Below are 50,848 nucleotides of genomic sequence, written 5' to 3'. Positions count from 1 at the left end.
CGGCTCAACAAGGAGGTCAAGCGCCGCGCCGACGTCGTCGGAATCTTCCCGAACGAAGACAGCATCATCCGCCTCGTCGGGGCTGTGCTGATGGAGCAGAACGACGAGTGGCAGCTCCAGCACCGATACATGCAGATCGAAGGCATGGCCGAACTCAACCAACCCATGATCGAGGAGGAAAATCAGCCCCTACACATCACCGCCAAAGCCGCCTGACGATGGCCCACGGCCACAGCCGAAATTACACCACCTTGACGGACGCGACCTGGCCGGGATCGAGAAAATGACAGCAGGCCTGCTCGATACGCTCGGCGTGGAGCACGCGCTGTACACCCAGGGTTCGATGCCGTCCCATTCGCCGCTGACCGGCGAGCAGATAGCGGCGGTCCGGATCGCCGATGCCGCCGACACCGACGCCGCGCTCGCGGCCGCCGGTGCGGCGTTCCGCGCGTGGCGCGACGTGCCCGCCCCGCGCCGCGGCGAACTTGTGCGGCTGTTCGGTGAGGAACTGCGCGCTGCCAAGGATGATCTTGCGATGCTGGTGACGATCGAGGCCGGCAAGATTCCGTCCGAAGGCGCGGGCGAGGTGCAGGAGATGATCGACATCTGCGACTTTGCGGTCGGCCTGTCGCGCCAGCTTCACGGCCTCACCATCGCGACCGAGCGGCCCGGGCACCGGATGATGGAGATATGGCACCCGCTGGGCGTCGTGGGCGTCATCTCCGCCTTCAATTTTCCGGTCGCCGTCTGGGCATGGAATGCCGCGCTAGCGCTCGTCTGCGGCAACAGTGTGGTTTGGAAGCCTTCCGAAAAGACGCCGCTTACCGCCTTGGCGACGCAGGCGATTTTCGAGCGCGCCTTGCGGCGGTTCGGCGATGCGCCCGCAGGATTGTCGCAGGTTCTGATCGGCGGGCGCGAGACGGGCGAGGCGCTTGTCGACGATGCCCGCGTCGCGCTCGTCTCGGCGACGGGATCGACGCGCATGGGCCGCGCCGTGGCGCCGCGCCTCGCGCAGCGGTTCGCGCGCGCGATCCTCGAACTCGGCGGTAATAACGGCGTGATCGTTGCGCCATCGGCCGACCTCGACCTTGCGCTGCGCGGCGTCGCCTTCGGCGCGATGGGCACCGCGGGGCAGCGCTGCACGACGACGCGGCGGCTGTTTGTCCACGACAGCATCTATGACGGCTTCGTCGCACGGTTGAAGGCGGCCTATGCCAGCGTCGGCGTCGGCAATCCGCTGGAAAGCACGGCTCTGGTCGGCCCGCTGATCGACCGCGCTGCCTATGAGGCGATGCAGGCAGCGCTGTCGGCGGCCAAGGCCGCAGGCGGCGTCGTGCATGGCGGCGAGCGGGTCGGCGACGGCGCGAGTTATTATGTCCGCCCCGCGCTCGTGGAAATGCCCGGCCAGGTCGGCCCGGTGCTGGAGGAGACGTTCGCGCCGATCCTCTATGTCATGCGCTACGACGATCTCGACACCGCGATCCGCCTGCACAATGATGTGGCGGCGGGACTGTCATCGGCGATCTTCACCACCGACCTGCGCGAAGCCGAGCGCTTCCTGGCCGCGAGCGATTGCGGCATCGCCAACGTCAATCTCGGTACATCGGGCGCCGAGATCGGCGGAGCGTTCGGCGGCGAGAAGGAAACCGGCGGCGGACGCGAGAGCGGGTCGGATGCGTGGCGGCAATATATGCGCCGCGCGACGAACACGGTAAACTATTCCGACGCGCTGCCGCTCGCGCAGGGGGTGTCGTTCGACGTCGGCTAGCGCTGTGGAAGCGGCGCAGTCAGGTCGATCCGCGCGATCTCGCGGATCTTGTCGCCGTCGATCCGGGCTTCGACCAGGCTCGTGCCCATGAGGCCGAAGATGCGGCCGTTCAGAAACACCGGCCGTGAATTGCCGTACCAGTCGATGCACGAAACTTCGCATATATAGCTGGCGTCGGTTTCGACCCGATCGGCCGGCGTTGCGGCAAGCGCACCGGCGTCGGCAAGCTGCCCGGTTGGTGATTTGGTCAGGAAGTTGAGGTCGGAGGTATCCGAGCGCCACCACCATCGTCTCGACTCCGCGCTCAGCTTGACGGTCGGCAGGCCGATGATCCCATTGCCCGCTTCGTCGACAATGCTGTTGAAGGCATGGCTGCGGCCTTCGCTTTCGTATCGGTCCGGCAGGAAGGCAGACGAGAGGATATGCGCGTCCTTGCCGAGACCGATCAGCGTCAGAGTCAGGCCGCGGTCGTCGCGATAGCCATTGACGATGACGTCATTGCCCACGCGTTCGGTGCGAACGATATTGTGGGGAACGTCGATCACCAGCGCGTCCTTCGGGCGCTTGACCGGCACGGCAACGACCTTGCTCGATTGCGGGGGTGTGTCGGGGTCGGGCGGATCGCCGCTCCAGCTATTGCGTCCGCCAAACACGAGCCAATCATCGGCAAACCGATTTTCGACAATCGCCTTGCCCGTCGATGGAAGCGGCGTGAACGCGCTGTCCGCTACGGGTTGGAAGATCGTGTCGAAGACGCCGGTACGAATTTTCAGAAAGGCGTTTTGCGCCGGCTCTGCATAGCCGGGTCTGCAGCGGATGCTGCGCCAGTCGACCAAGGCGCGAAATTCCCCGTCGCGTTCATCCATCGAAAGATGATCGTAGGGCGCGCCCGAAACGCCGGCGACGCCTGGCGCGGGGCTGTCGATCGGCAGGCGATAGAGCGCGCCCGGAGTAACGTCGCGGCGGTCGGCGCGCGGCCGATCGAGGGGGGCGCCATCCTCGGCCTGATCTTCGTCGCAACCGGGCAAATGCCACCACTCCCGATCGCCGAACGCCGCTGTCCAAAGATAGACGGCTTCGGGCGACACGAACATTTCGGCCTTTCGAGGCCCCACAAATCCGGTCGTGCGGCATTCCAGGCTGCGCTTGCTGTCGAAGCCGCCAAGCGGACAGAGCGAGATTGCGTGGACGGTCGGGTCGTCCGTCCGCAACACCGGTTTGTAGATCGATCGCGCATCGAGCAACGGGGTGCCGCGCGCTTGGCGCGTCTTGCGCTCCGCTTCGGGCAGCCACCGCCTCAGTATCGGGCGTGCGTCGCGTTCCTCGAACTGGTCGAGCGCATAGGGCGTGTATACGACGAGCGTGTCGCCGACGATGCGCGTGGCATAATTGTCGACGTCGTAATAATCGTCGGACGTGATGAGGAAGACGCCTTCGCTTGCCACCTTGCCGCTCGCCTGATCGAGCTTGAAGATCGACATTTCGGTCGCATCGTCATTATAGCTGTAGGCAGTGACGATGATATGATCGTCCTGAACGAGCATCTCATCGTACCAATCGGCACCCTCGAAATCCTTGTCCCACCGCTGTTTCCCGGGCTGGTCCGGCGGCAGGTGCCGATAGACGTCGGCCCGGTCGGTAAGCTGCATCGTCTTCACATTGATCGCAAAGATCCGACCGTCCTGCAAAACGAGCAGATAGTCGCCGATCTGCTTGACGATATCGCCCTCGTCAACGCCAGCGGTCTGGACGTTCGTGATCGACGTCGGCGCTGCGGCGCGCGACCCGGTCACGATAACGTCTCTCACGCCACCTTCGCCGGGGCAGTCCTCGGGCTTTTCGCATAAGGGATCGCCGCCTTGCATCGCCGCCGCGACGACGATTTCCGAGGATCGCGCGGTATAGCGTTCACGTCGGTCGCGCAGCCGTTCGAGCGACCGGAGATACGCCCGGAATTCGCCTTCGCTCGCATAAGGGACGAGCTCGGGCGACGTTATCTGATCGAGCCGCTTGTCGTCGATCGCCGGGAGTGGCGCGGAGGCAGCTTGGGGCGTTGCGGGCGCCGAAGCGCAGGCCGCGAGCGATGCTGCCATGCCGACCGTCAACAGACCACGCACCATATCGCTTCCCCCCTTGCCCGGATGAGGAATATCATCAACGCTGGTGAGGGTTTAGCGCAAATAGGTACCAGTCAGAGGCTCTGCCAGCCGAAGCGGCCGTCGCCCAGCGCCACGACTTCGCCCGCCGTCCCCACCGGTTCCTTCGCGCCATCGGTCAGGAACGCCAGCATCGCGGTGTCGCCGACATCGACATGCGCCAATGTGCGCCGACCCTCGGGCGTGCGCGCGACCACGACGCCCGCCCTTGGCGCGCCATCGCGGCCGTAGAAGACGGTATAGCTCTCGATCGTTGCCGGCCCCGCATAATCTTCGACCAGATCCGGCACCGGTCCGCGCTTGGCCTCGGCTTCGGCCTGATAGTCGAAATCCTGCGGGAAGCTGGCGGCGGCGATCGGCTCCTTGCCCAGCACAATGCAATGATTGTCGGTGGCGAAGCCGCCATTGGCGAAGAGGAAGCCGTAGCGGCCTTCGCGGCGGAGTTTTTCCACCATCGAGACGATTGCGTGGCTCATATAATTGGCGATCGGGCCGCCGCCGAAGGTCAGCCCGCCGAACACCGTCGCGGGGCGGTCGACCGGCCAGCCGAGCGTGCGGCGTGCCATCTTCGGCACGCAGGGGAAGCAGCTGTAGAGTTCGACGAAATCGAAATCCTGCGCGGTCATGCCGTTGAGCGCTAGCGTGCGGTTGATCGAGGTTTCCATGCTGACGCTGCCGTTATAGCGGTCGCGGCGGAGGATACTCGGCGGCTCCTTCGCGGCGGCGCCCATGCCCACGTAAATCAGCCGGTCCTCGGATATGCCGCGGCGGCGCGCTTCGGCCAGGCTGGCGACGAGGAAACCCGCCCCCTGATTGACCGACGAATTGGCGACCATCAGCTTGGAATAAGGAAAGGCGATCGGCCGGTTGCGCTCGTCGACGCGCAGAATGTCGGCAGGGGTTGCGGGCTTGCGGATCCAGGCGCCTTCGTTTGCCGCCGCAACCGCCGAAAAGCGCGACCAGATTTCGGCGCTCTCGCCCTGCGCTTCGGCAAGGCTCTGGCCCCATGCGGCGCGCGTCGCATTTTCATAGAGCGGATAGACGTCGACCGGCGCCGCGAGGCCGTGCTTTTGCGCATAATCGGGCTCGCGCCGCGTCGCGACCTTACGGATCGCGTTATAGCTCTTGTCCTCGCCGCTCGCGGCCTTGGCGGCGCGGCCCGCCGCGGTGCGCAGCGCCTCGGCGCCGACGATGGCCGCGAGCTTCATCTCGCCCGCGCCGATGCGGTTCGCCGCTTCGTTGAGCAGGCGTACCGGCGTATCTCCGTGTGGCGCCGCCGACTGGTAATTGATCGCCGGGCTGGCGCCGATGGCGGCGGCCAGCGGTTCGGGCAGCTTGCCAAGGCTGTGAAAGCTGATCTGGTCGACGATCGCGAGGCTGTCGATCTCGGCGAGCGGCACGCCGGCGTCTTCGGCGGCGACCCGCAGCGCCGCGACCATCAGCCCGAGCGAGTCGAGCCCTTCGTCGGGGTCGGCGGGGCGGTCGTTGACCTGGCCAACGCCGATGATGACGGGAATGCGCTCGGGATCGGTCATGGTCATATCAGCGCGCTTTCCATTCGGGCTTGCGCTTTTCGGCAAAGGCGCGCGGGCCTTCGCGCGCGTCTTCGCTGCGCATCAAGGCGCTGCGTTCGAGGGTGTTGTGCTCCCAATAGGGCGCGTCGGCGGCGATGCGGCCGTCCTGGATGCCGAGCGCGACGCGCTTCGATGCCTGGACCGACAGCGGCGCGTTGGCGGCAATCTTGTCGGCGAGCGCAAGTGCGGTCGGCATCAGCTCGGCGAGCGGGACGACATGGTTGACGAGGCCGAATTGTGCGGCGCGTGCGGCGGGGATCGGGTCGCCGGTCAGCATATGCTCCATCGCCAGCTTGCGCGGCATCTGCTGCGCAAGGCGGAAGGCACCGCCCGCCGCGGCGAACAGCCCGACCTTGACTTCGGGCAGCCCGAATTGCGCATGATCGGCGGCGACGATGATGTCGCTCATCAGCGCGATCTCGCAGCCGCCGCCGAAGGCGAAGCCGTTGACCGCGGCGATGATCGGCTTCGAGATCGGGTGCGACACCATGCCCGCGAAGCCCCATGCAAGCTGATCGGGGTCCGACGGCGCGAGGCTCTCGCCGCGCGACAGGGCGACGAGGTCGGCGCCGGCGCAAAAGCTCTTGTCGCCCGCGCCGGTGATGATGACGGCGCGGATTTCGGGATCGTCCTCGGCGGTTTCGAGTGCGGTTCCGATGCCGACATGGACCGCGGCGTTGACCGCGTTGCGCGCCTCGGGGCGGTTGATCGTGACGATCAGCACATGGCCGCGGCGTTCGGTAAGAATGGTGGTGTCGGTCATCGCGAATCTCTCCCTTTCGGACGAGTATCGCGGGAGGTTGACGTTTACGTCAACTGGAAAGCTGAGCCAAAAAACGGTGTGCTCCCGCGAAGGCGGGAGCCCATCTCCGGAAGGTGCCATTTTTAGCCGACGGGAGATGGATCCCCGCCTTCGCGGGGACACACGACTGTTTTGGGTTTTGTAGGGGTCAGATCGACTGCCCGGTCTTGGCCCAGTCGGCCAGGAAGCCTTCGATGCCCTTTTCGGTCAGGACATGCTTGAACAAGCCCTTGATGACCGACGGCGGCGCAGTCATCACATCGGCGCCGATCTTGGCGGCTTCGAGCACGTGGATGCCGTGGCGCACGCTCGCGACGAGGATTTCGGCCTCGAAGGCATAATTGTCGTAGATCAGCCGGATGTCGGCGATCAACTGCATGCCGTCGAAACCATTGTCGTCGTGGCGGCCCACGAACGGCGAAACGAAGGTCGCACCCGCCTTTGCCGCGAGCAGCGCCTGCGTCGCCGAGAAGCAGAGCGTGACGTTGACCATCGTGCCGTCGCCGGTCAGCGCCTTGCAGGTCTTGAGCCCGTCGATCGTCAGCGGCACCTTGATGCAGACATTGTCGGCGATCTTGCGGAGGATTTCGGCCTCCTTCATCATCGTTTCATGGTCGAGCGCGACGACCTCGGCCGAGACCGGGCCATCGACGAGCGCGCAGATTTCCTTCGTCACTTCCTTGAAGTCGCGACCCGACTTGGCGATCAGCGACGGGTTGGTGGTCACGCCGTCGAGCAGACCCGTTGCGGCCAGTTCCTTGATGTCGGCGATTTCGGCGGTGTCGGCGAAGAATTTCATGGCGCGGGGTTCCTTGCGGGCAGGGTGATTCGGGTTTGAAGCTGCCGTAAAGCGGTTTGCTCGTCATTGCGAGCGAAGCGAAGCAATCTCCCGCCATCAGCCTTGCGCAAAGTCGGGAGCGGGAGATCGCCGCGTCGCTACGCTCCTCGCAATGACCGAGAGGAAAGCGCTGGCGTTCCATCTTTGTTCCGATTATGCGAGCCGCATGGCCAAAGCGAAGCGTCAATATGTCTGCCAGAATTGCGGGTCGGTCTCGTACCGGTGGCAGGGGCAATGCGCCGATTGCGGCGAGTGGAATACCTTGGTCGAAGAGGCGAGCGAAACCGTCTTTTCGGCCAAGCACGACCTGTCGAAAGGCGGGCGGTCACTGGCGCTCGAGACGCTGGGCGAGCATAGCCCGATGCCCGAGCGGATGCTGTGCGGCATCGCCGAATTCGACCGGGCGCTCGGCGGCGGCTTCGTCGCCGGATCGGCGACGCTGATCGGCGGCGATCCGGGGATCGGCAAGTCGACCTTGTTGTTGCAAGCGGCCGGGCGGCTCGCGAAGGCGGGCAAGTCGGTCGTCTATATCAGCGGCGAGGAAGCGGCGGGTCAGGTGCGGCTGCGCGCGCAGCGGCTGGGGCTCGGCGACGCGCCGGTCGCGCTGGCGAGCGCGACGTCGGTGCGCGACATATTGGCGACGCTCGACAGCCGTGACGCCGATTTCGTCGTCATCGATTCGATCCAGACGATGCACAGCGACCTCATCGACAGCGCGCCGGGAACGGTGAGCCAGGTCCGCGCGAGCGCGCAGGAACTGATCCGCTATGCCAAGGACGGCGGCGCGGCGATCGTCCTCGTCGGGCATGTCACCAAGGATGGCACGATCGCAGGTCCGCGCGTCCTCGAACATATGGTCGACACGGTGCTGGCGTTCGAGGGCGAGCGCAGCCACCAATATCGCATCCTGCGCGCGGTGAAGAACCGCTTTGGCGGCACCGACGAAATCGGCGTCTTCGCGATGGGCGAGGAGGGGCTGGGCGAGGTCAGCAACCCGTCGAGCCTGTTCCTGACCGACCGCAGCCGCGACGTGCCGGGATCGGTCGTCTTCCCCGCGCTGGAGGGGACGCGCCCGGTGCTGGTGGAGGTGCAGGCGCTGACCGTGCGGCTGGCGAGCGGCGCGACGCCGCGCCGCGCCGTCGTCGGCTGGGACAGCGGGCGCCTGGCGATGGTGCTTGCGGTGCTCGAAGCGCGCTGCGGGCTCCAGATGGGCGGCGCGGAAGTCTATCTCAACATCGCGGGCGGCTATCGCCTGACCGATCCCGCCGCCGATCTGGCGGTCGCTGCAGCGCTGATCTCGGCGTTCAGCGAGCGACCGGTTCCTGCCGATGCGATCGTCTTCGGCGAATTGTCGCTGTCGGGCGAAATTCGCCCTGTCGCGCACGACGCGCTGCGCCTGCGCGAAGCCGCGAAGCTCGGTTTTTCAAGGGGCTGGGGACCGAAGGGGATGAAGGCTGTGAACGGCATCGGCGTTACCGGCTTCACGCGGCTCGGCGAACTCGTTGACCTGATGCTCGGGCGCGACTAGCGACCGGCAGATGGGAAGTCTGACGGCTCTGGATATCATCGTGCTGACGCTGGTCGGTGGCGGCGCAGTGCTCGGTTTTTCGCGCGGGCTGGTGCAGGAGGTGACGACGCTGCTCGCCTGGGTGCTGGCGATCGCGGCGGTGCGCTTTTTTCATCCGGCAGTGACCGAGTTCGTGTCGCGTTGGGTCGGGACGGCGGGCGGGGCGGCGATGCTCGCCTTCGTTCTGCTCTTCGGTATCGTCTTCGGCCTCGCTAAATGGGGGTCGCGGGCGATGGGGCAGCGCAGCCGCGCCTCGATCGTCGGCGGTATCGACCGTGGGCTCGGTGCGGGTTTCGGGGCGGTGAAGGGTCTGTTGATCGCCGCGATCGGCTTCATGCTCGTTACGCTTCTCTATGACATCGGCTATGGCAATGCGCAGCGTCCCGAATGGATGGAGCAGAGCCGTACCTATCCCGCACTCAACGCGACGAGCGCCGCGCTGAGCAAGGTGATAGCCGAGCGGCGGGCCGAAGCGCGCGCCGCCGAAAGCACGACCGTGAAGCAGGACGCGCCCGACGCGGCCGCGAAATGAGCGCGCCGCTGTATAACCGCGACATATTGGCGCTCGCAGTCGCCAATGCCGATTACCCGCCGCTGCCCGAGGCGCGCCATCATATCTCGGCGCGCGCGCCGCTGTGCGGCAGCGCGATCATCCTCGACCTCGACGCCGACGAGCGCGGACGGGTGACGAAGGTCGGCCTGCACGTCGAAGCCTGCGCGCTGGGGCAGGCGTCGGCGGCGCTGGTCGCACGTCACGCGCCCGGCCGCGCGCTCGATGACATTCGCGCTGCGCGCGCCGCCATCGCCGCCTGGTTCGCGGGCGAGGGCGCGATGCCCGACTGGCCCGGCTTCGATCTGCTCGCGCCGGCGCGCGACTATCCGGCGCGGCAGGGCGCTATACTGCTGCCTTTCGATGCCGCCATCGCCGCGCTTGAGGACGATGAGGTGACGGCATGACTTTTCTCGTCGCGGCAACGGCGCCCGCCGTCACCGAGGTGGCGGCGCGCACCCCGACTGATACGCTGTTGTTCGAAGGCGCGGTGCTGCTGGGCGTCGCGACGTTGTTCGTGTTGATCTTCCGCCGTTTGGGGCTCGGCGCGGTGCTTGGCTATCTGATCGCCGGCGCGCTCGTCGGGCCGCACGGTCTGGGTCTCGTCGGCGGTGGCGAATCGAAGCTGCAAATCGCCGAGATCGGCATCGCCTTCCTGTTGTTCCTCGTCGGCCTCGAACTGCATCCGCGGCGGCTTTGGCAGCTTCGCCGCGCCATCTTCGGGCTCGGCCTGGCGCAGGTTGTCGTCACCGGGCTGATCCTGACCGGGCTGATCTTCGTGACGCTGGGCTTCAGCCCCGCAGCGGCGCTCGCGCTCGGCCTGCCGCTCGCGCTGTCGTCGACGGCGCAGGTGCTTCCGAGCCTCAAAAGCTCGGGCCGGATCAACTCGCCCTTCGGCGAGAAGGCCTTTTCGATCCTCCTGTTTCAGGATCTGGCGATCGTGCCGATGATCACGATCATCGCCGCGCTGTCGCGGGCGCCCGCCGATCCGTCGGCGCCGCCGGGCGCGCTGCTGGCGCTTTATACGCTGCTTGCCATCGCGGGGCTGGTCCTCGCCGGCCGGTTCGTCGTCAATCCGCTGCTGCGCCTCGTCGCGCGCTATGGCGAGCGCGAGCTGTTCGTCGTCGTCGGCCTGCTCGTCGTGCTGGCGAGTTCGGCGCTGATGCACAGCCTGCATGTTTCGACCGCGCTCGGTGCTTTCGTCGCGGGGGTGATGCTCGCCGATTCGCCATATCGCCACGAGATAGAGGCTGATGTCGAGCCGTTCCGCCTGATCCTGCTCGGCCTGTTCTTCCTGGCCGTCGGCATGGTGCTCGACGTCAATGTGATCCTCGCCGATCCGCTGCGCGTTCTGCTGCTCGCGGCGGGTCTGGTTGCGGTCAAGGTCATGGTGCTGACACTGCTCGTGCGTGCGTTCGGCAAATCGTGGAAAACCGCGCTCGGCCTCGCGCTGCTGCTCAGTCAGGGCGGCGAGTTCGGCTTCCTGCTCTTTACCCAGGCCGCCGACGCGCTGCTTATCGCGCCCGAGGCGGCGAGCCTGTTCAGTGCGGTGGTAACACTGTCGATGGTATCGACGCCTTTCCTGATGCTGTTCGCCCGCAACCTCGAATTCTCGCCCGATCGCGATGGCGACGAACTCGAAGGACCCGACGATGCGCCGCGCGGCTCGGCGCTCGTCATCGGCTATGGCCGCTTCGGCCAGATCGTGGCACAGATGCTCCACGCGGTCGATTGTTCGGTCACGCTGATCGACAAGAAGCCGAGCCAGATCGAATTGTCCGGCCGGTTCGACACCAAGGTCTATTTCGGCGACGGGCTGCGGCTCGACCTGCTTCGCCGAGCGGGCGCGGAGGAGGCGCGGGTCATCATCTATTGCATCGACGACGCCACGGTTGATGCCGAAGTATTGCGTCCGATCGTCGAAGCCTTCCCGCAGGCCAAGATACTGACGCGCGTTTTCGATCGGCGCCAGTTGATGGCGATCGAGGGGGCGGGAACTGCAGGCGCGGTGCGCGAGGTGTTCGAAAGCTCGATCGCGCTCGGCCTGATGGCGCTCGAAAAGCTCGACGTCGATCCGCGCCAGATGGAAGATGTCGAGGCGGCGCTGCGCCAGCTCGACGCGACGCGCCTCGCCGCGCAGATGGACGAAGGCGACCTCGCGGCGGGCAAGGATCACCGTTTCAAGCCCGGCGGCGGCCGCGAGTCGGCAAGCGTGCTGGAAAAATTACGCCAGCGGCGTCAGGAGGCAAAGGCCGCCGCGCGCGACGAGGAAGCGATGCAGGCGGCCGACCCCAAGTCGGCGTGACGCGTCTGCTGACCGCAGCGTCTGGCGCCTAACCCGCCTGCGCGTCTAGAAAATCCGCAACGCTATCGAGCCCATATTCGTCGGTGACGAAACTCTGCCCGATGCCGCGCGTCAGGATCAGCGGCAGCTTGCCGCCGCGCGCCTTCTTGTCATGCGCCATATGTGCGGCGAGCGCCGCGCCGCCGGTGTTGATGCCCGCGCTGGCCAGGCTGTGCGGCAGGTCGACGCTCGCCAGATGCGCGCGTACTCGTTCGGCATCGGCGGCGGAACACAGGCCCTTCGCCGCCGAAAACCGATGCGCGAGGACCATGCCCGCCGCAACCGCTTCTCCGTGCAGCAGCCGCGCTGAATAGCCCGTTTCGGCCTCAAGCGCGTGGCCGAAGCTGTGGCCCAGATTGAGCAGCGCGCGGATATCCTGCGTCTCGCGTTCGTCAGCGGCGACGATCCGGGCCTTCGCCGCGACGCTGTGCGCGATGGCATAGGCGCGCGCGGCGGTATCGCCGGCCAGCAGCGCGGCGCCGTTCGCCTCGCACCAGGCAAAGAAGTCCGCGTCGTCGATCAGGCCATATTTGACGACTTCGGCATAGCCCGCGCCGAGCTCGCGGCGGGGGAGGGTGGCCAGCGTCGCGGGGTCGATCACGACCAGCGCCGGCTGATGAAAGGCGCCGATCAGATTCTTGCCGGCAGGGACGTTGATCGCGGTCTTGCCGCCGACGCTGCTATCGACCTGCGCGAGTAGCGTCGTCGGCACCTGGATGAAGGCGCAGCCGCGCTTGACGATGCTGCACGCAAAACCGACGAGATCGCCGATCACGCCGCCACCGAGTGCGATCACATGATCGCTGCGTTCGACGCCTTCGCCGATCAGCCATTCGGTCAGCCGCGCCAGTCCCTCCCAGCTTTTCGTTGCTTCGCCTGCGGGCAGGACGAGCGAGGAAAACGAGATGCCCTCTGCACCCAGCGCGGCACCGACCTTGGCCAGATAGGCATCGGCGACATGGGTATCGGTGACGATCATCGTGCGCGGACGCTTCAGTAGCGGGGCGACATGCGCGCCCAATTCGTCGAGCAGTCCCTCGCCGATCAGGATCGGATAGCTGCGCGCGCCAAGTTCGACGGTCAGTCTGGTCATTGCGGTTTCCATTGCGACAGCGCCTCCAGGATCGCGCGCACCGTATGTTCGTGCGGATTGCTTGCCGAGCTGACGCGGATATGCGCGTCGGCATAAACGGGATTGCGGATCGCGGCGAGTTCGCGCAGCACCTCGCCGGGATCGCGGTCCTTGAGCAGCGGGCGATGGCTGCGGCGTCCGACGCGCTCGACCAGGGTCGCGACGTCGGCATCGAGCCAGATGCACAGGCTTTTGTCCAGGATCAGCGCGCGCGTCTCGTCGTTCATGAAGGCGCCGCCGCCGGTTGCAAGCACCAGCGGCCGGCCGGTGAGCAGCCGCGCGATCACGCGGCGTTCGCCATCGCGGAAATGCGCCTCGCCGAAGCGCGCGAAAATGTCGGATATCGTCATGCCGGCGGCGCGTTCGATCTCGTCGTCGGCGTCGGCGAAGCGCATTCCGAGGCGCTGCGCCAGGCGGCGGCCGATTGTCGATTTGCCCGATCCCATCAACCCGACGAGCACGATCGGCCGCGCGCGAATTGCGGGCGCGATGTCCGGGGCCGGGCTTTTCGGGTTTCGCGACATGGTGCGCGCGGCTATACCGCAGGAACCGCGCGGAACAATGATTTTGCTGCGCCGCGCAAATTTGGGTCGAGCCGGCACGGGTGGCACAGGATATTGCGCGCAACGCAAGGATCGGGAAAAGGGCGCTGGGTCGCCGGGATTTTCGCCCTGGCGCTGCTGCTGGCGTTCGGTCTGTTCCTCTATTGGCTGGGACGACCGATCGAGGCGAAGATGATTGAGGTGGACGTGACCGACAAGATTGCCGAAAGCGCGGCACAATGACCAAGAAAATGCTCGCGCTGACCCTGGGATTGTCGGGAACCGCACTCGCGGCTGCGCTCGTCCTTCCGGCGGTCGCGCAGGAATCGCTCTTGCCCGAAGGCTTCGGCAAGCCCGCCGATACGCCCGCACCGCGCCCGGCACCGACGCCATCGCCGACCCCGGCACCATCATCGACCGCCGCACCCAAAGGCGGCCAGAGCGGTGCGACGACCCTTGCGCCGTCAATCGTCGCGACGCTCGACAGCGGCGACACCGACACCGACACGGGCGATGAGGCTAGCGATGGCGAGGAAGGCACCTCCGGCCAGCTCAAATACGACCTGCCGCCCGGCGCGCGCCGGCTTTTGACGCGGGTCGGGCCGCTGACGCCCGAAACCGGCGGGATGGCGCCCGATGCCTTTGGTGTGCGCGGCCAATATGCGGCGGCGATCATGCGCAGCATGCGCGGTCAGGTCGCCTCGCGCTGGGGTCAGATATTGCTGCGCCGCGCGCTCGCGTCTGCGATCGACACGCCCGATACGATCAGCGGCGCCGACCTTGCCGCCGACCGCGCGGGGCTGCTTTTGCGGCTCGGCGAATCGACCACCGCGCGGATGATCGTGCAGTCGGTCGATTATGACCGCGCGACCCCGCGGCTCGTCGCGACCGCCCAGCAGACCTATCTGGCGAATGCCGATCCGTCGGGGCTTTGTCCTTATGTCCCCGCAGGGCTTGCCCATGGCGACGAACAAAGCTGGCGGCTCGCCGCGGCAATGTGCGCCGGGATGTCGGGCGAGGCCGGACCCGCGGGCTGGGCGATCGGCCGGGTACGGTCAAGCGGCAAGATCAGCAATTTTGACATTCTGCTCGCCGAACGTGTGCTCGGCGCAACGGGCGCCGGCCGCCGTTCGACAACGATCGAATGGGACAAGGTCGGGCGCCTGACGAGCTGGCGCTTTGGTCTGGCGACCGCGACGGGAATCGACATTCCGGCACCGCTGCGCGCCACGGAGGCCGGTTCGATCCGAAGCTGGACGGTACTCGCGCCGATGACGCCGATGGGCGACCGCATCGCTGCCGCTCCCTATGCCGCATCGCGCGGCGTGCTATCGAGCGAAGCCTATGTCTCGCTGCTCAGCGCCGCGTCGAGCGAGGAGGAGCCCCCCGAAGCGCTCGCGGCGCAGACCGATCTGCTGCGCAGCGCGTTCAGCGGCGCCAATGCCGCCGATCGCTATACCGCGATGGCGGAATATTGGTCCGCGGGCACCGGCGCGACGGCGCGCTATGCCGCGCTTGTTGCCACCGCGCGGGCGGCCGCCGCGCTGCCCACCGGCGCCGATGTCGGCGCCGATCCATGGCAATTGCTGGGATCGATGCTGACCGCGGGATATGACAATCGCGCGATGCAATGGGTGTCGAAACTGTCGGTCGGCGGTCATGGCTGGGGCATCATGGCGGTCGGTTCGCCGCGCCCGCTGACCGGCGTCGGCGCGGGGTCGATCGGCAGCTTCGCCAGCGACGACGACAGTGCCGAATCCTTGCGGTCGAAATTCCTGCTCGCGGGTCTTGCGGGCCTCGGCCGCATCGACGCCGGGCAGGCGTCATCGGCGGCCAGCGACCTGGGGGTCGATCTGGGCAAGCAGACGCGCTGGACGCGCGCAATTTCCGAAGCCGCCCAGCGGCGGGAACCCGGCATGGTCGCGCTGCTTGCTGCGGCCGGAATGCAAGGCGAATGGGACAAGATACCGCCCTATCACCTCTATCATATCGTCCGGGCGCTGCACGACGTCGGGCTCGACGCCGAAGCCCGGATGATCGCGGCCGAAGCGCTGGTGCGTGTCTGACGCGCGCCTGATCGACCGCTTTCTGGAGATGATGTCCGCCGAACGGGGGGCATCGCGAAACACCATCCTCGCTTATCGCCGCGACCTTGAACAGGCGGCAGAACTGGTGCGCGGTTCGCTCGGCGATGCCGACGCCGCCGCGCTGCGCGCATTGATGGCCGCATATCGGACGCTGGCGGCGAGCAGCGCTGCACGCAAATTGTCGGCGCTGCGGCAGTTCTTCGCGTTTCTGGAGGATGAGGGCGAGCGCACCGACAATCCGGCGCTCGACATCGCGCGTCCCGCCACGCGCCGTCCGCTGCCGCGCATTTTGTCGCACGATGATGTCGACCGGCTGTTCGCGCAGGCTAGCGAGGAGGCAGCGGGGGAGGCAGCGCCCGCGAACGCCATGCGCATGCTGCTGCTGCTCGAACTGCTCTACGGCTCCGGACTGCGCGCGAGCGAGCTGGTGTCGCTGCCGCGCCGTGCGGTTGCGGGCGAGCGGCAATTTCTGATCGTGCGCGGCAAGGGCGACAAGGAACGGCTGGTGCCGCTGTCCGACCGGGCGCGCGAAGCGCTCGATCGCTGGCTGCCGCTGCTCGCCGATGGAACACCCTGGCTGTTCCCGTCGGGCAAGGCGCATGTGTCGCGCATACGGCTGTTCCAGATGCTGCGCGAACTGGCGGCGCGCGCCGGGGTCGATCCCGCGGGGGTCAGTCCGCACGTCCTGCGCCACGCCTTCGCCACCCATCTGCTGGAGGGCGGGGCCGACCTGCGCGCGTTGCAGATGATGCTGGGCCATGCCGACATCGCGACGACCGAAATTTACACCCATGTCGATAGCCGGCGGCTCGTCGAGCTGGTCAATCGGCGCCATCCGCTGGCGCAGATGCGGGCCGTTGACGTTGCGGCGCCTTCGGCCTAGCGCTCCCCTATGACAGCCTTTCTCGATTTCGAAAAACAGGTCGCCGCGCTCGATCGCCAGATTGCCGAATTGCGCGAAATGGGGGACGATCCGTCGCTCAATATCGATGGCGACATTGCCCGGCTCGAGGACAAGTCCTCGAAGATGCTGCGCGACATCTATGCCAAGCTGACGCCCTGGCAAAAGACGCAGGTCGCGCGCCACCCCGACCGGCCGCATTTCAAACATTATGTCGCGGGCCTGTTCGACGACTGGATGCCGCTCGCCGGCGATCGCAATTTCGGCGACGATCAGGCGATTCTGGGCGGCCTCGCTCGCTTTCGCGGTCGGCGCGTGATGGTGATCGGGCACGAGAAGGGCGACGACATTCCGTCGCGCATGAAGCATAATTTCGGCATGGCGAAGCCCGAAGGCTATCGCAAGGCGATCCGCCTGATGCAGCTTGCCGATCGTTTCGGTTTGCCGGTGGTGACGCTGGTCGACACGTCGGGGGCCTTTCCCGGTATCCAGGCCGAAGAGCGCGGCCAGGCGGAAGCGATCGCGCGGTCGACCGAACAATGTCTTGCGCTCGGCGTGCCGATGGTCGCGGCGATCGTCGGCGAGGGCGGCTCGGGCGGCGCCATCGCGCTTGCGGCCGCCAACCGCGTCCTGATGTTCGAACATGCCGTCTATTCGGTGATCTCGCCCGAAGGCTGTGCGTCGATCCTGTGGCGCACCGCCGACAAGGCGCCCGACGCGGCAGCCGCGATGAAGATGTCGGCGCAGGATCTGCTGGGGCTGAAGGTCATCGATCGTATCGTGACCGAGCCCGTCGGCGGCGCGCACCGGGCGCCCGAAGTTGCGATCCAGTCGCTCGGCGATGCGCTCGCGCAGGAACTCGACGGCTTGCAGGGCCAGTCGCGTGAGCGGCTGCGCACCGACCGCGAGGACAAGTTCCTTGCGATGGGGCGCGCCTGAACGGAACCGCCCGCGCCTGCTTCGCGTTCGACTCCCGACCGGTGGGCGATCCCATGATTGCTTGCCTTGATCCCGCGACGGGATATGCCGGCGGGAACGGACCAAAGGGAGGCAATTCAATGACGAAACGGATCACGGCGCGGCTGGCGATGCTGCTTGCGGCAACGGCGCTGGTCGGTGGCGGAGTGGCGGAAGCACAGCTCAAGGCGATCCGCACCGCGACCAGCATCTCGCCCGCCGAGCGCAAACAGGGCGACGAGGCGCATCCGCAACTGCTCGCCGAATTCGGCGGTGCCTATGCGGGGCCGCAGGCGGCCTATGTGAACCGCATCGGTCAGAGTATCGCCGTGCAGTCGGGCCTGTCGCGCAGCCCGAGCGACTTTACCGTGACGCTGCTCAACTCGCCGGTGAACAACGCCTTCGCGATCCCCGGCGGCTATGTTTACGTCACGCGCCAGCTGATGGCGCTGATGAACGACGAGGCCGAACTCGCCGGCGTGCTCGGCCACGAAGTCGGCCATGTCGCTGCGCAGCATAGCAAGAAGCGCCAGTCGGCGGCGACGCGGAACACCATCCTCGGCGTCCTCGCGTCGGTGCTCGGCGGCGCGATCGGCGACAATGGCGGGCTGCTCGGCGGGCTCGGCGGCCTGTTGCAGAATAATGCGATGCAGGTGGCGCAGCTTGCGACCCTCGGCTTCTCCCGCTCGCAGGAGCTTGAGGCCGACCAGCTCGGCGTCCAGTATCTGAAGCGCGCGGGCTATGATCCGATGGCGCTTTCGACGATGCTGGCGAGCCTTGCGAACCAGACCAACCTCGAGGCGCGACTGGCGGGCGGCGACGCGCGGTCGTTGCCCGAATGGGCGAGCACCCACCCCGATCCGGCGTCGCGCGTGCGCAATGCGCAGACGCTCGCCTCGCGGGTCGGCACCGGCGGCGTGCGCAACGCCGACGCCTTCCTCGCGTCGGTTGACGGTGTGCTCTATGGCGATGATCCGGCGCAGGGTGTGGTCGAGGGCAGGGACTTTCTGCATCCCAACCTGCGTCTGCGCTTCACCGTCCCGAACGGCTTTGCAATGCAGAACGGCACCAGCGCGGTGTCGATCAGCGGCAATGGCGGGCAGGCGCAATTTTCGACCGCGGCGTATAGCGGCGACATGACCGCCTATATTGCCAATGTGTTCAAGGCGGTTGCGGGCGATGCCAAAATCACGCCCGGCCCCGTTCAGCGCACGACGGTAAACGGTATCCCCGCCTATTTTTCGTCGGCGCGCGCGAACAGCCAGTCCGGGCAGGTCGATGTGACCGTCTTCGCTTATGAATTTGCGCCGAAAAGCGCTTTCCACTTCGTGACCCTGGCCAAGGCCGGCGGATCGGGCGTTTTCAACCCGATGTTCGGCAGCGTCCGGCGGTTGACGGCAAGCGAGGCCGCCGCGATCCGGCCGCGGCGCGTCGATGTGGTGACGGTGAAGAGCGGCGACAGCGTCGCGGCGCTGGCGAAGCGCATGGCCTACAGCAATTATCAGGCGGAACGGTTTCAGGTGCTCAATCGCCTGTCGGCAACGAGCCGGCTGACGCCGGGACAAAAGGTCAAGCTGGTCGTCTACGCCAATCGCTGACGATCCGACGCAAAAAAGGGCGGTGGCTTGGCCACCGCCCTTTCCTGTTTGATGTCCATCGCCGAAGCGGTGGATGTCGGCTACATTAGGTGCCGGCTTTCTTCAGGCCGCTGTCGACCTTATCGAACGTGTTTTTGACGCTCGTGCCGACGTTGCCCATCACGGTGATGCCCGCGACGGCGATGAGAGCGGCGATCAGGCCGTATTCGATGGCGGTCGCAGCCTTGGTGTTGCGAACGAGCTTCTTGAAGAATTTCATGTCTGGTCTCCTGACAAGTCACTTACCCTGTTGACGGTCTGGTCGTGGTCAACAAGGCAAGATTAGGATCAATTGGTTTTGAATTTCTTAATGCCGATGTGCCGAAATGCTGTTTCGGGAGTCCCGTTTCAGCACATCAGGTGCCGTCCATCGCGGCGACGGATTTTTCCGACACGTTGGTCCACATCGCGTTGGCCGATTTTCCGACGGAAGTGATGGTGACGATCGCGCCCAGAAAGATCAGCGCAAGGATGAGGCCATATTCTACGGCTGTGGCGGCCCTGGTCGACCGCAGCAGCCCATGAAACTTGTTCATTGTTCCGCCCCTGACTGAAGTTATAGTTCCCGAGGATCGGGAAAGTGTCACAGGAAGGTTAACAATTTGGCCGCATCGCATGGCGGAAATACCGCGTCCGACAGCCTTGTCGTGGTCGCCGCGGCGCTGGTGGATCGCGACGGACGCTTGCTGGTTCAGCAGCGCCCCGAAGGCACGTCGATGGCGGGGCTGTGGGAGTTTCCCGGCGGCAAGCGCGAGGTCGGCGAAACGCCCGAGCAGGCGCTTGTTCGCGAGCTGGCGGAGGAACTGGCGATCGACGTCGATCATAGCTGCCTCGCGCCCGCCTGCTTTGCGAGCGACATGCTCGGCGATCGGCATCTGCTGCTGCTGCTCTATGTCTGCCGCAAATGGCGCGGTGCCCCGGTGGCACAGCATGCGACCGCGCTGCGCTGGGTGCGGCCGGTCGAGCTTTACGCGCTCGATATGCCGCCTGCCGACAAGCCGCTTATCGGCCTCCTCGAAGCGCTGATCTAGCGGCTGTAGGAGCGGCCGGGCGCCGGTGGTTCGCCGTTTGCCGGTTCGTCCCATGCGACGAAGGCGATATCGTCGATCCGCACCGGCTTTCCATCGACTTGCAGCAGCGGACGCAGGGGCAGTTCCTCGTCACCGGGCGCAAGGTCGACGTCGAAGCGGAAATCGGTCCATGCGCCGCCGGTCAGCGCGGCCGTGCCGATCGGCTGCCGCGGTGCGCTTTCGATCGCCTTGGTCATGCCGCTGCCCTTCGGTTGCAACTGGACGAACGCCGCTAGCGTCGCGGCGCTATCGCTGCGCGCGCGGCCGACCAGCGTGTAGCGGCGCGCATTCCCGTTGCGGAAGAATGTCGTCGGCGCAACGGTGGCCGATGACGCCGCCGCGTCGGGACGCAGCGCGAGCGCGTGCCCGCCGCCAAAGCCGCCGGCGACGAAATCGATGCTGCCATTCTCGCTTGTCCAGCTCCGGTCGGTGGCGTCGTCGTACCGCGCTGCCTCGAAATCGCCGCGCAGGATCAGGTCGCGGCCGGCCATCGCGCCGGTGGCGGCGGCGCATGGGGCGGCCGGGTCGAGCGCATAGCGGTAGGCGATGACCCCGGAAATCGACGTCGCGGCGCATTCGCGCGGCGGCGCGGGCTGCCGCTGCGGGGTGATGACGCCATGTCCGCCGGACAGGGCGATCCGCGTACCGCGCTCCGCCGACAGGTCGATGATGCGGTGAAGCGCCGCCTGGCGGATCGCGCCCGTCGCCGGAACGGGACGATAGTCGAGGAGCTGGATCGGCAGAATTTCGGCGCGAAACAAGGTGCCGCCGTCCATCCAGACTTTCAGCGCATAGGTCGCCTGCGTTTCGGGGAAATATTGGTCGAAGACGAAATTGCCGAGCGAATAGGCGATCAGCCGCCCCTTATAGAGTTCGAGCCCGTGCGACACATGCGGGTGATGCGACACGACCAGCACCGCGCCCTTGTCGATCGCCAGCTTCATCCGCCGCTCGCTGATGTCGGTGGGGCGGTCGCTATATTCGCTGCTGCCGTGGTACTGGACGATGGGCATGCGCCCGGCTGCGACTTCGCGGGTGACGGCGGTCTCGATATTCTCGTCGCTGCCGAAGGCGGCCCCGCCCTTGGCGCTTTCGGCGACCTGATTGGGTTCGACGCGTCCCTTCCAGCCGACGAAACCGAGCATCGCATAGGGCTGTCCACCAACCTCGATGCGGGCAGCCTTCAGTGCTTCCGCTTCGTTTCGGCCGGCACCCGACCAGGGGATTTTCGCCTTGTCGAGCGCCGCCAGTGTCGAGGCAAGGCCCGGTTCGACATAGTCGTAGACATGATTGTTGCCGAGCGTGACATAATCGATCCCGGCATCGGCGAGCACCTGCGCTGCGTCACGGTGGGTATAGAAGACCACCGTCTTGTCGGGTGCGTCGCCCAGACCCTCGGCCGCGAGCACCGTTTCAAGATTGACCGAGGCGAGGTCGGCGCCCGCGAAATAAGGACGCATCGGTGCGAGCAGCCGCGCCATGTCGGCGGCGCGGGTCGCCGGATGGATCAATGTGCGTTCGCCCCAGATCGGCTTTTCATAGCGGCGCGCCATCATGACATCGCCGCCGAAGAAGAATTCGACGCGGCCCGGCGCGCGCGCCACGACTTCGAGTTGCGGCAGCACGCGCTTGCCGTCCTTCGTGCCCAGTTCGGCGGCGGCGAAGGCGAAATCGGCGTCGAAGATCGCCGAGCCGCGCAGGCTGATCCGGTAATCGGCGGCGTCGGGCAGCGATGCCGTAAGGCTGCCATCGCGCGCAATCGGCACCGGCTGGCCATTGATGCGCGCTTCTATCGCCTGGACATCGACCGTGCCCCCGACGACCGCGACCGTTCCGTCGATGCCGCGGATCGACGCGGGCGCTTCGGCCGCTGCGGCGAGAGGTGCGGTGAGCGGCACGCCCGCGGCGAGCGCGGCGGCGGCGCCCAAATGTCCCCAGAAACGCATCGGTCGCGCCATCACAAATCCTTATTTGGCGAAGAGTTGGTCGAGATCGGCAAAGGCCTTGAACTCGAGGGCATTGCCCGCCGGATCATGGAAGAACATCGTCGACTGTTCGCCCGGCTGGCCGGGAAAGCGCGTGTGCGGTTCGATGACGAAGCGGACGCCCTGATCCTGGAGCCGCGCCGCGAGCGCGCGCCATTCGTCGGGCGGCAGGACGACGCCGAAATGCGGGACCGGCACATCATGGCCGTCGACAGGATTATGGCCCGCCACCGCATCGCGCCGCGCGACCCGGTGCGCGACGATCTGGTGCCCATAGAGGTTGAAGTCGATCCAGTCGCTGTCGCTGCGCCCCTCCGGGCAACCGAGGACGGTGCCATAGAAATGCCGCGCCGCGTCGAGATCGTCGACGGGAAAGGCAAAATGAAAGGGCGTAAGCTGAGCCATATCACTCATCCTTCAAATTTTTCGCCAGAAAGGCGAGGACGTCGCTTTCCGTCGCCGACTTGGCTGCGGCATTGGCGGCAACCGACTGACGCGATTCGGTGGGGGTGTCATAGCCGTGCGTCGCGCCCTTGAAACTGGTCAGCGTGATCTCGCCGCCCTTGTCGCGGCTGCGCGCGACCAGCTTTTCGCAGGAAGCGGGCGACACCTCCTCGTCGGCGGTGCCGATGAAAACGCGCACCGGCGCGTAGGGGCGATAGCCCTGCTTGTCGAAACGGCGCTTGAGCCCGCAGCCGGGGTAAAGCGCGATGCCGACGCGAAAGCCGATCCTGCGCATGTCGCCCGGCTTGTCGTCGGCCATGGCGGCGAGCGTCGCGCTCGCGCCGTTCGACCAGCCGAGGAGCGCGACGCGCGTACCCGCCACATCGGCGCGCTGCTGAAGATAGCGCAGGGCGCCATAGGCGTGGAGGGGGCGGTAGGTGACCTCGTTCACTTCGGCGGGGCGATCCTTGTAGGTGCCGGCGCGGAAGCCCGTCGGATAACCAAGCGGACCGAAGTCATCGACCATCAACGCCACATAGCCGCTGCGCGCGAGCAGGCGCCCCCATGCCCGGTGCCGCGATGCGAGGGTCGCCGCATCATATTTCCCCTTGGCAAGCGACGAATAGGCGCCGGCGCGTCCGTGCATCATCACGACGGCGGGCGATTGCGCGGGGGCATTGTCCGCCTTGAAGACATAACCCTTGATCATCGTCTTGCCGTCGCGGCTGGGGAATTCGACCGCTTCGACCGACACGCGCTGCGCAGCCGCGGGAACGGCGAGGGTCATGCTGGCTGCAAGCGCCGCGAGCGGGATGAAACGCATCATCGTCATTTCCTTTCGAGCGTGATCGTTCGCGCGACGCCGTCGCGGCGCGGGTCGGCGGCGCCATCGAAGCGGCCATCCCGGATCATGACGCCGTGGAGTCCCGAATCCTCACCCGATCCGGCACGGACTTCGACGCCGCGCCGCGCCATTTCGGCGCGCATTGCGGGCGGAAAGCGGCTTTCCTCACCCGCGAAGGTTGCGCCGCGCGCGACCAGATTGGGGAGCGCGACCGCCTTTTGCAGCGGTAGTCCCCAATCGATTACGCCGACCAGCGCCTTCGATACATAGGCGAGGATCGCGTTGCCGCCCGGCGACCCGATCGCGCCGGCAAGGCTACGGTCACGGTGCAATATCACGAGCGGGGTCATCGAAGACCGCGGCCGCTTGCCCGGCGCGATGGCATTGGGACCAGTGGGGACGAACGAAAAGTCGGTCATCTGGTTGTTCAGGAAAAAGCCGTCGACCATGCGCCCCGACCCGAAATAGCTTTCGACCGTGGTGGTCATCGACACCGCATTGCCGTCGCCGTCGATGATCACGAAGTGCGAGGTGCCCGGGACTTCATCGGTGGCGTCCGCCGCCGCGACGATTGCACCGGGCGGGGTTCCGGCAGACGGCGGCGGCCCGGCCCGGTCCTTGATGAGCGCGGCGCGGGCAGCGACATAGGCGGGATCGAGCAGCCCCTTGACCGGGACGTTCGGCACATCGCCGACATAGGCGTCGCGGTCGGCATACATCAGCCGGCTCGCTTCGGCATATTCGACCCAGGCGACCGCGTCGTCGGGGCCGCGCGCCGCGATATCGCTATGTTCGATCATCGCCATAAGCTGCAGCAAGCCCACCCCGCTCGACGGCGGCGGCGGCGCGCAGAGCAGATAGACGCGATAGCCATTGCACAGCGCCTGCCGGACCACGGGGCGATAGCCGGCAAGATCGGCTGCGGTCATGCTGCCCGGCAAGGCGCCTTCGTGCAGACGCGCGACAATGCGCGCGGCAGTGGCGCCGCGATAGAGGGCGTCGGCGCCCTCGGCGGCAAGGCGCTGGACGAAGGCGGCATAGGCGGGATTGCGCAGCGTGTCGCCGGCGCGAACCTTGCCGCCATGTCCGTCGCTGAAATACCGCACCACATCGGGCGCGCTCGCCTGCGGATAGGGGCCATGAACGAAGCGTTCGAGGCGAGCGGTGACGGTGAAGCCTTCGCGTGCCGTCCGCTCGGCACTGCCGAAGAGGTCGCGCCAAGCCAGTTTTCCGCGGTCGTGCTGCGCCATTGCCAGCATCGCCACCGCGCCCGGCACCCCCGTCGCGCGGCCGCTGAGCACCGCGGTCCGGAAGGGCAGCGGTTTGCCGTCCGCATCGAGGAACATGTCCGAGGTCGCACCGGCGGGTGCGGTTTCGCGCCCGTCATAGACGGTGACGCCGCGTGTGGCGGCGTCATAATAGACCATGAAGGCCCCGCCACCGAGCCCCGAGCTTTGCGGTTCGACCAGCCCGAGCATCGCCTGGACTGCGACGGCTGCGTCGACGGCGTTGCCGCCGCGACGCAGCACGTCGAGTCCCGCTTCGACCGCGAGTGGATGCGCGGCCGCGACGAACGCCTGTTCGTCGGCGGAAGAGGGAGCGGGCGGTGGAGCGACCGTTTGCGGCGGCGCGACCGGCGCGCAGGCCGCGAGCAGGCCGGCGGCGAGCAGGATCAGGCGGCGGCGCATCATGGTTCCACTGCCAGCGCGCCGGGGCGCCGCGGATCGGCGGCGCCGAGGAACAGGCCCTTGTCGATCATGATCGATTGTTCGCTGCCCATTGTCTCATCGCTGGTGATCGGATGGCCCATCGCCTTCAGCGCGGCGACGGTGTCCGGGTTGAAATTGGGTTCGACGCGCAGCGTGTCGCTCGCACCCTGATAGATGCGCGGTTGGTGCGTCGCTTCGGCGATGTTCATGCCATGATCGATGACGTTGACAAGAACCTGCACGACCGAGGTGATGATCGTGCTGCCGCCGGGGGTTCCGGTGACGATCCACGGCTTGCCGTCCTTCATCACGATCGTCGGCATCTGCGTCGACAACATTCGCTTGCCCGGCTCCATTGCGTTGAGCGGTGGCGGTGTGCCGGTTCGCTGTGCCTCCCAGGCCTGTTCGTGGCTGAAATTGTTCATCTCGTTGTTGAGGAGGATGCCCGTTCCCGCGATCATTACCCCCGATCCGAAGTCCGAACCGAGCGTGAAGGTCGTCGAGACGACATTGCCGTCCTTGTCGGCGACCGAGAAATGCGTCGTCGAGGGGCTTTCGTAGCGGAGCGGGTCGCCGAAAGGCATGGCGTCGATCGGCTTGGCGCGCGCAGGGTCGATCAGTTTCGCGCGCTCGGCGGCATAGGCTTTCGAAATGAAACCGCCGACCGGCGCGGTGACGAAGGCGGGATCGCCCAGCGCGCGGTAGCGGTCAACATAGCCGAGCTTCATCGCCTCGGCCATCACATGCAGCGACGCCGCCGAATTGGCGCCCATCGCCTTGACGTCGAAATGTTCGAGCTGGTTGAGGATATTGAGCAGCGTTGCCCCGCCCGCGCTCGATGGCGGCGCGGTGTAGATGGTGTAACCGCGGTAGCTGCCGACCAGCGGGGCGCGCTCCTGCGGGCGATAGGCGGCGAGGTCGTCGAGCGTGATGAGCCCGCCATGCGCCTTCATGTCGGCGGCGATCCGGCGCGCGACTTCGCCCTTGTAAAAGCCGTCGGCGCCATGCTGCGCGATCTCGCCCAGCGTCCAGGCGAGGTCGGGGCGCTTCATCACCTCGTCCTTTCGGTACAGACTGCCGTCGGGCTTGTAGAAGGCGGCCTTGCCCGCCGCGCTCTTCGACAGCCGATCCTTGCCCCAGCTGAAAACGAAAGCCTCGTCGGCGCTCAGCCGCACGCCGTCGGCGGCCAGCGCGATGGCGGGAGCGACAATCTTGTCCCACGACAGCTTGCCCCATTTGCGATGGGCATAGTCGAAACCCGCGACCGTTCCCGGCACCGCGGGCGCCAGATAGCCGTAGCTCGCGACCGCGCGCTCCTTGCCGCGATTGTCGACGAACATGGCGGGGGTCGCGGCGCGTGGGGCGACCGAGCGGAAATCGATCACGCGCACCTCGCCCGAGGCGGCGTCGTAGACGCTCATATAGCCGTCGCCGCCGATATTGCCCGCGCGCGGCAGCGTAACCGACAGGGCGAAGCCGACCGCGATCGCGGCATCGACGGCATTGCCGCCTTCGCGCAGGATCTTCGCGCCGACCTCGCTGGCGATGGCGTTCTGGCTGACCACCATGCCGCGCGTTCCCACCGTCGGCGAATGGATCGACGGATATTCGAGGAGGTGGCGGCTCTGCGCGGCGAGGGGCGCGGGGAGTGCCAGCGTCAGCGCGAGCGAAGCGGCGATCAGGCGGCGGAAGATCATCGGCGAACCCTTTTCTTATTCTCTGACGGCCGGTCGGGAAGACGGCGCGGGAGGGGGAGCCCCCACGCCGCCTGTCCCGGCGACCCGGCGGCGGTCAGAAACGCTTGCTGATCGAAGCGTAGAACTGACGGCCGCGGTTGCTGTACAGATCGCCGATATAGCCGAAGCTCTGATCGGCGAGCGGCGCGAGCTCGTTGAACAGGTTGCGCACCCCGATGCGGAAGCGCGTATCCTTGAGCGGGCCCTTCTCGGCCTCATATTGCACATAGACGCTGTGCGACATGTAATCCTTGACGCGGAACAGCGTCCCGTCGGCCAGCGCCGCCGAGGTGTCGTTCACCGGGCCGACATAGCTGCCGTACCAGCCCGCGCCCCAGCCCTTGTAGCGCCAGGTCAGGCTGGCCGATCCGCGCCACTTCGGACGGCCGTTCTGTTCCACCAGGCTTTCGGCGCCCGAGATGATGATCGTCGGATCGATGTCGCCCGACGTCTGGGCATCGAGCAGCATCTGCTGCATGTCGCCCGGCACCTGATAGAACTCGAGCAGGCGCGCCGCGTTGACGCGCAGGCTGATGTCGCCGATGCCCGTGTTGCGCATCTGATAATAGAGGCCGAAGTCGATACCGCGGACGCGGCGCGGGCTGAGGTTGGTATAATTGTCGATCACCTGGATCACGTCGCCGACGGGCGCGATGCCCGTGCCGTCGAAGTCGTCGATATCGGCGGGGGTCGGATCGGCCCGCTGAACATTGGGGTTCGACGAACCCTGCAGACGGAGCAAATAGTCGAGGATGAGTGCATTGGAGTCGCCGAACAGGCCGATCACCTGCTTTTGCCGGATTTCCCAATAGTCGGTGGTCAGCGTCAAACGACCCGCGGCGCCGAAATTCATCTGGAAAGTTCCGCCGACCGACAGGTTTTGAGCCGTTTCGGGTTTCAGCTCCTTGCTGCCCGACCGGTTGCTGACGATGCCCTGTGCCTGACCGCACTCGTCGAAATTGGCGATGCGCGCCGCGCGCAGGTCTGCCTCGCAGCGGATCCAGTCGGTGCGCGTGTTTGACCGCTGGATACCATTTTCGAACAATTGCGGCAGGTTCGGCGCGCGGAAGCTTTCGGACCAGCTGCCGCGCAGCTGGAAGTTGCGCACCGGATACCAGGACAAGGCGATCTTCGGCTTCGCGACCGATCCGAAGCCCTGATAGGATTCGGCGCGGCCCGCAAGTTGCAGGTCGAGTGCATGGACCAGCGGCACATTCATCTCGGGCGAGACCAGCGGCACCGCAAATTCGAGGAAGGCCGACAGCACATCGCGCGACCCGCTGCTGTCGGGGGTCGGGCTTGCGCCCATCGCGTCGCTGCCGTTCGACGAGCCGTCGGGCGCGACGTAGAAGATCGTGCCGTCGAGCCGGTCGTCGCGATCGTCCGCAAAGGTTTCGTGACGGAATTCGACGCCGGTCGCCATCCCGACCCGGCCGCCCGGCAGTTCGAACAGGTCGTTCTTGCTGAGCTTGAAATCGGCGAGGTAAAGCTCGGTCGTGCTGATGCGGCCGATATCGACCATGAAGCTGTCGATCACCTCCTGCGGATTGGGCGAGGAATCGAGCGTGCCGGGATTGAGCGGATCGCCGCCGTTGAACGGGTTATAGGCGGTCGCATCGGTACGGCTCAGCGCTTCTTCGAACAGCGTCATCGAAATCGTGTGCATGCTGTCCTTGGTCCGGGCGCGCGAGTAAAGCGCCGCGGTGTCGAAATCGAAGCCGAGCAGCTTGCCGCGCAGCCCGCCGAGGAAGCGGGTGGTGTCGTTCTTGACGTTGACGATCGTCGGGCCAGCATCGACCGGGCGATAGTCGATCAGTTCGATCGGCACCCCGGCATCGGACACGCCGGTCAGACCCGGAATCCGGTTCGGGCTGCCGACCGGACCGAAGGGGTTCCAATAGCCGTTTGCGGGGATGATCAGCCGCTGGCTCGACAGGTTGGTTTCGGTATCGCGGTAGGCGCGATAATCCGAATGATACCAGCCTGCCTCGGCATAGAATTCCAGCCCCGAATCAAATTCATGATTCAGGAAGCCGAACAGGTTGAAGCGATTGTTGCGTCCCAGAATCGTGCGCAGATAGTTGGTGTCGTACCGCAGATTTTCGTCGCTCGAGATGGTCGATAGCGAGCTGTTGTCCCAGCAGGTGCCGGCATATTGGGTCGGCGCGATGCAGCCGTCGTTGGTGTCGGGCTGGACATGGAAGATGCCGCTGGTCGTCAGCGCGACGCCGTCGATGCGCGCCGTCGTGGTCGAGGGGGCGTAACTGTTCGTCAGACGCTGGAATTCGCCCCAGATGGTATCGACCGATGTGTTGCGGAAATCGGTGTCGCCCTCGAACGCCGTCCCGACGAGCAGCGGGCGCAGGTCCGACGAGCGCGAGTTGTAGCGTTCGCGCGCATAAAGCGGGTCGCGGTGGTTGAACGACCCGAACAGCGAAATGTTGGTGCGGCCGTCGTTGAACGTGTGGCCCGCTTCGAACGACAGTTCATATTCGCGCTGATCGCTGTCGTCGGTCAGGCTATATTCGCCGGTAACGCGCAGCCCCTTGAAATTGTCCTTGAGCACGGTGTTGATGACGCCGGCGACCGCATCCGATCCATAGATGGCGGCGGCGCCGTCGAGCAGAACCTCGACGCGGCGGACCCCCGTCACCGGGATGGTGTTGGTGTTGACGCTTTGCACCGGAACCAGATTTTCGGACTGGGTGCCGGGGTGCAGCACCATGCGGCGCCCGTTGAGGAGGACGAGCGTGTTGCCCGTGCCCAGCGCGCGCAGGTTGATCGACGCGACGTCGCCGCGCGCGTCGTTGATGCCGCCGGCGTCGCGGCTTTCGTTGAAGGCCACATCGCCCGCCTGCGGAATGGCGCGGAACAGGTCGTCACCGCTCGTCGCGGCAATGGCGTCGATATCCTGTTCGTTGAGCAACGTCAGCGGCAGCGCCCCCGCGACGTCGGCGCCCTTGATCTGCGATCCGGTGACGACGATCGCTTCGCCCGAATCCTGTTCGATATCCTCGGCGATTTGCGGTTCGGGTTCGGCGCGGTCCTGCGCCATGGCGGCGGTTGCACTGGCGAGCAGCGAAATGCCGCCCATCAGGCTGATGAATTTTTGACCCCTGTTCATGCTATTGGCCCTTCCCTGAGATTTGGCAGATAAGCGATTGTATTTTTGTATTAATCCTCTCGATCGATAAGCGCGGCGACGCGCGCGGCGGACCCTGCGGCATAGGTCCAGCCCAAGGCCCCATGTCCCGTGTTCGCGATCACCCCCGGCGCGATCGGCCGCGTGATCGGCAGCGAATCGGGGGTCATGGGCCGCAGCCCCGCCCAGCTCGATTCGATCGCGTCATAGGTCGCCGCTTCGGGCAGCGCGGCGCGGGCGCTGGCGATCAACGTGGCGAGCCGCCGCGGATCGACCGCGGCGTCGCGCTGCGCCAGGTCGGCGAGGCCGGCAATCCGCATGCGATTGCCCAGCCGGGCGAAAACGACCCGGTTCGCAGCGTCGGTGATGCTGACCGTCGGCGCGGCCGCGCCCGGCCCGGCGGTGATCGAATAGCCCTTCATCGGCATGATCGGCAGGCGGACGCCGAAGCTCCGCGCCAGCGCGAGCGATCCCGTGCCCGAACATAATAGGATCCGGTCGGCGGCGAACCGCCGACCGTCCCGTGCGACGACCGCAGGGCGCCGCGCGTCGGGCTCGATCGCGGCAACGTCGGTGCGGAACCAGCTTGCGCTTCGTCCATGCGCCGCCAAGGCAGCCCGCGCGCCGTTGCAGAAGCGATAGGGGTCGCCCACTTCCTCGCCGCGGTCGAACACCGCGCCGGCGATTTCCGGCCGGATCGCGCCCAGCGCGGGTTCGATCGCCACCGCTTGGCCGGCGTCGATCAGGCTTTGCCGAGCACCATGTTCGGCCTTCATCGCGGCGACACGCTCGGCCGCCGCAAAGCTTTTGGCGCTGCGATAGAGGATGAGCTTGCCGGGGGCGCTGCGCGCGAATTCGATGCCGTGCCGCTGCGTCAGCCGGTCGAGCGCCGCGCGCGATTCGATGGCGAGCATCATGCCGGCCAGCGTGTTGCGGCGGAACCGCCCCGCCGAGGCATTGCGCAGAAAGGCGATGCTCCAGCGCAGCAAATCGGGATCGAGCGAGGGCGTGAGGCGAAAGGCCGGATCGAGTCCCATCAGCAACCGTGGCAATTGCGCCACGGTCGACGGGCTCGCAAAAGCGTCGGTATAGGCATAGCTCAACTGCGCGCCATTGGCGAAGGAGGTGCCAAGGCCCGGGCCCTCGGCCGCGTCGATGAGCGTGACGCGGTGGCCGCGGTCGGAAAGGGTCAGCGCGGTCGCCATGCCGACGACGCCGGCGCCGATCACGATCAGCTCCTGCGGCCGCCTTGTCTGCGGCGGTTCGTCCAGTCCGAACGTGGCCCGCATCGATCAACCCGATCCCCCCGTGGCAGGGCGAAAGGGAAAATTCCGCCGCCTGCTCTCGGGGCAGAATATCGAAGGGTCACGCCGCGCAAATATGCAACATTTGTGACATCCATAGCCAAAGGCTATGGGCGGTCGGCACGGATCCCCTCGAGGGTTTCTTCGAGCGTGCGCAGGAACTGGCGCGCGATCTTCGACGGCGGCCGGTCCTCCAGCGTGACGTAGGAGACGGTGAACCCCAGTGGCGGGTCGGTCGGTAGCCAGCGATAGCCGGGCGATTGCCAGGCGCGCGCGGTGAATTCGTCGATCACCGTGACGCCGCCCTCGAGCTGGGCCAGACGCGCCGCGATGAAGAAGGTCTGGACCGATACCGATTCGCGATAGGTGATGCCGCGATCGCGCGCCGCGCGGGTGAGGACGTCGCCGATCGGTCCCGTCGCCGCCACGCCGATGACATCGCGGTCGGCCAGCTGGTCGAGTGCAAGGCGCGGGCCGGCATCGGCGAAGGCGCCGTCGGGGAAGAAGACGACCAGCTCGCCTTCCGCCAGCAGCGAGCGCGTCAGGCGCGGATGGCGCGGCGGCGTATAGGCGATCGCGATGTCGGTTTCGCGCTCGATCAGCGATTGCACCAGATCGTCATGGTGATGCGTATGCACCTCGAAGGTCACGCGCGGCCATTCGCGGCGGAACTGGGCCATCGCCTGCGGTACGACGTCGAGCGCCAGGCTGGGCACGATGCCGAGCCGGATATGCCCGCCGCCCGCTTGCGACAGATTGCGCGCGGTATGCTGGAGCGAGGTGATGCGGTCGAAAATATCGCCCGCCTCGTGCATCAGCGCATGCGCCTCGTCGGTGGGGACGAGGCGGCCGCGGGCGAGCTGGAACAGCGAGAAGCCCAGACCGTCCTCGGCATGACGCAGCGTCTTCGAAACCGAAGGCTGCGACACGCCAAGCGCGGCGCTGATCGACCCGTGCGTATAGACGGCGTGAAAGACTTCGATCTGGCGAAAGCGCATGCCGCGACTGTACTCCCGCAAAAGCTGGGGTCCAGTGCCCTTTACGCTCATGCGCGCTGCGCGATCGCCTCGACCTCGATCAGGGCGCCGTCGGCAAGCAACGCCGAAACCACCGTCGAGCGCGCAGGGAAGGGCGCACCGAAATGGCGGCGATAGGCCGCGTTGAACGCGGCGCCGAACCGCGCGTCGGTCAGCCAAGCCGTCACCTTGACGACATCGGCGGCGGTGCAGCCTTCGGCGGCGAGCACGGCGATCAGATTGGCGAGCGCCTGCTCGGCTTGCGCTTCGATTCCTCCGGCGACAATCTTGCCGTCGTCGCCGCGCGCGAGCTGTCCGGATGTGAAGACGAGCGACCCGGCGCAGCGGGCAGGGGAAAGCGGCGGTCCCGACATGATGATCCTCTCCTGTTTGGTGGCGACAGGTTTCTAGGCGCAGACCATTGAGCAAAATATCGCCGATCGGCGGGTAATCCATAGCCTTGAGCTATAGATTTCAGTTTCGGAAAGGCGTCGAGCGCGGGCGGCTGCGGCAGAAAATTTTGCTGACGACTTGTCCGGTCCCCCGAGTGCCTTAACGGTCGCCGTAGCGTAAACTGTTGCTTTTTGGTCACGAATTTCGGGAAAATCAGCCTCTGGCGTCGCGATGGCGTTGACGCGACCCGCCGCCGTATTACAGCGACCAGTCACCGCCAGTGCATCCCCTCCTTAGGCCCGATGGGTCACCTCTGGCGGTATGGAGAGAGAGACTATCATGACTTTGCGCAACATTTTGTTGGGCGCCACGATGCTGTGCGCCGCGACCACCCCCGCCATCGCTTTCGCTCAGGACACCGCTGAGGCGCCCGCAAGCGACACCGATTATGGCAATGACATCATCGTCACCGCGACCAAGCGCTCGCAGACGCTTCAGGATACGCCGATCGCCGTTTCGGTGACCTCGGCCGCCGATATCCAGAACGCGCAGATCCGCGACCTTATCGACCTGCAGTCGGCGGTCCCCAGCCTTCGCGTGTCGCAGCTCCAGTCGAGCGCGAACACCAACTTCATCATCCGCGGCTTCGGCAACGGCGCGAACAATCCGGGCATCGAGCCCTCGGTCGGCGTCTTCATCGATGGCGTCTATCGTTCGCGTTCGGCCGCCCAGATCGGCGACCTTCCGAATGTCGAGCGCATTGAAGTGCTGCGCGGTCCGCAGTCGACTTTGTTCGGCAAGAATGCGTCGGCGGGCGTAATCAGCATCGTCACGCAGAAGCCGCAGTATGAATTCGGCGGTTCGGTCGAGGCGAGCTACGGCAATTACGACGCCTTCGTCATCAAGGGCGACATCACCGGCCCGATCAGCGACAAGATCGCCTTCTCGCTCGGGGGCAACTACAACCGCCGCGACGGCTATGCCCGTGACGTCAACCTCGACACCGACGTCAACGATCGCAACCGCTGGGGCGTGCGCGGCCAGCTGCTGTTCGAACCGACCGAGGCGCTGACGATCCGCCTGATCGGCGATTATGACAAGATCGACGAGAATTGCTGCATCGCCGGCAACGTCATCGCCGGCCCGACGGTCGCGATCACCAATGCCCTCGCGGGCGGCCCCAGCGTCGATGCGAACAATCCCTTCTCGTATCGCGTCTACAACAACTTCCTGTCGTCGAACCTGATCAAGAATTACGGTGGTTCGGGCCAGATCGACTATGATCTCGGCAACATGTCGCTGACCTCGATCAGCGCCTATCGCGAGGTTCGCTCCAACACCAACCAGGATTCGGACTTCACCAGCGCCGACCTGATCGGTCAGAAGTCGGACGATACCGCGATCAACACCTTCACGCAGGAACTGCGTCTGGCGTCGGATTTCGACGGCCCGATCAACTTCCTGATCGGCGGCTATTATTTCAACGAGAAGATCAAGCAGCACAGCCAGATCTATTTCGGTGACGATTTCCGCGACTATGGCAATGCGCTGATCCAGGCGGCAAGCGGCGGCGCGCTGAGCGTTCCGACGCTTGAGGGTGCACTCGGCACCTATGAGGGCAACCCGGCCAAATATGTCGGCACCTTCTTCCACGCCGGTGACGGGATGGACGAATATTACCGCATGAAGAACACCGCCTGGTCGATCTTCGGCACGGTGGATTTCGACGTGACCGATCGCCTGACGCTGACCCTCGGTGGCAACTACACCAAGGACAAGAAGCGCTTCACGACCGACGTGACGAGCACCGACGTCTTTTCGGGCATCGACCTCGATGCAGCGGCCTATGCGCCGTTCCGCAATCAGCTGATCTATCAGGGCGGCCTCGCTCAAACGATCGGCGGTCCCGATGTCCTTAACCTCGGACGCCCGGCGACTGCCGCAGAAATCGCGGCGTTTGCGGGCGCAAATCCCACTGCCTTTGCCGGAATCTCGGGGCAGGTCCAGGCTATTGCCGACGCAAACCAGAACAACCCGGCGGCGAACCCGCTGAACGGGCTGAAGGATTTCCAGTTTCTGCCGCCCTTCCTGAATGTTCCGAACAGCGTCGAACCCGGCAAGACCAACGATGGCGACTTCAGCTACAGCGCGCGTCTGGCCTATAAGCTGACCGACACGGTCAACGTCTATGCGACCTATGCGACGGGCTTCAAGGCAAGCTCGGTCAACCTGTCGCGCGACAGCCGCCCGCTCGCCAGCGACCTGCCCGCGATCATCGCAGGCGGTCTCGGCACCGCGAATCTGGTGTCGGGCACCCGCTTTGCGGCGCCCGAGGAATCGACGGTGTACGAAGCCGGGCTGAAGGCACAGTGGTCGGTCGCGGCCTTGAACCTTGCGGTGTTCAAGCAGTCGATCAAGGGCTTCCAGTCGAACGTCTTCACCGGCACCGGCTTCGCGCTCGCCAACGCGGGCAAGCAGTCGACCTGGGGTCTCGAATTCGACGGTTCGGTCCGTCCGGTGCAGGGACTGAACCTGTCGCTGGCGGTGACCTGGCTCGATCCGAAGTACGACAGCTTCGTCGCCTCGGCATTCGGTGACCTGTCGGGCAAGAAGCCCGCGGGCATCCCCGATCTGTCGGTTTCGATGGGCGGTACCTATACCTATGAATTCGCGGGCGGGACGAAGGCGATCGCGCACGTCGACTATCAGTATGAAAGCCCGACGCAGATCGTCGACGGCCTGTCGGGCTTCCCCGCCAGCGTCGCGCAGAATCTGAAGCGTGAGGTCAACCAGCTCAATGCGTCGTTCACCGTCGCGCTGACCAACGGCTTCGAACTGGGCGTGTGGGGCCGCAACCTGACCAATGCGCAATATCTGACGACGATCTTCAACGCCGTCGCGCAGGCGGGCAGCGTGTCGGGCTATCCCAGCCAGCCGCGCACCTATGGCGTCACCGGCCGCTTCAAATTCTGATCGGCCCCGGCGGCGCCAAGCGCCGCCGGATCGGCCATTCGGGCAAAAGAAAACCCCGGCCTCTCATGCGAGAGGCCGGGGTCCTTTTTCGGGCGTTGCCGCCGCCGGATCTTAGAATTTCACACCGGCGCCGATGCCGTAACGGCGGGGTTCGAGCGTGAAGATGTTGGTGAACAGCCCCGACGACTGATCGGTCAGATACAGGCCGGTCGTTGCATTATTATCGAAGATATTCTGGATGAAGCCGCGCACATACCAGCGGTCGTCACGCCCGTTGAGCTGGAGTTGGGCATTGGCTTGGGCATAGCCCTTCACCTTGTTCACCCGGCCGTTGAAGATATTGCCATAGCTTTCGCCGGTATAGGTGAGGTCGAGGCGCGGGACGAGCGTCATGCCGCTGGAGAAGTTGACCGTGTGCTGGACACCGGCGGAGAATTTGAAATTGGGCGCCTGCGGCAGCGCATTGCCCTTGATGCTCACGGGCACGCCGCCGCCGTAGACTGTAATGGCGCCGCCCGTGCCGGCAGCCGCGGCTTCAAGAGCATTGCAACTGCTGAAGGCGCCGGTGGCGGCCCCAAGGTTTGCATCGGACGGAAAGGCTTCCGGTCCCCGCAGTCCATTGGCCGCCGTCAAGCCCTTCGAGGCGTTGATACCATTGTTAACCGCCGTGACGAAGCCATCGGCGGCAGCCTGGCCGCCGACATTAGCCACCACTGCGCAATTGAAGGCTTGGGTGATGTCCTTGATGATGACCGAATTGGGCAGGCCGCCTGACGGGTCACGCTGGTTCACGAACAGCTTATCGTCGGTAACCTTAGTCTTCAGATAGCTGAAGCCCAGATTGATGAGCCAGTCGGGATCGGGGCGCACCATAGCTTCGGCCTCGAAGCCGTAGATATTTGCATTGACATTGTCGTTGACCGATGTGCGCACGACGATGCGGCTCAATTGCAAGCCCTTATATTTGTAATAAAAGCCGGTGAGATTAAGCTGGAGCGCGCCGTTTCCGAAGGTATTTTTGGAACCGACCTCGAAGGCATCGATGATTTCCGGCGCGAATGTTTCGGTCACGCCCGGGACATTGAATTGCAGCGCCGGGTTGATGCCGCCCGATTTATAGCCGCGCGAATAGGAGGCGTAGAGGAGGTTGTCGGGGGTAATCTTGAAGTCGATCACCGCGCGGCCCGTCACTTCGTCGAACTTCTGGGTGCGGTCGCGAATTCTTTGCGCGCCCGGCAGGCCGGTGACGCCGGCGTCCGCGTCATAACCTGCCGAATCGGGCGAGTTGAAGATGTCGCCGGTGGTCCCGTAAGGAACGAGGAACGACGCCAGGGTCGAATTGGACAGGTCGTGCTTCTTGTCGTTGTTGTAGCGCAATCCGACGGTGAATTTCAGACGATCGCTTGCTTCGAAATAAGCCTCGCCGAACAGGCCGTAGGAATTGAGCGTCAGGCTTTCGTTATGGTTCTTGAAATAGGGAGATCCCAGATAGGAGGGATCCTTTCCGTTGGCGAAAGCTGAGAAGGTTCCGAAAAGGCTCGCAAAATAGTCGATCGAGAAGGCGTTGACATAATAGTCGACATTGGTTGATTTCGACCTCGCGTAGATGCCGCCGAGCAGGAAGTTGAACGGTCCGTCGAAATCGCTGCTGATGATCGCTTCGCCTGACCAGCTTTCATTCTTGCCGACCGAGCGGTCGAACGCCAATGCGTTGTCGCCGCACACCCCATCGCCGCCGAATACGCCCAAGCCATTCGGATTGGTGTTAGACGTGCATAGCTTGCCTGTCGGGCCATCGGGGATCAATGCAGCGGCGATCGGTGCGAAATAAGCCGCTGATCCCGGGATGAAGGCCGGACTTGCAACGCCCGTCGGAATGCCGTTGGCGGCGAGGTAGGCCAAGGCGTTGAGGCCCGGCTGGATCGTCGCGCGATTGGCGACGTCGAGGTTGTAGTCCTGCCGTGAATCGACGCGGGTGCGCTGATAGATGCCGGTCAGGCCCAGCTTGATCGCGCCGAAATTATGCTCGAAATGCGCCTGTGCTTGAATTTCGTCGGTGAAATATTCCGGCGTGAAATCGGTATTGACGGTCCGGACGTCGGCCGGCTCGATAGCGCCGGCATTGGCGTCCGCGCCATAGAGGCTGCCGGTGCCGAGGCCGAGCAGGGGAGAGATGCCGTTGAGCGCGAACACTTCGCGCGATCCCAGCACACTGGGGAAGGTTGCGTTGCCGTTCACCTTTTCGGCATCGCGGCGATTATTCAGGCAGCCGAGAACGCCGGTCGGGTCGCGCTGGCAAAATTGTTTCTGGATGCGCAGCCGGTCATCCTTTTCTCGGAAATAATAGCCCATCAGGTCGAGCGAGGTATCGGGGCTGGGCTCCCAGCGTAGCGAACCGCGGACCGCATACATTTCGCGGCCGTCGATATGGCTGTCATCGAACAGATTCTTGGTATAGCCGCCGCGCTTCAAATAAAATCCCGCGGCCCGAAGCGCGAGCGTGTCGCCGAGGGGAACATTGACCATCCCCTTGACCTTCCAGGCATCGAAATTGCCATACTCGCCATCGGCACTCGCCTGGAATTGCCCAACTTTCGGCTTCGCCGTGACGAAATTCACGACACCGGACGTGGCGTTGCGACCGAAGAGCGTGCCTTGCGGACCACGAAGAACCTCAATGCGCTCGAGATCAAAATATTCGGTTTCGAAAATGCGGGTGCCGAACAGGGGGGAACCATTGACGTGAATAGCTGTGGCGCTGTCGCAACTTGAGCCGACGCACAAATCTCCGATGCCGCGGATCGTGAAGCTCGAGCCGGTAAAATTGCCCTTGGAGAAAGTGACATTGGGAAGCGTCAGCTGAAGGTCGGACGCATTGTCGATCTGTTGCTTTTCCAACGCTTCCGCCGAAAAGGCGCTGACGGCAATCGGAACGTCTTGCAGACGTTCGGACTGGCGCTGCGCGGTGACGACGATTTCGCCATAGGGGTCGGAGCTGGAGCCGCCGCTCTGCGCATGGGCCGGCGTTGCCACCGCCATGGCCAGGACGGACGTTCCAATCAGTGCCTTGAACTTCATCTATTCCTCCCTTTTTCGACCCCGCAGTCCACGGGTTCGCCCAAATTCAATTTGTGGTCAGGGGAGGGGATTCGACCGGGCATGCCAGAAGGCGCCGGGCCGCGGGGGCCAAGCGCCAGTGAGTATCCCACCTGCCAGCGGTGCTGGTCATCGTCCTCTCCCACCGGCGTCGGGGAAAACGCCGGCCTCTCCGGATTACGGTCCGCTTGAGCGAACTCTGTAATGATTGAAAACTGCGCTGACTTTACCAAAGCGTCAAGTGGCTTGTTGGCGGGAAAATTCGAAAGGAAATTGCGGCTCTGCACAATCGGAAAAGGGTTGGATTCCGCAACGTAAAGCATCGGCGACCGAACAAAAACTTGCGCGCACGCTCTTGCTTATCGGGGCAATCGTCCCGAAATGTGCGGCAAGAAAGCAACAGTGAAAGCGGGGATATGACGAGCAGCACGACCGAAATCGGACCCGACGGCAAGGTGGTGGTTCCCGATCATGTCGCCGCCGCGGTGCGGACGCTGATTGAATGGGCGGGTGACGATCCGGCGCGCGAGGGACTGCTCGACACGCCCAAGCGGGTCGCGCGGGCGTGGAAGGAATATTGCAGCGGCTATGGCGAGGATCCGGCGGTCCATCTGTCGCGCACTTTCGAAGAGGTCGGCGGCTATGACGAGATCGTGCTGCTGCGCGACATCCCCTTTCAGTCGCACTGCGAGCATCATATGGCGCCGATCACCGGCAAGGCCTCGATCGCCTATCTGCCGCGCGAGCGCGTGGTCGGCATTTCCAAGCTGGCGCGCGTGCTCAACGGCTATGCCCGCCGCCTGCAGGTGCAGGAACGGCTGACCGCCGAGGTCGCCAAGTGCATCTGGGACAATCTGCACCCGCATGGCGTCGCGGTGGTGATCGACGCGCAGCACGGCTGCATGACCGGCCGCGGCGTGCGCACCCCCGGCGTCGGCATGGTCACCAGCCGCGTCCTCGGCTGCTTCCTCGAAGATCAGCGCAGCCGCAAGGAAGTGCTCAGCCTGATGGGCTATTGATGCGCGTCGCGATCGTCAGCGTGTTTGAGAAGGCGACAGGTTAGGACCGATTGGGGTCGTCGGCCGACCTTTCTTCCATTGTCATCCCGGCGAAGGCCGGGATCTCATCCTATCGTGGTAACGCATCGGCGAGATCCCGGCCTTCGCCGGGATGACGAGAGTGATGAGACAACGTCCGCTTCCCACCCCAAAACCACGTCCCGTCAGCCGAGCAACGCCTCCTCGACTTGCCCGAGCCGATCCTTGCCGAAGAATATCTCGTCGCCGACGAAGAAGGTCGGGATACCAAAGGCGCCGCGCGCGACCGCGGCTTCGGTGTTGGCGGCGAGCTTGGCCTTGATCGCATCCTCCTGCGTGCGCGCCAGCAGCGCGGGGCCGTCGAAGCCGTTTGCTGTCAGGAAGGCAGCGGCGACCGCGGGATCATCCATCTTCAGCCCGTCTTCCCACATCGCGCGGTTCACCGCATCGATATAGTCGTCGAGCACGCCTTCGTCTTCGGCGACGACCGCGCCGCGCATGATGAGCAGCGTGTTCACCGGAAAATGCGGGTTGAGCCGGAATTTGGTGAGCCCGTGGCGCGCGATGAAGCGCCGCATCTCGAGATTTTCATACGCCATCTTCGCCGGCGCGTCGGCATATTGGATCATCGGCGCCTTGTTGCCCGTGGCCTTGAAAATACCGCCGAGCAGGCAGGGGGTGATGATCAGATCGGCGCCCGTGCGATCGAGCAGGTCGGGTAGTATTTTCATCGCCAGATAGGCGTTCGGACTGCCGAAATCGAAGATGAATTCGAGGGACTTTCCTGCGCTCTTGCTCACCATTTTTCTCCCCAGGGGCGAAGGTCGAGTTCGTGCGTCCACGCGCTTTTCGGCTGGCGGTGGAGCATCACATAATTGGCGGCGATGGCCTGCGGGTTGAGGATCAGATCCTGCGCCTTCGCATTGTCGAAATCGGGATGACGTCCCTTGATGAAATCGGTGTCGATCGCGCCGTCGATCACGACATGCGCAACATGGACGCCCTGCGGCCCCAGTTCGCGCGCCATCGATTGCGCCAGCATTCGCAGCGCCGCCTTGGCGCCCGAGAAGGCGGCATAGCCCGATCCGCCGCGCAGGGATGCGGTGGCGCCGGTGAAGATGATCGTCCCGCGGCCGCGCGGCGCCATGCGCTTGGCGGCCTCGCGCCCCATCAGGAAGCCGCCCAGGCACGCCATTTCCCAGACCTTGGTGTAAACGCGCAGCGTCGTCTCGGTGATCGGGAAGTTGACGTTCGCGCCGATGTTGAAGACCGCGACCTCGACCGGTCCGACCTCGGCCTCGACCCGGTCGAACAGGGCGATCATCGCCTCTTCGCTGCGCGCGTCGCCGGGAAAGGCGCGGGCATCATCGCCCTCATCGCGGATCGACTGCGCCAGCGCCTCGAGCGCATCGGCGTTGCGTTCGCGGCGGTTGACGCAGGCGGTGAGGCCCTCGGCGGCAAAGGCGCGGGCAATCGCGCCGCCGGTGGCGTCGCCGGCTCCGATGATGACGGCTGCGGGGTTGGGCATGCGCGACTCTCCTCTTGCAGCAGATTGTAGCTATGATAAACATAGTGACAAGAGGTTTTTGTCGGTGGGATGAGAATGCCGATGAAGAGAATGACAAGGGTATAGGGACATCATGCCCAAACGCGCTGATCTTTCGGATACATTTTGCCCCGTCGGGCGCTCGGCCGAAATCCTGGGCGACCGCGCTGTGCTGCTGATCCTGCGCGACCTGTTCTTCGGGCGCCGACGGTTCGAGGCGATCGCCGCGAACACCGGCCTCGGGCCGCAGCTCGTGTCGGCGCGGCTCAAGCTGCTGGTGCATGAGGGTGTGGTCGAGCGGCACGCCTATCAGGACCGGCCCCTTCGCCACGAGTATCGGCTGACTGCGAAGGGCAAGGATTTGTTCGACGTGCTGTACGCGATGCGCAATTGGGCCGAGCGCTGGGCCTATGCGCCGGGCGAGACGGAAGGCGGACCGGCGATGCGTTATATTCACCGCGCCTGCGGCGCCGATGTCGGCACTTCGGTCGTCTGTCCGGGGTGCGGCGAAGCGCTCCATTATGGCGATTTGAAGGGCGAGCCTTCGGCGCCACTTCAGGCCGAGCAGGCGGCGCGCAGCGGCGGTTGAAACCCCTCCCGCATGCGGGAGGGGCAGCGAGAGTTGCGAACTTGTTCGCTACTCGCAGCGGGGTGGGCGGGGTGATGCGGCGACAATGCCCACCCCATTGCGACTAGGCCCGGCTTCGCCGAACCAAATCTCATTGCCCCTCCCGCATACGGGAGGGACTGAACAATTTATGCCTTTTCCAGCGTGCATTGCAGCGGGTGCTGGTTCTGCCGCGCGGCGTCCATCACCTGATTGACCTTGGTTTCGGCGACTTCGTAACTGAACACGCCGCACACCCCGACGCCCTGTTGATGAACGTGCAGCATCACCTGCGTCGCGCGTTCGATATCCATGTTGAAAAAGCGCTGCAGCACCATCACGACGAATTCCATCGGCGTATAGTCGTCGTTGAGCAGTAGCACCTTGTACATCGAGGGCTTTTTGGGTTTCGCGCGCGTGCGCGTCGCAATGCCGACACCGGGAGCGCCGGGCGTATCGTCATCCTTGCCCGCCATGGCGCGGACGATGTGAGGAATGGAGGCGGGAAGCATCATCATCGGGAATATCGCAAGCCGGGGCGGAATCGCAAGAGGGCGGGGATGCATTAACCCCCTTTTCGTCGCCCCCGCGAAGTCGGGAGCCTCTGGCAAGAGTGCACCAAGTCGATTGCGGCCCCCGCCTTCGCGGGGGCGACGATCAGGATAAAAACAAGAGCCGCCCGTTTCGCGAAGGAAACGAGCGGCCCTGTATGTGTCGGCGCGGGGTCGGGAGGAGGGGAGAGAGAGCCCGCGCCAACGAGGGAAGAAAAAGGCCCTTAGGCTGCCTTCATCTTCGAGCTGATGACCGACACGCGGTTCGAGATCGGCGCGAAGCTGTCGTTGGCGAGCTTCACGACCATTTCGCTGGTCTTCGAGGTCTGCGCAACGGCGGCGTCGAACGCCTTCTTGCTGTTTTCGGCATAGAGCTTGAAGAACTCGGCCGGCGACTTGACGGCGGTGTAGCCCTTCAGCGCGGCGGTGGTGTCTTCGAAGCTCTTGCGAGCGAAGGCGACGCCTTCCTGGCCGAGCGTTTCGAAGCCCTTGGCCGCGATCTTGCCCGATTCAACCATGGCTTCGATGTTCGCCTTGTTGAATTCAACAGCTTCCTCGGCGAGCTTGCTGCTCTTGCTCATCGCTTCCTTCGCCTTTTCGTTGAATTCGGCGGTCATCGCTTCGGCGCGGGTCTTGGCGTCTTCGGCGAACTTCTTGACGGTGTCGTTCATGGTCTTGAATCCTTTGGAGGCGGCGGCAACCGGCTTCGGCGCGGCCTTTGCTTTGGGGGTGATGGTCTTGGGGGCCGCCTTCTTGGGGGCGACCTTCTTGGCGGCCGGTTTTGCGGCCTTCTTTTGGACCGGCTTGGCCTTGGCCTTTACGGTCTTGGTCTTTTCGGGCGCCGGAGCGGCAACCGCAGGCGCCACGGGAGTCGCAACCGGCTTGGCGGCGGTTTCCAGCGTCGCGGCTTCGAAAGCCTTTTCGGCACTATCCATCTTGGTAGCCATCGGAACAACTCCTTTATGTTGCACTGCACAATATAGGAGTGGATCGGCGATTTCAAGGGCATTTTTGTGCAGCGCACAAAAATTGTCGATGAACCGCCGCAGCTAATTGATAATCCCGCGATGTTACCGCTGTTTGACGTAGCGTCCGGGCGCGTCCTCGATCGCCTTTTTCTTGCCCTTGCCGGGCACGCGTGCGCCTTTGGCAGGCGTCCTGTCGCCGTCCTGATCGGCGATCCAGCCGATCCAGTGCGGCCACCAGCTTCCCTTGGTTTCGGTCGCGCCCGCCTCGAATTCGGCGAGCGAGGCGGCGTCATTGTCGCCGGTCCAATATTGATATTTGCCCGCCGCGGGCGGGTTGACGACGCCGGCGATGTGACCCGAACCCGCAAGCAGGAAGGTTTTTGGCCCCGACAGATGGTCCATCAGCCGCCAGACGCTGGCCAGCGGGGCGATATGATCTTCGCGTCCGGCCTGGATATAGGCGGGGGTGGTGATCTTCTTGAGGTCGATCGGGGTACCCATCACCGTCAGACTGTTCGGGATGACCATCCGGTTGTCGCGGTAGAGGTCGACAAGATATTGCCGGTGCCATTTCGCCGGCAGGTTGGTCGTGTCGCCGTTCCAGTAGAGCAGATCGAAAGGCGGATAGTCGTTGCCGAGCAGGTAATTGCTCACGACATAATTCCAGATGAGATCTCGGCCGCGCAGGCTGTTGAAGGTTGCGGCCATATAGCGGCCGTCGAGAAAGCCGCCGGCCGACAATTGCTGGAGCAGCGCCAGATAGCCGTCGTCAACGAACAGCTTGAGTTCGCCCGCCAGTTCGAAATCGACCTGCGCGGTGAAGAAGGTGACCGACCTGACCTTGTCGGCATCGCCCTGCGCCGCGAGCATTGCGAGCGTGGCGGCGAGCGTCGTCCCGGCGACGCAGTAGCCGATCGCGTGGACATGCGGCACGTCGAGCAGGTCGCGCACCGTGTCGATCGCATCGACCTGCGCCGCGATATAATCGTCCCACACGACATCCTTCATCGACGCGTCGGCCGATTTCCACGACACCATGAAGACGGTCAGCCCCTGTTCGACCGCCCAGCGCACGAAGCTTTTCGCGGGATTGAGATCGAGGATGTAGAAGCGGTTGATCCACGGCGGGAAGATGACGAGCGGGACGGTGAAGACGTCTTTCGTCGTCGGCTCATATTGGATGAGCTGATAGAGATCGGTTTCGTGGATCACCTTGCCCGGGGTCGTCGCGATATTCACGCCGACCTCGAACGCATTCTTGTCGACATGGCTCAACTGCCCGCGCGCAAGGTCGGCGAGCATGTGGCGCAGTCCCTTGAGCAGGCTTTCGCCGCGCGTTTCGACCGCGCGCTTGATAACTTCGGGGTTGGTGACGGCAAGGTTCGTCGGCGACAGCGCGTCGGCCATCGACTTTGCGGCGAATTCCATCTTGGCCCGCGCATCGGCGTCGAGCCCCTGAAGCTGGCGCGTGGTTTCGAGCAACTGGTCCGACAACAGGCCATAGGTCTGCCGGATCAGCGCGAAGGCGGGGTTTGCGGTCCAGTCGGGGTCGGCGAAGCGGCGATCCTTGGGCGCATCGGCCGCCGCGGAGGGCATGAAGGACGGCTGGATCGCGGCGAGCGATGACCAGAAATGCACGCCCTGTTCCCACATCTTCGCGCCCTGTTCGGCCCAGAGCTGGGTCGCCGGATTGTCGATCCATCTGGCGGGATCGAACAAAGGCCGCGCATCCTTTTCCTCGTCGGCCTGACCCAGCGCGAATTCGAGCATCATCTGCTGCGCGCGCGCCATCACGCTGGCCCAATGCTGCATATCGTCGGGGGACGGGAGAAAGGGATTCGGCGCCTCGACCGCGGCGCCGCCATTCTTGTCTTTTTCGCCCGCGTCGCTCATGCCGGTTCCCGCTGGTCAGCCTCTCGTCCGATGCGTATAACAGCCGCCGACGCGGCTGGCGAGGTGCCGATCGCGTTTCGACCGACTAAACGCTTACGAAAAGGAGTTGTTCTAGTTCCCCATGTCCGACGATGAATTCTACCGCATCAAGCGCCTGCCGCCCTATGTCATCGCTGAAGTGAATGCGATGCGAGCGGCCGCGCGTGCCGCGGGCGAGGACATTATCGACCTGGGAATGGGCAACCCCGACTTGCCGCCGCCGCAGCATGTGATCGACAAGCTGTGCGAGGTTGCGCAGAAACCCGACGCGCACGGCTATTCGCAGTCGAAGGGCATTCCGGGGCTGCGCCGGGCGCAGGCCAATTATTATGCCCGCCGCTTCAACGTCGATCTCGATCCCGAGACCGAGGTGGTGGTGACGATGGGGTCGAAGGAAGGGCTCGCCAGCCTCGCGACCGCTATCACCGGCCCGGGCGACGTCGTGCTGGCACCGAATCCTAGCTATCCCATACACACCTTCGGCTTCATCATCGCCGGTGCGACGATCCGCAGCGTGCCGACGACGCCGGACGAAAATTACTGGCGCGCGCTCGACCGCGCGATGGCGTTCACCGTGCCGCGTCCGTCGATCCTGGTCGTCAACTACCCGTCGAACCCGACCGCCGAAGCCGTAGATCTCGCTTTCTACGAGCGGCTCGTCGCCTGGGCGAAGGAAAACAAGGTCTGGGTCCTCAGCGACCTTGCCTATTCGGAGCTTTACTACGACGGCAATCCGACCCCCTCGATCCTGCAGGTGCCGGGCGCGAAGGATGTGGCGATCGAGTTCACCTCCATGTCGAAAACCTATTCGATGGCCGGGTGGCGCATGGGTTTCGCGGTCGGCAACAAGCGGCTGATCGCGGCGATGACGCGCGTCAAATCCTATCTCGATTACGGCGCCTTCACCCCGATCCAGGCCGCGGCCTGCGCCGCGCTCAACGGGCCGCAGGATATCGTCGCGAAGAACCGCGAGCTTTACCAGAAGCGCCGCGACGTGATGGTCGAAAGCTTTGCGCGCGCCGGCTGGGATATTCCGAGCCCACCCGCGTCGATGTTCGCCTGGGCGCCGCTGCCGCACGCGCTCAAGGAGATGGGCAGCCTCGAATTCTCCAAGCAGCTTCTGACCCATGCTAAGGTCGCTGTCGCGCCCGGCGTCGGCTATGGCGAGGATGGCGAGGGCTATGTCCGCATCGCGATGGTCGAAAACGAACAGCGCATTCGGCAGGCGGCGCGCAACGTTCGCAAATTCCTCCAGATGCATGGTGTCAACACGCCGTCGGTCGCGGCAGGATAGACGCGATGTTCGAAGGGGCGCCGACAATCGCCCAGACGATCCAATTGTCCGTCGCGCCGGTGTTCCTGCTGGTCGCGATGGGCAATTTGCTCAACGTCTTCACCGGCCGCCTCGCGCGCGTCATCGACCGGTCGCGCAAGCTGACCGAACGTCACGCGACGACGACGGGCGTCGAACATAGCCGGCTGGTCGAAGAATTGCGCGTGATCGCGCGCCGGATGCGCGTCATCAACACCGCCATCCTGTTCGCCGTATGCGGCGGGCTGGTGGTGTGCATCCTCGTGTCGCTGCTGTTCCTGCAATATGCGGCGGGCTTCCATCTCGGCGTCGCGGTATCGCTGGTCTTTGTGCTGGCGATGCTGTTCCTGCTGCTCTCGCTCGGCATGTTCCTCTACGAAGTGCGCCTCGCGACGCACGCCATATTGATCCCGACCGAATATCTCGAGCGCAACTAGGGTCAGGGTGTAATGCTGGCGCGATAGGTTGGCGCTACGCGTTTGCGGCTTGCCTGTTCATAGGCATATCCGGCCGCCAGAATATCGCCGTCGCTCCATTTGGTGCCGATGAAGGAGAGGCCGATGGGCAGCCCTTCGACCGCGCCCATCGGGACGGTGAGGTGCGGATAGCCGGCGACGGCGGGAAGTTGGCTGACGCCGGGGCCGGTATAATGGTCGCCGTTGACGAGATCGGTGGTCCAGGCGGGCCCATTGGTCACGCCAACCAGCAGGTCGGCGCCGCTTTCGCGCAGCAGCCGGTCGATGCCCTCCGGTCCCGCTAGCCGCGCCGCCTTGGCCTTGGCGTCACGATAGGGCTGGCTGTCGAGGCCGCCCTTGCTTTCGGCAAGTTCGAACAGTGCCTGGTCGAACCAGCGCATCTCGGCGGGCGTCGCCTTGTTGAAGGCGATCAGGTCGGCGAGCGAGCGCGGCGCGCCCTTCCCGGGTAGCCCGGCCAGATAGGCGGCCATGTCGGCCTTGAGTTCGGTCATCAATATCTCGAATTCGGCATCGCCCAGGCCGTCGAGACCGCTACGGCTATCCTTGATCTCGACGATCGTCGCACCGGCGGCGCGCATCGTGTCGAGCGCGGCATCGAACAGCGCGCCGATGTCGGCGCGGCCGCCGATGCGATCGCGCAGCACGCCAATCGTCTTGCCGCGCAGTGCGTCCGGCGACAGCGCGGCGGCAAAGTCACGGCGGTGCGCGTCGGCCTCTGCCGTCGCCGGGTCGGCGGGATCGCTGCCCGCCATCACCGACAACAGCGTGGCCGCGTCGCGCACCGTCAACGTCATCGGTCCCGCCGTATCCTGACTGTGGCTGATCGGGACGACAAGACTGCGGCTCACCAGGCCGACGGTCGGTTTGAAGCCGACCACGCCGTTCATGCCTGCAGGGCAGGTGATCGATCCGTCGGTCTCGGTCCCGATCGTCAGCGGCGCAAGGCTGGCCGCCGTCGCGGCGCCGCTGCCCGCCGACGAGCCGCATGTGTTGCGGTCGAGCGCGTGCGGATTGCGCGTCAGCCCGCCGACGGCGCTCCAGCCGCTGGTCGCGTCGTTCGACCGGATATTGGCCCATTCGCTGAGGTTGGTCTTGCCCAGGATCACCGCGCCGCCTTCGCGCAGCCGCGCGACCAGCGGCGCATCGCGGCCGGTGATATTGTCTTTCAGGGCCAGCGAACCGGCGGTCGTCGCAACCGGCCCCGCCGCCTCGATATTGTCCTTCAGCAGCACCGGAATCCCGTGCAGCGGGCCGCGCACATGCCCCGCCTTGCGCTCCTGATCGAGCCGATAGGCCTCGCTCATCGCGCCGGGAAACACCGCGATCACCGCGTTGAGTGTCGGGCTCGCCTTATCGATATTCCGGATGCGCTCCAGATAGGCGGCGGTGATGACCTCGCTGCTCGTTTCGCCCGCGGTCATCTCCGCCTGCAGAGTCGCGGCATCCTTGCCGGCGACATCGGGAAGCGGCGGCGGCATGGCGGCGGCGGGGACGGAGGCGAGCAGAGCGGCTGTCAGCAGCGAAATTTTTTGCATGGCGCGAATGCTGGCAGCCGTAACGGCAATTGCAAGTGCCATTTTACGCTGTGCCGCCCCGGCGTTGACAGGGTGCGGCCGGGTCTGCACCTTCGCCCCCATCGGGAGAGAAAAATGTCGGAAAAGCCAGCTCTTGCCCTTGGTGCAGGGTCGCAAGCATCAACCAGCGTCGCCGCGAAAACGCGCACGATGCTGTGGGTGCTCTTGATCGTCTATATCCTCAATTTCCTCGATCGGCAGATCGTCAACATATTGGCCGAGCCGATCGCACGCGATCTCAAGCTGTCCGATTCCGACATCGGCCTGATGACGGGATTGGCCTTCGCGCTCTTTTACACCTTCCTGGGTTTGCCGATCGCGCGTTATGCGGACCGCCCCTCAACCAATCGCGTCGGGCTGATTTCGGTGTCGCTGGCGATCTGGTCGGGGATGACCGTGCTGTGCGGCATGGCGCAGAATTTCGTCCAATTGCTGCTTGCCCGCATCGGCGTCGGCGTGGGCGAGGCCGGGTGCACGCCCGCGGCACACTCGCTCATCACCGATGCCGTCGAACCCGCCAGACGATCGTCCGCCATTGCCTTTTACGGGCTCGGGATTCCGATCGGCAGCCTCCTCGGTCTGATCGTCGGCGGCATCGTCAACGATCTCTGGGGCTGGCGCATCGCGTTCATGGTCGTCGGTGTGCCTGGCCTGTTGCTCGCCTTCATGGTCCCGATGTTCATCAAGGAGGTACGCGCACGCGGCGCCGATACCGCTGCAACGACGGGCGCGAGCGGCGCCCTGTCGATCGGGCAGGCGCTGCGTGAAGTGTTCAGCACCCGGGCCTTCGTCTACATCGCGATCGCGGCGTCCTTCACCGCCTTTCTGGGGTATGGCAAAGGCGTCTGGGCGCTGATCCTGTTTCAGCGATCGCACGGGCTGAGCGCGGGCGAAACCGGACTGTTGCTGGGCGTCGCGCTGGGCATCGCGGGTATTTTGGGAACCTGGCTCGGCGGCTATTTCGCCGACCGGTTCGGCAAGACCGACCGTCGGCACATGCTCACCACGCCGGCGATCGGCATGGCGGTCGCGGCGCCGATCCTGTTTCTGGGCTACGCCGTCACCGAATGGCACGTCGCGATCGCGTTGCTGTTCGTGCCGACCGTGCTCAACGCCGCTTATTACGGCCCGACCTTTGCCTGCGTCCACGGGCTGGTGCAGCCGGAGGCGCGCGCGATGGCCAGCGCGGTGATGCTGTTCCTGCAGAATCTGATCGGCCTCGGACTTGGGCCGCTCCTTTTCGGCATGGCGTCGGAAGAGCTCAAGCCCACCCTCGGCACCGAAAGCGTCCGCTATGTCCTCTATGGCGCGGCGTGGCTCGGGCTGATCCCGGCCTTCTTCTTCTGGCGCGCCAGCCTGCGGCTCGGGAAGGAGCTCAAATCGGGTTAGAAGGGCGGCGGCGCTTGTTCGCGCTGCGCCTTCGCGGCGTCGGTCCACCAGGCAAGGTCGTCGGCGAAGCGCGGAAAGGCCCGTGCCAGTCGCTCGCCGTCCTCGCCCGCAGGCCCACCGTCGGCATCGAAAGCACTGCCAATGCGCGCGAGGCTGAGCGGGGTTGCGGTGACCACCATGCCCATCGCGCCAAGCGTCGTGCGCCACGCGGTCGCGGCGCGGATGCCGGCGAAGGGGCCCGCCGAATAAGAGGCGATGGCGGCGGGGCGCCACGCGAATTGGGGAAGATAATGGTCGACCAGATTCTTGAGGCCCGGTTGCAGCCCGCCATTATATTCGCCGGTCACGAAGACGAAGCCGTCCGCCGCGGCGATCCGGTCGGCGAGCGCATCCATCGCGGCGGGGGCCTCGCCCGCTGCGAAATCGCTGTGCCGCCGGTCGAGCATCGGCAGGTCCACCGCCATCGCATCGACCAGTTCGGCGCGGTCGCCGCGCGCAGCAAGAGAATCGATGATCCAGCGGGCAAGCTTGATGCCCTGCCGATCGCGGCGATAGCTTCCGTAGAAGACCAGGATAGTGCGGCTCATCGGCCGACCGTGCCACGCCGCGCCGCCGAACGAAAGCGCGTCTTGCGCCGCACCGCGCGGCAATTCTAGAGTGATCGGGACCAAGGGGGGGATTATGCGGGTTTATCGTACACCGGACGAATGTTTTGCGGGCCTGACCGACTGGCCTTTCGCGCCGCGATATACCGAGATCGCGGGCGGCCTGCGCGTCCATTATGTCGACGAGGGCGCCGCCGATGCACAGCCGGTGCTCATGCTGCACGGCGAGCCGACGTGGAGCTATCTCTACCGCCACATGATCGGTCCCGCGGTGCGCGCGGGCT

General features: G+C 65.2%; 43 protein-coding genes and 1 pseudogene. 19 read left to right on the top strand and 25 right to left on the bottom strand.

Annotated elements, in window-relative coordinates:
* The coding region (locus STE01S_RS14670) for a transposase (protein WP_174531814.1) at positions 1 to 216 on the top strand (216 nt) is incomplete at its 5' end.
* Positions 217 to 283: 67 nt separating this feature from the next.
* Positions 284 to 1,768, top strand: coding sequence for an L-piperidine-6-carboxylate dehydrogenase (amaB, locus tag STE01S_RS14665; RefSeq protein ID WP_062768981.1), 1,485 nt, complete (start codon positions 284 to 286; stop codon positions 1,766 to 1,768).
* Here amaB and STE01S_RS14660 read toward each other — a convergent pair.
* The 4 genes from STE01S_RS14660 to fsa form a co-directional block, all read right to left on the bottom strand.
* Complete coding sequence (locus STE01S_RS14660) at positions 1,765 to 3,888, bottom strand: beta-propeller domain-containing protein (RefSeq protein WP_062768978.1); 2,124 nt, start codon at positions 3,886 to 3,888, stop codon at positions 1,765 to 1,767. The genes amaB and STE01S_RS14660 overlap by 4 nt on opposite strands.
* A gap of 71 nt (positions 3,889 to 3,959) precedes the next feature.
* A complete protein-coding gene (locus STE01S_RS14655) occupies positions 3,960 to 5,465 on the bottom strand; it encodes an acetyl-CoA acetyltransferase (RefSeq protein WP_062768975.1) in 1,506 nt (501 codons plus the stop codon).
* A gap of 1 nt (position 5,466) precedes the next feature.
* Positions 5,467 to 6,261: an enoyl-CoA hydratase-related protein gene (locus STE01S_RS14650; RefSeq protein ID WP_062768972.1), complete on the bottom strand. Its 795-nt coding sequence runs from the start codon at positions 6,259 to 6,261 to the stop codon at positions 5,467 to 5,469.
* A 187-nt stretch (positions 6,262 to 6,448) separates the two neighbouring features.
* Positions 6,449 to 7,099, bottom strand: a complete 651-nt coding sequence (fsa, locus tag STE01S_RS14645; protein ID WP_062768969.1) for a fructose-6-phosphate aldolase — start codon at positions 7,097 to 7,099, stop codon at positions 6,449 to 6,451.
* 205 nt (positions 7,100 to 7,304) lie between these two features.
* Here fsa and radA point away from each other — a divergent pair, with 205 nt between their 5' ends.
* From radA to STE01S_RS14625, 4 genes are read left to right on the top strand one after another with little or no spacing between them, the layout of a single operon-like run.
* On the top strand, positions 7,305 to 8,666 hold the full coding sequence (gene radA, locus STE01S_RS14640; RefSeq protein ID WP_058813236.1) for a DNA repair protein RadA: 1,362 nt from the start codon (positions 7,305 to 7,307) through the stop codon (positions 8,664 to 8,666).
* Positions 8,667 to 8,676: 10 nt separating this feature from the next.
* Positions 8,677 to 9,237, top strand: a complete 561-nt coding sequence (locus STE01S_RS14635) for a CvpA family protein (RefSeq protein WP_003052779.1) — start codon at positions 8,677 to 8,679, stop codon at positions 9,235 to 9,237.
* Positions 9,234 to 9,662, top strand: a complete 429-nt coding sequence (locus STE01S_RS14630; protein WP_062768966.1) for an iron-sulfur cluster assembly scaffold protein — start codon at positions 9,234 to 9,236, stop codon at positions 9,660 to 9,662. The genes STE01S_RS14635 and STE01S_RS14630 overlap by 4 nt, the downstream gene beginning before the upstream one ends.
* On the top strand, positions 9,659 to 11,560 hold the full coding sequence (locus STE01S_RS14625) for a cation:proton antiporter domain-containing protein (RefSeq protein WP_062768963.1): 1,902 nt from the start codon (positions 9,659 to 9,661) through the stop codon (positions 11,558 to 11,560). Before STE01S_RS14630 ends, STE01S_RS14625 begins: the two co-directional genes overlap by 4 nt.
* 28 nt (positions 11,561 to 11,588) lie before the next feature.
* Here STE01S_RS14625 and aroB read toward each other — a convergent pair whose 3' ends face one another.
* Complete coding sequence (aroB, locus tag STE01S_RS14620) at positions 11,589 to 12,692, bottom strand: 3-dehydroquinate synthase (protein WP_062768994.1); 1,104 nt, start codon at positions 12,690 to 12,692, stop codon at positions 11,589 to 11,591.
* On the bottom strand, positions 12,689 to 13,255 hold the full coding sequence (locus STE01S_RS14615) for a shikimate kinase (RefSeq protein ID WP_062768961.1): 567 nt from the start codon (positions 13,253 to 13,255) through the stop codon (positions 12,689 to 12,691). The genes aroB and STE01S_RS14615 overlap by 4 nt, the downstream gene beginning before the upstream one ends.
* Before the next feature lie 93 nt (positions 13,256 to 13,348).
* Between STE01S_RS14615 and STE01S_RS20435 the strand changes: the two genes are divergently transcribed.
* From STE01S_RS20435 to STE01S_RS14595, 5 genes are all read left to right on the top strand, one after another.
* Complete coding sequence (locus STE01S_RS20435; RefSeq protein WP_156416816.1) at positions 13,349 to 13,516, top strand: hypothetical protein; 168 nt, start codon at positions 13,349 to 13,351, stop codon at positions 13,514 to 13,516.
* The gene (locus tag STE01S_RS14610; protein WP_062768958.1) at positions 13,513 to 15,339 is read left to right on the top strand and encodes a hypothetical protein; all 1,827 of its coding nucleotides are present in this window, start codon (positions 13,513 to 13,515) and stop codon (positions 15,337 to 15,339) included. The genes STE01S_RS20435 and STE01S_RS14610 overlap by 4 nt, the downstream gene beginning before the upstream one ends.
* On the top strand, positions 15,332 to 16,243 hold the full coding sequence (locus STE01S_RS14605; RefSeq protein WP_062768955.1) for a tyrosine recombinase: 912 nt from the start codon (positions 15,332 to 15,334) through the stop codon (positions 16,241 to 16,243). Before STE01S_RS14610 ends, STE01S_RS14605 begins: the two co-directional genes overlap by 8 nt.
* Positions 16,244 to 16,252: 9 nt before the next feature.
* The gene (locus STE01S_RS14600) at positions 16,253 to 17,200 is read left to right on the top strand and encodes an acetyl-CoA carboxylase carboxyltransferase subunit alpha (protein ID WP_058813221.1); all 948 of its coding nucleotides are present in this window, start codon (positions 16,253 to 16,255) and stop codon (positions 17,198 to 17,200) included.
* A gap of 119 nt (positions 17,201 to 17,319) precedes the next feature.
* A complete protein-coding gene (locus STE01S_RS14595) occupies positions 17,320 to 18,816 on the top strand; it encodes a M48 family metalloprotease (protein ID WP_062768952.1) in 1,497 nt (498 codons plus the stop codon).
* Positions 18,817 to 18,901: 85 nt separating this feature from the next.
* On the opposite strand, the gene STE01S_RS14590 is transcribed toward STE01S_RS14595, so the two are convergent.
* Both STE01S_RS14590 and STE01S_RS14585 read right to left on the bottom strand, forming a co-directional pair.
* A complete protein-coding gene (locus STE01S_RS14590; RefSeq protein WP_062768950.1) occupies positions 18,902 to 19,075 on the bottom strand; it encodes a Flp family type IVb pilin in 174 nt (57 codons plus the stop codon).
* A 136-nt stretch (positions 19,076 to 19,211) separates the two neighbouring features.
* Positions 19,212 to 19,391 (bottom strand): Flp family type IVb pilin, encoded by a 180-nt coding sequence (locus STE01S_RS14585; protein WP_062768947.1) that lies wholly within the window; start codon positions 19,389 to 19,391, stop codon positions 19,212 to 19,214.
* A 66-nt stretch (positions 19,392 to 19,457) separates the two neighbouring features.
* On the opposite strand from STE01S_RS14585, the gene STE01S_RS14580 reads away from it, so the two are divergent.
* A complete protein-coding gene (locus tag STE01S_RS14580) occupies positions 19,458 to 19,886 on the top strand; it encodes a (deoxy)nucleoside triphosphate pyrophosphohydrolase (protein ID WP_062768944.1) in 429 nt (142 codons plus the stop codon).
* Here the strand turns inward: STE01S_RS14580 and STE01S_RS14575 are convergent.
* The 9 genes from STE01S_RS14575 to STE01S_RS14535 form a co-directional block, all read right to left on the bottom strand.
* Entirely contained in the window at positions 19,883 to 21,883 is a 2,001-nt protein-coding gene (locus STE01S_RS14575; protein ID WP_062768941.1) for a CapA family protein, read from the bottom strand. The genes STE01S_RS14580 and STE01S_RS14575 overlap by 4 nt on opposite strands.
* Positions 21,884 to 21,892: 9 nt before the next feature.
* On the bottom strand, positions 21,893 to 22,315 hold the full coding sequence (locus STE01S_RS14570) for a VOC family protein (protein ID WP_062768938.1): 423 nt from the start codon (positions 22,313 to 22,315) through the stop codon (positions 21,893 to 21,895).
* 1 nt (position 22,316) lies between these two features.
* Positions 22,317 to 23,180 (bottom strand): dienelactone hydrolase family protein, encoded by an 864-nt coding sequence (locus STE01S_RS14565; protein ID WP_162928293.1) that lies wholly within the window; start codon positions 23,178 to 23,180, stop codon positions 22,317 to 22,319.
* Between the two features lie 2 nt (positions 23,181 to 23,182).
* A complete protein-coding gene (locus tag STE01S_RS14560; RefSeq protein WP_120694195.1) occupies positions 23,183 to 24,889 on the bottom strand; it encodes a gamma-glutamyltransferase family protein in 1,707 nt (568 codons plus the stop codon).
* Positions 24,886 to 26,604, bottom strand: a complete 1,719-nt coding sequence (gene ggt / locus STE01S_RS14555) for a gamma-glutamyltransferase (protein WP_062768933.1) — start codon at positions 26,602 to 26,604, stop codon at positions 24,886 to 24,888. The genes STE01S_RS14560 and ggt overlap by 4 nt, the downstream gene beginning before the upstream one ends.
* A 94-nt stretch (positions 26,605 to 26,698) precedes the next feature.
* Entirely contained in the window at positions 26,699 to 29,767 is a 3,069-nt protein-coding gene (locus STE01S_RS14550) for a TonB-dependent receptor domain-containing protein (RefSeq protein WP_062768930.1), read from the bottom strand.
* 50 nt (positions 29,768 to 29,817) lie between these two features.
* A complete protein-coding gene (locus STE01S_RS14545; protein WP_062768927.1) occupies positions 29,818 to 31,074 on the bottom strand; it encodes an FAD-dependent oxidoreductase in 1,257 nt (418 codons plus the stop codon).
* 122 nt (positions 31,075 to 31,196) lie between these two features.
* A complete protein-coding gene (locus STE01S_RS14540) occupies positions 31,197 to 32,087 on the bottom strand; it encodes a LysR family transcriptional regulator (RefSeq protein ID WP_062768924.1) in 891 nt (296 codons plus the stop codon).
* Positions 32,088 to 32,134: 47 nt separating this feature from the next.
* Positions 32,135 to 32,479: a RidA family protein gene (locus STE01S_RS14535; RefSeq protein WP_003052835.1), complete on the bottom strand. Its 345-nt coding sequence runs from the start codon at positions 32,477 to 32,479 to the stop codon at positions 32,135 to 32,137.
* A 358-nt stretch (positions 32,480 to 32,837) separates the two neighbouring features.
* Between STE01S_RS14535 and STE01S_RS14530 the strand changes: the two genes are divergently transcribed.
* Positions 32,838 to 35,471 (top strand): TonB-dependent receptor, encoded by a 2,634-nt coding sequence (locus STE01S_RS14530; RefSeq protein WP_062768921.1) that lies wholly within the window; start codon positions 32,838 to 32,840, stop codon positions 35,469 to 35,471.
* Between the two features lie 111 nt (positions 35,472 to 35,582).
* Here the strand turns inward: STE01S_RS14530 and STE01S_RS14525 are convergent, their stop codons facing one another.
* Positions 35,583 to 38,549: a TonB-dependent receptor gene (locus tag STE01S_RS14525; RefSeq protein WP_120694194.1), complete on the bottom strand. Its 2,967-nt coding sequence runs from the start codon at positions 38,547 to 38,549 to the stop codon at positions 35,583 to 35,585.
* Between the two features lie 434 nt (positions 38,550 to 38,983).
* Here STE01S_RS14525 and folE point away from each other — a divergent pair, with 434 nt between their 5' ends.
* Positions 38,984 to 39,586 carry a GTP cyclohydrolase I FolE gene (gene folE, locus STE01S_RS14520; protein ID WP_062768919.1) on the top strand — a complete coding sequence of 201 codons (603 nt, stop codon included), beginning with the start codon at positions 38,984 to 38,986 and terminating at the stop codon, positions 39,584 to 39,586.
* A 203-nt stretch (positions 39,587 to 39,789) separates the two neighbouring features.
* On the opposite strand, the gene STE01S_RS14515 is transcribed toward folE, so the two are convergent.
* A complete protein-coding gene (locus tag STE01S_RS14515) occupies positions 39,790 to 40,407 on the bottom strand; it encodes a 2-hydroxychromene-2-carboxylate isomerase (RefSeq protein WP_003048921.1) in 618 nt (205 codons plus the stop codon).
* A complete protein-coding gene (locus STE01S_RS14510; RefSeq protein ID WP_062768916.1) occupies positions 40,401 to 41,132 on the bottom strand; it encodes an SDR family oxidoreductase in 732 nt (243 codons plus the stop codon). The genes STE01S_RS14515 and STE01S_RS14510 overlap by 7 nt, the downstream gene beginning before the upstream one ends.
* A gap of 112 nt (positions 41,133 to 41,244) precedes the next feature.
* On the opposite strand from STE01S_RS14510, the gene STE01S_RS14505 reads away from it, so the two are divergent.
* Positions 41,245 to 41,739, top strand: coding sequence for a winged helix-turn-helix transcriptional regulator (locus tag STE01S_RS14505; protein ID WP_062768914.1), 495 nt, complete (start codon positions 41,245 to 41,247; stop codon positions 41,737 to 41,739).
* Positions 41,740 to 41,906: 167 nt separating this feature from the next.
* Here the strand turns inward: STE01S_RS14505 and clpS are convergent, their stop codons facing one another.
* From clpS to STE01S_RS14490, 3 genes are all read right to left on the bottom strand, one after another.
* Positions 41,907 to 42,272, bottom strand: coding sequence for an ATP-dependent Clp protease adapter ClpS (gene clpS, locus STE01S_RS14500; protein WP_051066442.1), 366 nt, complete (start codon positions 42,270 to 42,272; stop codon positions 41,907 to 41,909).
* 260 nt (positions 42,273 to 42,532) lie between these two features.
* Positions 42,533 to 43,255 carry a phasin family protein gene (locus STE01S_RS14495; protein WP_062768911.1) on the bottom strand — a complete coding sequence of 241 codons (723 nt, stop codon included), beginning with the start codon at positions 43,253 to 43,255 and terminating at the stop codon, positions 42,533 to 42,535.
* A gap of 123 nt (positions 43,256 to 43,378) precedes the next feature.
* Positions 43,379 to 45,169, bottom strand: coding sequence for a PHA/PHB synthase family protein (locus tag STE01S_RS14490; RefSeq protein WP_062768907.1), 1,791 nt, complete (start codon positions 45,167 to 45,169; stop codon positions 43,379 to 43,381).
* Positions 45,170 to 45,290: 121 nt separating this feature from the next.
* Between STE01S_RS14490 and STE01S_RS14485 the strand changes: the two genes are divergently transcribed.
* A complete protein-coding gene (locus STE01S_RS14485) occupies positions 45,291 to 46,502 on the top strand; it encodes an LL-diaminopimelate aminotransferase (RefSeq protein WP_062768904.1) in 1,212 nt (403 codons plus the stop codon).
* A 5-nt stretch (positions 46,503 to 46,507) separates the two neighbouring features.
* Positions 46,508 to 46,957, top strand: coding sequence for a DUF2721 domain-containing protein (locus tag STE01S_RS14480; RefSeq protein WP_003048937.1), 450 nt, complete (start codon positions 46,508 to 46,510; stop codon positions 46,955 to 46,957).
* 2 nt (positions 46,958 to 46,959) lie between these two features.
* Here STE01S_RS14480 and STE01S_RS14475 read toward each other — a convergent pair whose 3' ends face one another.
* Entirely contained in the window at positions 46,960 to 48,531 is a 1,572-nt protein-coding gene (locus STE01S_RS14475; protein ID WP_255265969.1) for an amidase, read from the bottom strand.
* Positions 48,532 to 48,645: 114 nt separating this feature from the next.
* Here STE01S_RS14475 and STE01S_RS14470 point away from each other — a divergent pair, with 114 nt between their 5' ends.
* Entirely contained in the window at positions 48,646 to 49,959 is a 1,314-nt protein-coding gene (locus tag STE01S_RS14470; protein WP_062768901.1) for a spinster family MFS transporter, read from the top strand.
* Here STE01S_RS14470 and STE01S_RS14465 read toward each other — a convergent pair.
* The gene (locus tag STE01S_RS14465; RefSeq protein ID WP_062768984.1) at positions 49,956 to 50,546 is read right to left on the bottom strand and encodes an NADPH-dependent FMN reductase; all 591 of its coding nucleotides are present in this window, start codon (positions 50,544 to 50,546) and stop codon (positions 49,956 to 49,958) included. The two genes, STE01S_RS14470 and STE01S_RS14465, sit on opposite strands and share 4 nt — an antisense overlap.
* 94 nt (positions 50,547 to 50,640) lie before the next feature.
* On the opposite strand from STE01S_RS14465, the pseudogene STE01S_RS14460 reads away from it, so the two are divergent.
* A pseudogene (locus STE01S_RS14460) lies at positions 50,641 to 50,848 on the top strand (haloalkane dehalogenase); the annotation flags it as partial.

The organism is Sphingopyxis terrae subsp. terrae NBRC 15098, from assembly GCF_001598815.1.
Classification (GTDB): Bacteria; Pseudomonadota; Alphaproteobacteria; order Sphingomonadales; family Sphingomonadaceae; genus Sphingopyxis; species Sphingopyxis terrae.
Note: the sequence above shows the minus strand (reverse complement) of the source record. Positions and strands in the feature narration are given on the sequence as shown.

Bases quoted from the DNA above. Each gene is read 5' to 3' on its own strand.
- amaB (WP_062768981.1), top strand. From the start codon at position 284: ATGACAGCAGGCCTGCTCGATACGCTCGGCGTGGAGCACGCGCTGTAC.
- STE01S_RS14660 (WP_062768978.1), bottom strand. From the start codon at position 3,888: ATGGTGCGTGGTCTGTTGACGGTCGGCATGGCAGCATCGCTCGCGGCC.
- STE01S_RS14655 (WP_062768975.1), bottom strand. From the start codon at position 5,465: ATGACCATGACCGATCCCGAGCGCATTCCCGTCATCATCGGCGTTGGC.
- STE01S_RS14650 (WP_062768972.1), bottom strand. From the start codon at position 6,261: ATGACCGACACCACCATTCTTACCGAACGCCGCGGCCATGTGCTGATC.
- fsa (WP_062768969.1), bottom strand. From the start codon at position 7,099: ATGAAATTCTTCGCCGACACCGCCGAAATCGCCGACATCAAGGAACTG.
- radA (WP_058813236.1), top strand. From the start codon at position 7,305: ATGGCCAAAGCGAAGCGTCAATATGTCTGCCAGAATTGCGGGTCGGTC.
- STE01S_RS14635 (WP_003052779.1), top strand. From the start codon at position 8,677: ATGGGAAGTCTGACGGCTCTGGATATCATCGTGCTGACGCTGGTCGGT.
- STE01S_RS14630 (WP_062768966.1), top strand. From the start codon at position 9,234: ATGAGCGCGCCGCTGTATAACCGCGACATATTGGCGCTCGCAGTCGCC.
- STE01S_RS14625 (WP_062768963.1), top strand. From the start codon at position 9,659: ATGACTTTTCTCGTCGCGGCAACGGCGCCCGCCGTCACCGAGGTGGCG.
- aroB (WP_062768994.1), bottom strand. From the start codon at position 12,692: ATGACCAGACTGACCGTCGAACTTGGCGCGCGCAGCTATCCGATCCTG.
- STE01S_RS14615 (WP_062768961.1), bottom strand. From the start codon at position 13,255: ATGTCGCGAAACCCGAAAAGCCCGGCCCCGGACATCGCGCCCGCAATT.
- STE01S_RS14610 (WP_062768958.1), top strand. From the start codon at position 13,513: ATGACCAAGAAAATGCTCGCGCTGACCCTGGGATTGTCGGGAACCGCA.
- STE01S_RS14600 (WP_058813221.1), top strand. From the start codon at position 16,253: ATGACAGCCTTTCTCGATTTCGAAAAACAGGTCGCCGCGCTCGATCGC.
- STE01S_RS14595 (WP_062768952.1), top strand. From the start codon at position 17,320: ATGACGAAACGGATCACGGCGCGGCTGGCGATGCTGCTTGCGGCAACG.
- STE01S_RS14590 (WP_062768950.1), bottom strand. From the start codon at position 19,075: ATGAAATTCTTCAAGAAGCTCGTTCGCAACACCAAGGCTGCGACCGCC.
- STE01S_RS14585 (WP_062768947.1), bottom strand. From the start codon at position 19,391: ATGAACAAGTTTCATGGGCTGCTGCGGTCGACCAGGGCCGCCACAGCC.
- STE01S_RS14575 (WP_062768941.1), bottom strand. From the start codon at position 21,883: ATGGCGCGACCGATGCGTTTCTGGGGACATTTGGGCGCCGCCGCCGCG.
- STE01S_RS14570 (WP_062768938.1), bottom strand. From the start codon at position 22,315: ATGGCTCAGCTTACGCCCTTTCATTTTGCCTTTCCCGTCGACGATCTC.
- STE01S_RS14565 (WP_162928293.1), bottom strand. From the start codon at position 23,180: ATGATGCGTTTCATCCCGCTCGCGGCGCTTGCAGCCAGCATGACCCTC.
- STE01S_RS14560 (WP_120694195.1), bottom strand. From the start codon at position 24,889: ATGATGCGCCGCCGCCTGATCCTGCTCGCCGCCGGCCTGCTCGCGGCC.
- ggt (WP_062768933.1), bottom strand. From the start codon at position 26,604: ATGATCTTCCGCCGCCTGATCGCCGCTTCGCTCGCGCTGACGCTGGCA.
- STE01S_RS14550 (WP_062768930.1), bottom strand. From the start codon at position 29,767: ATGAACAGGGGTCAAAAATTCATCAGCCTGATGGGCGGCATTTCGCTG.
- STE01S_RS14545 (WP_062768927.1), bottom strand. From the start codon at position 31,074: ATGCGGGCCACGTTCGGACTGGACGAACCGCCGCAGACAAGGCGGCCG.
- STE01S_RS14540 (WP_062768924.1), bottom strand. From the start codon at position 32,087: ATGCGCTTTCGCCAGATCGAAGTCTTTCACGCCGTCTATACGCACGGG.
- STE01S_RS14535 (WP_003052835.1), bottom strand. From the start codon at position 32,479: ATGTCGGGACCGCCGCTTTCCCCTGCCCGCTGCGCCGGGTCGCTCGTC.
- STE01S_RS14530 (WP_062768921.1), top strand. From the start codon at position 32,838: ATGACTTTGCGCAACATTTTGTTGGGCGCCACGATGCTGTGCGCCGCG.
- STE01S_RS14525 (WP_120694194.1), bottom strand. From the start codon at position 38,549: ATGAAGTTCAAGGCACTGATTGGAACGTCCGTCCTGGCCATGGCGGTG.
- folE (WP_062768919.1), top strand. From the start codon at position 38,984: ATGACGAGCAGCACGACCGAAATCGGACCCGACGGCAAGGTGGTGGTT.
- STE01S_RS14515 (WP_003048921.1), bottom strand. From the start codon at position 40,407: ATGGTGAGCAAGAGCGCAGGAAAGTCCCTCGAATTCATCTTCGATTTC.
- STE01S_RS14510 (WP_062768916.1), bottom strand. From the start codon at position 41,132: ATGCCCAACCCCGCAGCCGTCATCATCGGAGCCGGCGACGCCACCGGC.
- STE01S_RS14505 (WP_062768914.1), top strand. From the start codon at position 41,245: ATGCCCAAACGCGCTGATCTTTCGGATACATTTTGCCCCGTCGGGCGC.
- clpS (WP_051066442.1), bottom strand. From the start codon at position 42,272: ATGATGCTTCCCGCCTCCATTCCTCACATCGTCCGCGCCATGGCGGGC.
- STE01S_RS14495 (WP_062768911.1), bottom strand. From the start codon at position 43,255: ATGGCTACCAAGATGGATAGTGCCGAAAAGGCTTTCGAAGCCGCGACG.
- STE01S_RS14490 (WP_062768907.1), bottom strand. From the start codon at position 45,169: ATGAGCGACGCGGGCGAAAAAGACAAGAATGGCGGCGCCGCGGTCGAG.
- STE01S_RS14485 (WP_062768904.1), top strand. From the start codon at position 45,291: ATGTCCGACGATGAATTCTACCGCATCAAGCGCCTGCCGCCCTATGTC.
- STE01S_RS14480 (WP_003048937.1), top strand. From the start codon at position 46,508: ATGTTCGAAGGGGCGCCGACAATCGCCCAGACGATCCAATTGTCCGTC.
- STE01S_RS14475 (WP_255265969.1), bottom strand. From the start codon at position 48,531: ATGCAAAAAATTTCGCTGCTGACAGCCGCTCTGCTCGCCTCCGTCCCC.
- STE01S_RS14470 (WP_062768901.1), top strand. From the start codon at position 48,646: ATGTCGGAAAAGCCAGCTCTTGCCCTTGGTGCAGGGTCGCAAGCATCA.
- STE01S_RS14465 (WP_062768984.1), bottom strand. From the start codon at position 50,546: ATGAGCCGCACTATCCTGGTCTTCTACGGAAGCTATCGCCGCGATCGG.